The sequence below is a fragment of the Pseudomonas sp. ES3-33 genome (assembly GCF_000952175.1).
GTDB classification, from domain to species: domain Bacteria; phylum Pseudomonadota; class Gammaproteobacteria; order Pseudomonadales; family Pseudomonadaceae; genus Aquipseudomonas; species Aquipseudomonas gregormendelii.
Genome location: NZ_JZRI01000032.1, coordinates 1 through 56,119, shown reverse-complemented (window position 1 = coordinate 56,119; position 56,119 = coordinate 1). Strand labels below are relative to the sequence as shown.

The window sequence follows — 56,119 nt, the reverse complement described above, 5'->3', positions numbered from 1 at the left end:
GGAACTGCCGGATGACTTCGACCTGTCGCTGGCTGACGAGATGGATGCGCAGGGTACGTCTGAAGCCTTGCCTGCCGAACCGGACGACCTGAGCGCCGAACTGGATCGTCTGTCCCGGGATATCAGCGCGCCGACCTTTACCGCCGACGACGCGCTGGTTTCCGCAGACGACGAGCCCGAGTTCGATTTCCTCTCGGGCACCGACGAAGTCGCAACCAAGCTCGACCTGGCCCAGGCCTACATCGACATGGGCGACAGCGATGGTGCGCGCGATATCCTCAATGAGGTCGTGAGCGAAGGCGATGACGGGCAGAAGAGCGAAGCGAAGGACATGCTGTCGCGGCTGGTTTGATGAATAGGGCGTGAACAACAGCGGCAGCCATTGAGGCTGCCGTTTTTTGTTGTTGGAAGAAAATCAAAAGATCGATCTTTTGACTTTGGCTGGCATCCCCGTCCCACAGCCTTATAATGCCCGCCTTTGCGCACATCAGCAGGCTGTCAACCCTTGGCAAATATAGATAATCCGGCCGCCGAAATGGTGCCTGAAGGTTTTTTCCGCATCGCACTGGGCGTCGAGTACAAAGGTTCGCGCTATCGCGGCTGGCAGCGCCAGGCATCCGGTGTGCTCACCGTGCAGGAAACCCTGGAAAATGCCCTGTCGAAAGTCGCCAACTCGCCAGTCTCGCTGCTCTGCGCCGGGCGCACTGATGCCGGTGTGCACGCTTGTGGCCAGGTGGTGCACTTCGACACCCAGGTCGAGCGCTCGATGAAAGCCTGGGTCATGGGCGCCAACATCAACTTGCCCCACGACGTCAGCGTCAGCTGGGCCAAGGTCATGCCTGCGCATTTTCACGCGCGGTTCAAGGCCATCGCCCGGCGCTATCGCTACGTTATCTACAACGATCAGATCCGCCCGGCCCACCTGAACGAAGAGATCACCTGGAACCACCGGCCGCTGGACGTCGAACGCATGGCCGAAGCGGCGCAATACCTGGTCGGCACTCATGACTTCAGCGCCTTCCGCGCCGGCCAGTGCCAGGCCAAGTCTCCGGTCAAGGAACTGCACCACCTGCGCGTCACTCGCCACGGCAAGATGATCGTGCTGGACATCCGTGCCAGCGCGTTCCTGCACCACATGGTGCGCAACATTGCCGGCGTGTTGATGACCATTGGCGCCGGCGAGCGTCCGGTGGAGTGGATGAAGCAAGTGCTGGAAAGCCGCATCCGTCGCTCTGGCGGGGTAACAGCACATCCGTTCGGGCTGTATCTGGTGCAGGTGGAATACCGCGACGAGTTCCAGTTGCCCGAGCGTTACATTGGCCCACACTTCCTTACCGGTTTCGCCGAACTTGACGGCTGACGCCCTCGAACGCATTTGTTACCATCCGGGACTTTCCCAGAATTAGCTTGGGGTTATATCGACATGTCAGCCGTTCGCAGCAAGATTTGCGGGATCACCCGCTTAGAGGATGCGCTGGCAGCGGTCGAGGCGGGGGCGGATGCCATAGGTTTTGTGTTCTATGCCAAGAGCCCGCGCGCCGTTACCTTTCAGCAGGCACGCTCGATCATCCAGGCACTGCCTCCGTTCGTGACCACCGTTGGCCTTTTCGTCAACGCCAGTCGCTGCGAGCTGGGGGAAATCCTCGACGCCGTGCCGCTGGACCTGCTGCAATTCCACGGCGATGAGACCGCGGCCGAGTGTGAGGGCTGGCATCGACCGTATATCAAGGCGCTGCGGGTCAAGGCCGGCGATGATATCGCGGCAGCCTGCAATGCATTTCCGAGCGCCAGCGGTATTCTGCTCGATGCCTATGTCGAAGGCGTGCCGGGCGGAACCGGGCAGGCGTTCGACTGGTCTCTGATTCCCCAAGGCCTGAGCAAGCCGATCATCCTGGCGGGCGGCTTGACACCGGATAACGTCGCCGAGGCGGTCAGCCGAGTGCGGCCTTACGCGGTGGACGTCAGCGGCGGGGTGGAAGAGAGCAAAGGCATCAAGGATCACGCAAGGATTCACGCATTCATCAACGCGGTACGCGGCACGTTGATGTGACGGCTGGCAGACTGCCGCCGTCCACAGGCATGGCTGAGGGTTTTTGGGTGGTACGCAGGTCACGATTCTCTGATCCGGCCATCCATGGATCATCGCCGCACATATGAATTTAGCTCAAGGGCATACGCGGGGCTGCGAACCAAAGCGTTCGAGCCGCCGGTACTGGAGAAAGAAAGCATGAGCAACTGGTTGGTAGACAAACTGATCCCTTCGATCATGCGTTCCGAGGTCAAGAAGAGCTCGGTGCCTGAAGGTCTATGGCACAAATGCCCATCTTGCGAGGCGGTGCTTTACCGTCCGGAGCTGGAAAAGACCCTGGATGTTTGCCCAAAGTGCAATCACCACATGCGTATCGGCGCACGCGCACGCATCGACATCTTCCTCGACGCTGAAGGCCGTGCCGAACTGGGCGCTGACCTGGAGCCAGTGGACCGTCTCAAGTTCCGCGACGGCAAAAAGTACAAGGACCGCCTGGTCGCAGCCCAGAAAGCCACCGGCGAGAAAGATGCGCTGGTGTCCATGAGCGGCACCCTGCTGGGCATGCCGGTGGTGGTTTCGGCGTTCGAATTCTCCTTCATGGGCGGTTCCATGGGTGCCATCGTGGGCGAGCGCTTCGTTCGCGCCGCCAACTACGCCCTGGAAAACAAATGCCCGATGATCTGCTTTGCCGCTTCCGGTGGCGCGCGGATGCAGGAAGCGCTGATTTCCCTGATGCAAATGGCCAAGACCTCCGCGGTACTGGCGCGTCTGCGTGAAGAAGGCATTCCGTTCATCTCCGTACTGACCGACCCGGTGTACGGTGGTGTTTCCGCCAGCCTGGCGATGCTGGGCGACGTGATCGTCGGCGAGCCAAAGGCCCTGATCGGCTTCGCCGGCCCGCGCGTGATCGAGCAGACCGTGCGCGAAAAACTGCCGGAAGGCTTCCAGCGCAGCGAATTCCTGCTGGAGCACGGTGCGATCGACATGATCATTCACCGTCAGGAACTGCGTCCACGCCTGGGCAACCTGCTGGCACAGATGATGGGCCTGCCGACGCCGAAGTTCGTCGCCGCGCCAATCGAGCCAATCGTGGTTCCGCCGGTGCCTGCCAACATATGACCCAACGTACCCTTGGCGAGTGGCTCGCCTACCTGGAACAGTTGCACCCTTCGGCCATCGACATGGGGCTGGAGCGCTCGCAACAGGTAGCGTCCCGCATGGGACTGGGCAAGCCGGCGCCTCGGGTGATCACGGTCACCGGCACCAACGGCAAGGGGTCTACCTGTGCGTTCGTGGCTTCATTGCTGCGCGCGCAGGGCCTTAAAGTCGGTGTCTACAATTCTCCGCACCTGCTGCGTTACAACGAGCGGGTGCAGGTCAACGGCGTCGAAGCGACTGACGCCGAGCTGTGCCAGGCCTTCGCGGCAGTCGAGGCAGGCCGTGGCGATACCTCCCTGACTTATTTCGAAATGGGCACCCTGGCGGCGTTCTGGCTGTTCCAGCAGTCGGGGCTGGATGCCGTGGTGCTCGAGGTCGGCCTGGGCGGGCGCCTGGATACGGTCAACGTGGTGGACGCGGACATGGCGCTGGTCACCAGCATCGGCGTCGACCACGCCGATTACCTGGGTGATACCCGCGAGTCCGTGGCCTACGAAAAAGCCGGCATCTTCCGTCAGGGCGCCCCCGCGCTCTGTGGCGATCTGGATCCTCCGCAACCTCTGCTGGACAAAGCCCGCGAGCTGGCCTGCCCGTTTTTCCTGCGTGGGCGTGACTTCGACCTGGGTGTCACCGATCACCACTGGCAATGGCGCGGTCTTGACAGCCAGGGCCGGGTAGTCGAACTGCGGGACCTGCCCCTGCTGGAGCTGCCGATGGAGAACGCTGCGCTGGCCTTGCAGGCTTATCTGCTGCTGGGTCTGCCTTGGGTAGAGGCACAGATCATTGAAGCCTTGAAGGCGACTCGCGTGGTGGGGCGCCTCGACCGTCGGGCGTTCGACTGGCAGGGCAAACGTCTGCACCTGTTGCTCGACGTGGGGCATAATCCTCATGCGGCCGAATACCTGGCTCGCCGTCTGTCCAGTCGTCCGCCAGTCGGCAAGCGTCTGGCAGTGTTCGGCTTGCTCGCGGACAAGGATCTGGACGGTGTCGTTGGCCAGTTGAATGCCAGTGTCGAGCATTGGGCGGTTGCACCGCTGGATTCGCCCCGGGCGCGCCCGGTGGCTGATTTAGAAGAGGCGCTGCAGAACCTTGGCGCTTCAGTAACGTCCTATGCCAGCGTGGCCGCAGCCCTGGAAGGGCAGTGCGCACGAGCGACGAGCGACGACGAAATTCTGTTGTTCGGATCATTTTATTGTGTCGCCGAGGCCCTTGAGTGGTTGGCTCGGCGCTCCACGGAGGAAGCGGCAAATGGCATTGCTGGATAAGGCTTACAAACAACGCATGGTCGGCGCCCTGGTGCTGGTCGCGCTGGCAGTGATTTTCCTGCCGATGCTGTTTTCCCGTCAGGATGAGCAGCGCCAGGTGACTGTCGAGGCGCCTGCTGCCCCGCAAGCGCCTTCGGTGCCCCAGGTGCAGATCGAGCCGGTGGTCGTACCTGAGCCTCAGGTGCTGCCGCAGGAGCCGGTGCCGAGCGACGAAGAAATCGCCGAGCAGCAAGCGCCGTCGACGCCAATCGCCCCTGTGGTGCCCGTCGCCCCTGCGCCGGCCCCGGCAGCCAAGCCAGTCGCGCCAGCCCCGGCACCCGTGCCGGCATTGGCCGCCAAGCCAAGCACGCCACCGGCCCAGCCAATCACGGCGACGCCCGGCAAGCCGGACACCAGCCAAAGCCGCGTCGATGCCAATGGCCTGTCGGTCAGCTGGTCGGTGCAACTGGCCAGCCTGTCGAACCGTGCCAGTGCCGAAAGCCTGCAGAAATCCCTGCGAGCCCAGGGCTATAACGCCTACATTCGCACCGCTGATGGCAAGAATCGGGTATTTGTCGGGCCGCTGATCGAGCGCGCCGAGGCCGACCGTTTGCGCGATTTGTTGAGCCGCCAGCAGAACCTCAAGGGTTTTGTGGTGCGTTTCCAGCCCGAGCGCGGTTAAAAACTATCGCTGCGATTGAAATGCACTGCTAATCGCAGCTTACCGACAGGCATGCGCTCTGCTAAAATGCGCCGCCTTATCCGTCTGTAGGCTGCACTGTGCCATTTACCTGGGTTGATTGGGCGATCGTTGCAATTGTCGCCATCTCCGCATTGATCAGTCTTAGCCGCGGCTTCGTCAAGGAAGCATTATCGCTGGTGACCTGGATCATCGCAGGAGTCGTCGCCTGGATGTTCGGTGGTTCATTGTCCGAGTACCTCGCCGGATACATCGAAACGCCATCGGCTCGCGTGATCGCGGGCTGTGCCATCATGTTTGTCGCCACTTTGATAGTAGGCGCAATGATCAATTATCTTATCGGCGAGTTGGTACGTGTCACCGGGTTATCCGGGACCGATCGATTCCTCGGCATGGCCTTCGGCGCTGCGCGTGGCGTGTTGCTGGTGGTCGTGGCGGTCGGGCTGTTGAGCCTGGGGCCGGTACAGCAGGACGGGTGGTGGAAAGAATCACAGCTCGTACCAAAGTTTCTATTGGTCGCAGACTGGTCCAAGAACCTGATTCTCGGGTGGAGCAGTCAGTGGCTTGCCAGCGGTATCAGCGTACCCGCTGAGATACCGTTCAAGGAGCAACTCTTGCCGACGGCCAAAACGCCGCAGTGAGTGTTGCTCAGTTCAGATCCATTAAGTAGGGGTTGCGTCGCATGTGTGGCATCGTCGGTATCGTCGGTAAGTCGAACGTCAATCAGGCGCTGTATGACGCGCTAACCGTCCTCCAGCACCGCGGCCAGGACGCTGCCGGTATCGTGACCAGCCATGATGGCCGGTTATTCCTGCGCAAGGACAATGGCCTGGTGCGTGACGTGTTCCATCAGCGTCACATGCAGCGCCTGGTCGGTCACATGGGTATCGGCCATGTCCGTTACCCGACCGCTGGCAGCTCGACTTCGGCCGAAGCTCAACCGTTCTACGTCAACTCGCCTTACGGCATTACCTTGGCGCACAACGGTAACCTGACCAACGTTGAACAGCTGGCCAAGGAGATTTACGAATCTGACCTGCGCCACGTCAATACCAATTCCGATTCGGAAGTACTGCTCAACGTGTTCGCTCACGAACTGGCCCAGCGCGGCAAGTTGCAGCCAACCGAAGAAGACGTGTTCGCCGCGGTCACAGACGTGCACAATCGTTGCGTCGGTGGCTACGCGGTCGTGGCGATGGTGACCGGCTACGGCATCGTCGGTTTCCGTGACCCGCACGGCATCCGTCCGATCGTCTTCGGCCAGCGTCACACCGACGAGGGCGTCGAATACATGATCGCCTCCGAAAGCGTGTCCCTGGACGTGCTCGGTTTCACCCTGATTCGCGACCTGGCACCCGGCGAAGCGGTCTACATCACTGAAGACGGCAAGCTGCACACCCGCCAGTGCGCAAACAACCCGTCCCTGACCCCGTGCATCTTCGAACACGTCTACCTGGCGCGTCCGGACTCGATCATCGACGGTGTATCGGTCTACAAGGCCCGCCTGCGCATGGGCGAGAAGCTGGCCGAGAAGATCCTGCGCGAGCGTCCGGATCACGACATCGACGTGGTCATCCCGATTCCGGACACCAGCCGCACCGCGGCCCTGGAACTGGCGAACCACTTGGGCGTGAAATTCCGCGAAGGCTTCGTGAAGAACCGCTACATCGGCCGGACCTTCATCATGCCGGGCCAGGCAGCGCGGAAAAAATCCGTACGCCAGAAGCTTAACGCCATCGAACTGGAATTCCGCGGCAAGAACGTCATGCTGGTGGACGACTCGATCGTTCGCGGCACGACCTGCAAGCAGATCATCCAGATGGCCCGCGAAGCCGGCGCCAAGAACGTCTACTTCTGCTCCGCGGCACCGGCCGTTCGTTACCCGAACGTGTATGGCATCGACATGCCGAGCGCCCACGAACTGATCGCCCACAACCGTTCGACCCAGGACGTGGCTGACCTGATCGGTGCTGACTGGCTGATCTACCAGGACCTGCCTGACTTGATCGAAGCGGTCGGTGGCGGCAAGATCAAGATCGACAAGTTCGATTGCGCGGTGTTCGACGGCCAGTACGTCACAGGTGATGTCGACGAGGCTTACCTGAACAAGATCGAGCAGGCACGCAACGATGCCTCCAAGGTCAAGACCCAGGCAGTCAGCGCGATCATTGATCTGTACAACAACTGAGTAACTGGCCGGCCTGTGGGAGCAAGGCTTGCCCGCGATGGCGTTTGTAAAGACGCCATCGCGGGCGAGCGTTGTTCTCACAGGCCGGTTTAGTATCCATTACCGAGTAAGGCAAGGAGTGACAGCATGAGTCAGGATTGGGATGCCGGTCGGCTGGACAGCGACCTCGAAGGCGTAGCGTTCGATACCCTGGCCGTACGCGCCGGCCAGCACCGCACGCCGGAAGGCGAACACGGTGATCCGATGTTCTTCACTTCCAGCTACGTCTTCCGCACCGCTGCCGACGCCGCGGCGCGATTTGCCGGGGAAGTGCCGGGCAACGTTTACTCGCGCTACACCAACCCGACCGTGCGTGCGTTCGAAGAGCGCATTGCCGCGCTTGAAGGCGCCGAGCAAGCCGTGGCCACTGCCACCGGCATGGCAGCGATCATGGCTGTGGTCATGAGCCTGTGCAGCGCCGGTGATCATGTGCTGGTGTCGCGCAGCGTATTCGGTTCGACCATCAGCCTGTTTGAAAAATATTTCAAGCGTTTCGGCGTAGAGGTCGATTACGTGCCCCTGGCGGAACTGTCCGGCTGGGATGCGGCCATCAAGGCCAATACCAAATTATTGTTCGTCGAGTCGCCGTCCAACCCGCTGGCAGAGCTGGTGGACATCGCCGAACTGGCGAAAATTGCCCATGCCAAGGGCGCGATGCTGGTCGTGGACAATTGTTTCTGCACCCCTGCGTTGCAGCAGCCGCTGAAGATGGGCGCGGACATCGTCGTGCACTCGGCGACCAAGTTCATCGACGGCCAGGGTCGTTGCATGGGCGGCGTGGTTGCCGGTCGTGGCGAGCACATGAAAGAAGTCGTCGGCTTTCTGCGCACTGCCGGGCCAACCCTCAGCCCGTTCAACGCCTGGATCTTCCTCAAGGGCCTGGAAACCCTCGGCCTGCGCATGAAGGCGCACTGCGCCAACGCCCAGCAACTGGCCGAATGGCTGGAGCAGCAGGACGGTATCGAGAAAGTCCATTACGCCGGTCTCAAGAGCCATCCACAGCATGAGTTGGCCTTGCGCCAGCAGAAGGGCTTTGGCGCGGTGGTGAGTTTTGAGGTCAAGGGGGGCAAAGAGGGTGCGTGGCGCTTTATCGATGCGACTCGCCTGATCTCGATCACCGCCAATCTGGGGGACAGCAAAACCACCATTACCCACCCAAGCACCACCTCCCACGGCCGCCTGGCGCCGCAGGAGCGTGAAGCCGCAGGGATCCGCGACAGCCTGATCCGCGTCGCGGTGGGTCTGGAAGACGTGGCGGACCTGCAAGCCGATCTGACGCGCGGCCTGGCTGCGCTGTGATCGAAATGTCTGCGCCCGGCACGGGCACCAATGGCCGCGTCGCGCTGGTCACGGGTGCTGCGCGCGGCATCGGCCTGGGCATTTCGGCCTGGTTGATTAGCGAAGGCTGGCAAGTCGTGCTGACCGACCTGGATCGGGTCCGTGGTTCGAAAGTGGCGAAGGTGCTGGGTGATAACGCCTGGTTCATCGCCATGGACGTCTCGAACGAGGGTCAGGTAGCGCTGGGGGTGGCCGAGGTGCTCGGGCAGTTCGGGCGGCTCGATGCGCTCGTGTGCAACGCGGCAGTAGCCGAGCCACACAACATCACCCTGGAAAGTCTCGATCTGGCCTACTGGAATCGGGTGCTGGCGGTCAATCTCAGTGGCCCTATGTTGCTGGCAAAGCACTGTGCGCCGTACCTGCGTGCTCACAGCGGCTCGATCGTCAACCTGGCCTCGACCCGCGCCAGCCAGTCGGAACCCGACAGTGAAGCCTACGCGGCGAGCAAGGGCGGCCTGTTGGCCCTGACTCATGCGCTGGCCATCAGCCTGGGGCCGGAGATTCGGGTCAATGCCGTCAGCCCGGGCTGGATCGATGCACGCGACCCTTCAGCGCGCCGCGCCGAGCCGTTGTCCGACGCCGACCATACCCAGCATCCGGCGGGCAGGGTGGGGACGGTGGAGGATGTCGCGGCAATGGTGGCCTGGTTGCTGTCGAGGAACGCCGGCTTTGTCACGGGGCAGGAGTTTGTGGTGGACGGCGGCATGACCAAGAAGATGATTTACAGCGAGTGACCGGCAGCAGCATTGATGCTGGATGCTCTGCAGCTTTGGCGAGCAAGCCCGCTCGCGCAGTGGCTTTGTGTCGGACCCATAGCCTGTGTTCACTCACAATCCGCTGTGGGCGCGGGCTTGCTCGCGAAAGCGGTCTGACGGCATAACCATTCGCCACTGACACGATTTTGTCTTTTTCAGAAAAACTTCAATCCTGCTATTGACTTAGGTTCGCTACCTGCGTAAATTTCGCGGCCTCGGAGATGCAAACGGGTGATTAGCTCAGCTGGGAGAGCGTCTGCCTTACAAGCAGAATGTCGGCGGTTCGATCCCGTCATCACCCACCACTTCCGAGAGTCTTGCGAAAGCAAGATGGAAGCCTTAAAAGCCTCCACCGACGCGCAGCGGTAGTTCAGTCGGTTAGAATACCGGCCTGTCACGCCGGGGGTCGCGGGTTCGAGTCCCGTCCGCTGCGCCATATTTTCCGAGTCAGGTCTGACCTGATTCGAGATCAAAAGAGAGATTGAAAAATCTCGGAGCTTCTGATCAGACGAGTTAGGACGCAAGTCCAAAGCGATACGCAGCGGTAGTTCAGTCGGTTAGAATACCGGCCTGTCACGCCGGGGGTCGCGGGTTCGAGTCCCGTCCGCTGCGCCATATCTGCTACAAGGCCCACTGAACGCCTTGGAGCTACGAAGAAGCCGTTGGTGACTTCGAGTCGATAGCAAAAACCCTGGTCGAAAGACCGGGGTTTTTTGTGTCTGCGATTTGCCATTTTCCTGAACTGCTGCCCCCGTCCTGTAGGAGCAAGCTCGCCCCTGCAGGCGGGCCTTTCTGCGCGCTCAATGCATAAAGAGCTTCCTTCCCGGCACCGACATTAATTAGAATCACTCTCATTTACGATAACTCCTGGCACAGGGCTTCTAGATGAGTGATGCAGTGATGCCGAAGGAGCCAACGCTTCACGACCTGTACCGCGATCACCGTGGCTGGCTTGAAACCTGGTTGGGGAGGCGCTTGGGCAACGGCTGCGATGCGGCTGATCTGAGCCAGGACACTTTCCTGCGGGTGCTTGCCAGTTCGCAGCGGATCGCGGACCTGCAAGAGCCCCGTGCCTATCTGCTGACTGTGGGCAAACGCCTGCTGAGCAACTTCTACCAGCGCCGGAGCCTGGAACAGGCCTATCTCGCCGCCTTGGCGGCGATGCCGGAGGACTGTGCGCCATCCCCCGAGCAACGCTGGCTGCTGCTGGAAACGCTGCAAGCGCTGGATGAGCTGCTCGACGGCTTGCCGCGGGCGGTGCGCCGGGCGTTTTTGTGGAGCCAGCTCGAAGGCCTGACCTACGGGCAAATCGCGGAACGCCTGCAAGTGTCCGAACGTACCATCAAGCGTTACATGGCTCAGGCTTATGAACATTGCCTGTTGGTGGACCTATGAACACTCAGGCGTCCGACTCGCGCCAGGCCGTTCGTGCAGCCGCGCAATGGCTTGCGTTGCTGGAATCAGGCGGTGCCAACGAGCAGGATCGCGTGAACTTGCAGCGCTGGCGTGATACCTGCGCCACCCACGAGCAGGCCTGGCAGAAAGCCCAGGCGCTGCGCCAGCGTTTTGCCGACCTGCCATCGGGGCTGGCACTGAGCAGCCTGGATCGTCCGGATCCGGCGCGGCGCAAAGTGCTCAAGCGCGCCCTGGGCGCGGTGGCCCTGGTGCCGGCGGCGTGGCTGATCAGTCGGCAACTGCCGCTGGATGCCTGGCGCGCCGATTTGCACACCGCCACCGGCGAGCGTCAGCAGACCCGGCTTGCCGACGGCAGCGCGCTGCAGCTCAACACGGCCAGCGCGGTCGATGTGGACCTGCAGGCACGCCGCGTCAAGCTGATCGAGGGCGAAATGTCCCTGACAGTGCCCGGTGATTCGCCGCTGACGATCCAGACCCGTTTTGGCAATGTCATCGTCAGCCGCAGTGAAGTCTGCGTTCGCCAGGACGCACGCGGCTGTTGGGTTTCGGTCTACAACGGCGCCGTCCAGTTACAGCCTTTGCATGGGGCGGCCCTGGCCTTGCGCGCGGGCCAGCAGGTCAGCCTGCAGGCCGCCGGTGCCGGATCCATCAGCGCATTCGACACCTTGGCGCCGGGTTGGCGCGAGGGCGTGCTGATGGCGAAGGACCAGCCGCTGGGGGACTTCCTGCGTGAACTGAGCACCTATCGACCGGGTGTCCTGCGCTGGGATCCGGAGCTGGAAACCCTGCGAGTCACCGGCAGCTTCCGTCTGGACGACACTGACCGGGTACTCGCGCTGCTCGCCGCCAGTCTGCCGCTGGAGGTGCATTCCCGGACTCGCTACTGGGTCATGTTGCTGCCGCGCAAAAATAGTGTGTAAACCCTGGCCCCTTTTTTCGACTCGCCTGTCATTGAAGGCATGTGAACGAATCAAGAGAGCCTATTCAAATGCCTAACGCTTCTTCCCCGCGCCTGCGACCGTTGTTGCACCTCAGCCTGATGCTGGGCCTGAGTGCCAGTCCATGGTTGATCTCCCCAACCTGGGCCGAGGACGGTAACCGGCGCAGCTATCAGGTGCCGGCCGGCAGCCTGAGCGATGCATTGACCCGGTTTGCCGGTCTGTCCGGGGTCAATCTGTCGGTGGACCCGGCCCTGGTCAGCGGCCGCAGCAGTGGCGGGCTGTCCGGTGAGTTCGCCGTCGAGGAGGGCTTTGCCCGGTTGTTGCAGGGTTCCGGTCTGCAACTGCAGGCGGTAGGTGAGCAAGCGTACATTCTCACCCCGGCCCCGGAAGGCAGCAGCTTGCAGCTGGCCCCCACCTCGATTCTCGGCGCCACGGTCGGGGAGGGCAGCGAGGTGTTCGCCGGAGGCCAGGTTGCGCGTCGCGGGTCCCAAGGCTTGCTCGGCTCGAAAGACTTCATGGAAACGCCCTTCAGCATGACCACCTACACCAGCGAGGTGATCGAGAACCAGCAAGCCCGGACCTTGGGTGACCTGATCGCCAACGACCCATCGGTTCGCGCCACTAACCCTGCCGGCGGGCGTTACGAGCAATTCACCATTCGCGGGCTGAGCCTGTTCAACAGTGACGTCGCCTACAACGGCCTCTATGGCGTATTGCCGACTTACACCATTGACATGGAAATGGCTGATCGCGTGGACATCCTCAAGGGCCCCAGCCAGCTCATCAACGGCATTTCGCCGCGGGGCAGCGTGGGTGGCGGGATCAACGTGGTACCCAAGCGTGCCACCGACAAGCCGATCACTTCATTCACCGGCAGCTACGCCTCCAACAACCAGCTCGGTGGCGCGGTGGACGTCGGTCGACGCTTCGGTGAAGACGACAAGTTCGGCCTGCGCTTCAACGGCGTGAAACAGTCCGGCGACACCGAGTGGGATCACCAGAGCATCGACCGCGAGATTGCCGTACTCGGCCTGGACTTTCGCGCAGAGCGCCTGCGGCTCTCGACAGACATCGGCCACACCGAGCGCAATACCGATGCGCCCCAGGAACGGGTGCAGGTTGGCGTCAATGCCCAGGTCCCGCATGCCGGCGATGTCCGCCACAACTACGCGCAGGCCTGGAGCAAGGCGCGCACCGAAGACACGTTCGGCACCGTCAATGGCGAGTTCGACGTCAACGATTCGGTCATGCTGTATGGCGGAGTTGGCGCACGCAAAAGTAATCATGACTTCCTCCGGCATGCGGTTTCGGTCACCAACGATGCTGGCGATTTCAGCGTCCAACCCCGCGACTTCACCCGCGACGAGAATGTGCGCACGGCCACGGCCGGCGTGCGTAACTGGTTTAAAACCGGCCCGGTCAGCCACGAGGTCAATCTCGCGGCCAGCTACTTTTACATGGATTTCGAAAACGGCGGCGCCCGTTATGCTGCCGCGCCCAGCAATCTCTACGATCCGGTGCAAACCCCCACCCCGGCCAGGCCAACCCGCCAGGATGCCAAGGTCTACACCGAGAACCGCTTCAGCGGTGTGGCCTTGTCCGACACCCAGGGGTTCTTCGAGGATCGCCTGCTGTTGACCCTCGGCGCGCGGTGGCAGCGGGTGAAGGTCGATGACTGGTCCGACAACATCAAGGGCGCCACTGCCTATGACGAAGAAAAAGTCTCGCCGTCGGGCGGTATCCTGTTCAAGGCCACTGACAAGTTGTCGCTGTACGCCAACTACATGGAGGGCTTGAGCCAAGGCAAGATCGCCCCGTCGACCTCGGTCAACGAAGACGAAATCTTCCCGCCCTTCGTCAGTCGCCAGGTCGAGGTCGGCGCCAAATACGACGCCGGCCCGTTCGCGGTTACTGCGGCGGTCTTCCGCATCAAGCAGCCGGCATACGAAACCAACGCGACCACGCGGGTCTTCGGCCCGAACGGCAAACGCGAGAACAAAGGTGTGGAGCTGAGTGTGTTCGGCGAACCCCTGGATGGCTTTCGCCTGCTCGGTGGGGTGATGTACATCGACAGCGAATTGACCCACACCACCAACGGCGCTTTCGACGGCAACCGCGCGCCCGCAACGCCCAAATACAACGTCAACCTCGGTGCCGAGTGGGACGTGCCCACCGTCCAGGGCCTGACCCTGACCACGCGTGGCATCTACTCCAGCTCGCAGTACCTGGACCAGTCCAACAACAAGGAAATCGACTCCTGGGAACGCTTCGACGTGGGCGCCCGCTACGCGTTCAAGGTCGACGACAAGACCATCACCCTGCGCGGCAACGTCGAGAACGTCGCGGACAAACGCTACTGGAGCTCCGCAGGCGCCTCAGATGACAGCGAGCCTGGCTTGACGCTATCCACGCCACGCACGTACCTGCTTTCGGCGACAGTGGATTTCTAGGATCGCTCACGCGCCTTTGCCTGCGATGACCCCGGTTCAGGTGTCATCGGCAGGGGGAAGACAGTTGCTCCCACAGTGGAATGGTGGTGGACGCAGTATTTGTGTTCGGCGCAGACCACTGTGGGAGCCAGCCTGCTGGCGATGGCATCTGCATATTCGACATTGATGTGGCAGGAAGATTGCCATCGCGGGCAAGTCGAATCGTCGCACCGCCCCTCCCACAGGTATTGGTGGTGGGCGCAGCATTTATGTACGGCAGATATCTCTGTGGGAGCCGGGCTTGCCCGCGAAGACGATGGTGCATCCGACAGCAATTTGACTGCCCAGACACCCCCGCAAATCCGGAAATTTTGATCTTCCAGTCAGTTTTTTGTAACTGGTTGTTTGCCCCGAGCGCATAAACCTTTAAAGTTAACCTTTCGGTCAGCTTTGCACTGTCACCACAGCCCTTTGCTCCGTCCTAAAAGGGTTCCTGCAAGACTCGAGATTCCCAGAACATAACCAGAAGGGCGGGCCCATAACCGCTCAGAGGATGATCCATGTCCAACCGTGATATATCCCGGCGCTCGTTCCTACAGGGCGGGCTGGTGGCGGGGGTGAGCGTGACGCTTACGCCGCTCAGCTCCCAGGCCCTGGCCGCCTTGATGGAGAACAGCGTGACCGTGCCGTCCGAGCAATGGCTCGGCAACAACGGCAAGGCGCGCTCGCGTAACGATGCCCTGTCCAAGGTGTGCGGCAGCAAGGTTTTTGCTCGCGACATCCGCGCCAAGGACATGCCGGGCTGGCCCGAACAGCAAGGTCACGCCATGCTGCTGAAAATCACCAAGGCCGACCGCCTCTACGCCGGTTATGACTTGGCGTGGCTCGGTGCCGACTTGCAGCCGGACCGTATCGTCACCGCAGAAGACCTGGAGAAAGACGGCATCGTCTTCCCCGAAGAGCATGCCCCGGACCCGCTGCTGCCAGTCGGCAAGGTGCCGATGTTCATCGGTCATCCGGTCGCGATACTCATCTGGAATGACTTCGAGCGCTTCCGCCAGGCCAAGGCCAAACTCAAGTTCAACGACAAGGCCATTCGCTACGGTGCCCAGGTGCCGTACTACGAAGGTGATCCCTACGGCAGCTTCCGCTACGTGCGGGTCGGCGGTGCGACTTCGGCGGACGAAGATGAATTCGCCAGCCTCAAGGATTCGATCCTGTTCCCGATGCTGCGCAACCGTCGTCCGGTCTGGGATTCGCAGCCCAACCTGCACGGCAACCTGACCGAGCGCGGGCTGTTCTATGCCGATCGCATGAAGCAGCAGATCGACACCCCGCCCGACAACTGGCTGGTGTTCGACGAGCGCTACAAGACGCCGTCCATCGAGCCTGCAGCCATGGAGCCGGACAACGGCAACGGCTGGTACGACCCTGCGACCAAGACCCTGCATTTCGTGGTGGCCACCCAGTGCCCGCTGGAGACCGCCACCGAGACCGCGAAGATGATCGCGCCGTCGCGTTTCGGCCTGGCCAACCTCAACATGCACCCGGGCTACACCGTGGGTTACGGTTCCAAAGACCACAATATTTTTGTCTATTACGCCGCCCTCGCCGCCCTGTACGGGGCTGGTGTGCCGGTGCGCCTGGCCAACGACCGCTACGAGCAGTTCCAGAGCGGCATCAAGCGCCACCCGTTCGATATCCGCTATCAACTGGCGGTGGACAAGACCGATCACAGCTTCAAGATTTTCCGCGCCGAAATGAGCGTCGACGGTGGCGGACGCGTCAACTACAGCCCGTCGGTAGCGGCGGTTGGCGCCACAGCGGCGCAGTCGATCTACTACATGCCGCAGAACGATCTGCAGGTCACGGCCTACCATTCCCGCGCTGTGGAAGCCGGCTCGATGCGTGGCTACGGCACCCTGCAGAGCATGGCTTCGACCGAGATGATGGTTGACGAAATTGCCGGTCGCCTGGGCATCGACGCCATCGACCTGCGCAAGAAAAACGCCATGGTCTCGGGCATGAAAAATACCCAGGGTGCGGTGCCGGCGGGTGCCTTGCGCCTGCACGAGATTCTCGACAAAGCGGCTGTGCACGAGGTCTGGAAAAACCGCGACAAGCTCAAGCAGCAACGCGAAGCCCAGGACCCGGACCACTGGTACGGCGTCGGCTTCGCCATTTGCCAAAAGGACTTCGGCACCGGTTCCGAAGCGCCGATGGCGAGCATCGAATTCAACGCCGAAGGGCGCATTCACCTGCGCCATATCGGGATTGAAATCGGCACCGGCATGTCCACCTCCCAAGCCATGGTCGTGGCCGATTTCCTCGGCAGCCCGGCTCACGAAGTGAAGACCGGCGAGACTGAATGGCAAGAGCTGCAGCTGATCACCGGCGGCAACCCGTACATCATGAGCCAGGCCGAGCAGGACACCTTGCTGCGCAACCCGCGCTGGGTCGGCAAACTGGCCTCGGCCTCGTCGGCCACCAACTCGGCCTACTATTTCAGCCACGCCACCCGCGAAGCGGCACGCGTGCTGTTCAACCACGGCCTGTGGCCGGCCGCGCTGCAGATCTGGCGCCAGGGACCTTATGGCGGCCAGGCCAACCCCTACGTGGTGCGCCGGGAAGACGCGCACTGGGTCGACGGCAAACTCACCGCCAACGGCATGCAGCCGCTGAGCTTCGAGCAGTTGGCCAGACACGCTCACGAAAAAGGTCTGGTCACCGGCGCCACCGTGCACGGTTTTAACCGCTGGAGTTGGGCCGAGGCCGAGTTCAGCATCGATGGCGTGCGCGAGCGCCTGCCGCTCGACAGCCTGGCGGTGAAGTACGGCGACGGCGCCCCGAGCGCGAAGAAGGCGCAGATGAACAGCGCTGGCTTCCATCTGCTTGATCGGCAGAACGTGCACTACCCGGACACCCAATTGAACAACGCCGCAGTGACTTACTACAGCCCGGTGGCAACCCTGGTTGAGCTGAAAGTGAACAAGGGCTCGGCCGAAGTGCAGGTGCTCAACCATCACTCGTGGGTCGAGTGCGGTCGGGTATTGGTGGAAGAACTGGTCAGGGGCCAGCTTGAAGGTGGCATTGCAATGGGCATCGGCCATGCGCTGCTGGAAGAAATGCCGCTGTACGAAGGCGGACCTGGGGAGGGTGACTGGAACTTCAACCGCTATCGCCTGCCCATGGCGCGCCACGTCGCGGTCTGGAAGCAGACGGCGGAAATCCTGCCGCCGCTGTCCCCGAGCGACCCCTCCAAAGGCATCGCCGAAGTGGTGATGATCCCGGTCGTGGGTGCCATCGGTAACGCCGTGGCCCACGCCATCGGCAAGCGCGTTCGCGACCTGCCTATCACTTCTGCCCGCATCAAGGAGGCCCTCAATGGCTAACCGTCCGCTTCAACTGACCCTCAACGGTCAAACCGTCGGCCCGGTGGACATCCCTGATGACCTGCCGATGATCGACTACCTGCACGAATACAAGAACCTCACCGGTTCCCGCCTGGGCTGCGGCCAGGGCATCTGCCATGCCTGCGTGGTGATCGTCGACAACCCCGACGGCACCAGCGAGGAAGTGCGCACCTGCATCACCGGTGCGCACTATTTCGAAGGCAAGAAAGTACGGACCATCGAAGGCCATGCCACCCGCGATGAGCAGGGCAAAGTCACTGAGCTCAACCCGATCCAGCAACGCTTCGTCGATGAGTTCGCTTTCCAGTGCAGCTACTGCGCGCCCGGTTTCGTCAATGCCGCGACCGTGCTGGTAGAAAAGCTGCAGCGCCAGCCGATCGTCAAGAGCCAGCTGGAACAGGTGATCGAGGACAGCCTCGGCCACCACGTCTGCCGCTGCACCGGCTATGTGCGTTACTACAGCGCCACGCGCAACGTGCTGACCGATCTCGGCCTGGTCAAGGAGGGCTAACATGAAGCATCTATTTTCCCGCCTGGCATTGGCGGTCGGCCTGGCTGCGCCGGTCTTGATGGCGCACGCCGACGATCAGGTCAAGCGCGGCGAATACCTCGCCCGCGCGGCCGACTGCATGGCCTGCCATACCGCCCCGGGTGGCGCTCCCTATGCGGGAGGCCTGCCGATCGTTTCGCCGTTTGGCACCATCTATGGCACCAACATTACCCCGAGCAAGGAGCACGGCATCGGTCAATACAGCGATGAGGAATTCTTCGCTGCGCTCACAGAAGGCAAGCGTCGCGACGGGGCTAACCTGTACCCGGCGATGCCGTACACCTCCTATCACCTGATGCCCCGGGCCGACTCCGACGCGATTCACGCTTACCTGAAAACCGTCGAGCCGATCGAGCGCGCGGCGCCGGTGACCAGCCTGAGTTTTCCGTTCAACGTACGTCTGGGCCTGACGGGCTGGAACATGCTGTACGGTAAAGACGTCAAGCTGTCGCCCACCGCGGGCAAGAGCGAGGCGTTCAAGCGCGGCCAGTATATGGTCGACGTGCTCGGCCACTGCGGCGAATGCCACACCCCGCGCGGTTTGCCCGGTGCGATGCAGCAGGACAAGCGCATGACCGGTGGCGTCCTCAATGGCTACCTGGCGCCCAGCCTGCTGGCCGAAGACCTGGCAAACCGTGGCTGGAATCACCAGGACCTGAGTTCGTTCCTCAAGCACGGCATGAGCGCCCAGGGCACCATGTTCAACGAGATGTTCCCGGTGTTCCACAACAGCACCCAGGGCCTCACTGATCCGGATCTGGCAGCGATGGCCACCTACCTGCTTGGCGATCAACCGCCAGCGGCGAAAGTGCTGAGCGAAGTGCCCCTGGAGCAGTTGAGTGCCAGCGCCCGGCGCGGTCGCCAGGAATACCTCAACGTCTGCGCCGGTTGTCATGCGGTAGAGGGCGAGGGCAAGCCGCACATCGCAGTGGCCATGCGTGGCAACACCACGCTGCGCCTGGATGATGCGCGCAACCTGCTACGGGTGATCGAGGACGGCATCGGCGAGCAGCAATTTGTCGGCTTCGAACGCATGCAACCGATGCCGGGCTTTGCCGACAAACTCAGCCCTGGCCAGCTGACCGACCTGCTCAATTACCTGCGTCAAGGGTGGGGTGGTCAGTCGGGTGAACTGACAATCGGCGACGTGCAGAAGCTACAAGCGGACGCCCCTCCAACCGAACACAAGGTGCATTGATATGCAGCATCTGGATCTGCAAGTGGTACGGCGCGCGCTGCAATGGTCAAACGCCGGCCAGCAGGTCTGGCTGTGCACGGTGCTCGCCACCTACGGCTCGGCGCCTCGCGCGCCGGGCTCGCTGCTGGCGGTGAACGGCGGGGGGCAGTGGATAGGTTCGCTGTCGGGTGGGTGCGTCGAGGAAGACTTTCTCGAGCGCGTCGCCGAAGGCGCATTCGAGCAAGCCGTGTGCGTGGTTCGGTACGGCGAAGGAGATGACCCCCGCTCGCGCATCAGCCTGCCGTGTGGCGGGATTCTTGACGTGCTGGTGGAGAAGCTTGAGCCGGCTTGCGAGGTTCAGGCGCATCTGCGGGAGCTGGAATCGGCCTTGTTGGGCCAGCGTCGCCTGATCCGCGAAATCGATCTGGCCAGCGGCGCCCGTGACGTGTTCGTGGACCGGGAGCAGGGCGCGCGTATCGAGCGCGAAGTCGATCGGGTTCGTGTGCGCATCGGCGCTGCCCAGCGCTTGTTGCTGGCGGGTTACTCCAGTGTCGCCCAGGCCTGTGCGGAGTTTGCGGTGGGGCTTGGGTTCGAAGTGATCCTCTGCGACCCCCGGGATGAAGTGCTTGAAGGTGTGGTGCTTAACAACGTCGAGATCCGCCGGCAGCTGCCTTCGGTCTTCATCGCTGACGGCGGCTGCCATAGCGATACGGCGGTGGTTGCATTAACCCACGACCCGCGCATTGATGACCTGGCGATGATGGAAGCGGTGCGTACCGACGCGTTCTACATTGGCGTTATGGGCTCGGTGCAAACCTCTCAAAAACGCTTCGAACGCTTGCGTCGCATTGGCGGGCTGGGGGAAGCCGAACTGGCACGAATTCACGCGCCCATCGGCCTCAACCTAGGCAGCAAAACACCCGCAGAAATCGCCTTGGCGGTGCTCGCCGACATCCTGCGAATCCGCAGCGGCATCGCCCGGGATCAACTCTAAACGCCCTGTGGGACAACACCAGTGGGAGCCGGCTTGCTCGCGTCAGTCAGTACCCGAATTTGTCCCGCAACCCGTAATACCAGGCCCCCAGCGCCGCAAATGGCGTGCGCAACAGCTGCCCACCCGGAAACGGATAATGGGGCAGGTCGGCAAACGCATCAAAACGCTCAGCCTGGCCGCGCAACGCCTCGGCCAGCACCTTGCCCGCCAGATGCGTATACGTCACCCCATGGCCGCTGCAGCCCTGGGAGTAGTAAATGTTGTCCCCAAGTCGCCCCACCTGTGGCAATCGCGACAAGGTCAGCAGGAAATTCCCGGTCCAGGCGTAATCGATCTTCACATCCTTGAGCTGCGGAAACGCCTTGAGCATCTTCGGCCGAATGATCGCCTCGATGTTCGCCGGATCCCGCGCCCCGTACACCACGCCACCGCCGAAAACCAGGCGCTTGTCGGCGGTCAGGCGGTAGTAGTCGAGCAGGTAATTACAGTCCTCCACGCAGTAGTCCTGCGGCAGCAAACTGCTGGCCAACGCATCGCCCAATGGGGCAGTGGTAATCACCTGAGTCCCGCAGGGCATCGACTTGGCCGCCAGTTCCGGCACCAGGTTGCCCAGATAGGCATTGCCGGCGACGATAATGAACTTGGCCCTGACCTTGCCCTGCGGCGTGTGCACCACCGGGCTGGCGCCGCGCTCGATCCGCACCGCCGGCGATTGCTCATAAATAGTCCCGCCCAGAGACTCCACCGCAGCGGCTTCACCCAAGGCCAGGTTAAGCGGATGAATATGTCCGCCACTCATATCAAGCATGCCACCGACATACTGATCGCAAGCCACCACCTGGCGAATACGCGCCTGATCCATGAGCTCCAGCTGCGTATGCCCAAAGCGCTCCCACAAACGCTTCTGCGCCTCCAGATGGCCCATCTGCTTGGCCGTGATGGCGGCGAACACGCCGCCGTCCTTCAGGTCGCACTGGATATTATATTTGGCCACCCGCTCGCGAATGATCCGTCCGCCCTCGAACGCCATCTGCCCCAGCAGTTGAGCCTGCTTGGGCCCGACGGTGCGTTCGATCACATCGATATCGCGGCTGTAACTGTTAACGATCTGCCCACCGTTGCGCCCGGAAGCACCAAAACCAACCTTGGCCGCCTCCAGCACCGTGACCTTAAAACCGTTCTCCAGCAGGAACAGGGCAGAGGACAAGCCGGTATACCCGGCGCCGATCACACAGACATCAGTCTCTACTTCCTCCTGCAAAGCCGGGCGCGGCGGAGCCGCATTGGCCGATGCGGCGTAATAGGACTCTGGATAAGGAGTGTTCGCCATCCTGCTGCCTCTGTTTAATATATTTTACGAGTCCCCCGATCCTACCCGAGTTGAAAAACCCTCGCCAGCCACCGGAAAATCTTCCTCGCAGCAGCAAAATTAAATATTTTGCATATTCATAGGGTTAGCGCGAAAAAAGGTGTTGACACCCCTCCGGAATTCCGTAGAATGCCGCCTCACAGCAGGCACGTAGCTCAGTTGGTTAGAGCACCACCTTGACATGGTGGGGGTCGTTGGTTCGAGTCCAATCGCGCCTACCAAACAAAATCCGCTCTGCTGGGCGGTCTAGAAAGGCTCACCGAAAGGTGGGCCTTTTTTTGTTGCCTGGGATTTGCAAAACTTTTGTAAAAGTCCCGCCTCAGAACACCAGTTCGGCGCCCACCTTCAGACAGTGGGTTGCCGATGGTAGCGCAGACGGCCTTAAACCGACCGCGGGCAATTAGCTGAAAAGATGGGGGGCGACTAGTCAACCCGACTGCACCTGACGAGAGGGTGGGAGCTATATGGACGAGCTGAGAGTTTTCAATAATACCCACTGGACGGTGACTCATCGAAGAGATGCCCGTTACGACGGCTATTTGATTATTTCATCAGAAGAGACGGCATCAGGGCTCGGCGGTCTGAGTCATGAAGCCCTGGCGTCTTTAGGTCCGGTAATGAAAGCGGTAGAGCTTCTGCTGACAAGGGCCTACGCACCCTACAAAGTAGTGTTCTATAAGCTAGGGTTCTCGCCTGGTTTCAACGTCCATTTTCATGTCGCTCCAGTCTCGGAAGCGTTGCTGGCAGAGATATCAAATCACCCTGGTTATTCCGACAACCCTGACGGTAATGACGTCATTATTTTTCTCAGTCGGGAATATTGCGAACGGTCACTGAGCGCTGACGAGAAGGAAAAACAGCTCTCGGCGGTTCGTCGGCTTAAAGATTGTTTCGACCAGGCCTGCCCAGAGCCAGATTTATCTTAAGACAGACCCGGCATACCCCTAAGGCCACAAATCTATTTATCACCCGCGTGGGATAGATGTTCTGGTGCCGGTACAGGCGACGTCGATGGCGACCTGGGTGGGGGCCGAGGGTATGGGGTGGAAGTCTCGGTTAATTGAGAATCAGGGCCAGCCATTGATCCCACCAGAACACCATGGAAATCAATGCCAAACCGCAGGCGCCCGCGAATACGAGGCAAACCCAATCTGAAACCACCATGCGCAGGATCATCGTTACCACTCCTCTTGGCGGGACGTAGACTCAGGCTAGTTGAACTTCTGCACATTGAGGCTGTCCGAGCAGACCATTTCGGTATCCTCAGAGGCGTGGGCGACGAAAGGGCGACACGCCTCAGTCGATTCGGGCCTTGCTCAACGCCTGGTGCAGCTTGTCCCGCAGCTCCCGCCCACTGAATGGCTTCTGCACCACGGCTGAAGCTTCCAGCCCCAGTACGTCCACGTCCGCGTAGCCGGTGACGAACAGTACGGGCACTTCGGGGGTGCGTTCCCTGATCAGTTGCGCCAGCTCGCCGCCAGTCATGCCAGGCATCGCGAAGTCGGTTACTACCACGTCAATCCCAGGTCCGAGCTTTTCCAGGGCCTGTATCCCGTCCTTCGCCTCTTCAACGCTGTAGCCCAGTGATTCGAGCATCTGCACGGTGACCGCGCGGACTGCGGGGTCATCGTCGACCAGCAGTACGGTGCGCCCCTCCACCACGGCTTGATGCGCCACGTCCGGCTGAGCTTCTACCGCAGCTGCAGCGGTTTTTTCCACGCTGGGCAGGTACACCATGACTTTGGTGCCCACACCCAGTTGTGTCTCGATTCTCACGCCGCCGCCGGACTGCTTGGCAAAACCGAACACCTGCGCCAGGCCAAGGCCCGAGCCCTTGCCGACTTCCTTGGTGGTAAAGAACGGTTCGAAGGCCTTGAGCAAGGTGTCATCGCTCATACCGCTGCCCGAGTCCTGGATGGACAGGACTGCGTAGCGGCCTGGCTCAGGGTTTTCAGGGCGAACCGCAGGCTCGGTGATTTCGGCGTTAAAGGTCGAAAAGCACAGCGTGCCTCCCATTGCCATGGCATCCCGGGCATTGATGGCGAGGTTGAGGATGATCATTTCCGTCTGGGTTGGGTCGCCCATGGCGTGCCACAGCTCGGGGCACAATTCGCTCTTGATCCAGATGCTGCCGCCCAGTGCCCGCGCCAACAGGCTGCCCATGCCGCGAATGGTGTCGTTGAGGCTCAGAACCACCGGTTCCAGGCGTTGCCGGCGCGAGAACGAGAGCAGTTGTGCGGTCAGCCGGGCGCCACGCTCGCCGGCCTCGATGACGTTTTGCAGGCGGCGGGTGGTCTTGTCCAGCGTGCCTTTCTCGACGTCGCGGATGGCAAAAGCGGTGCTGGTCAGGATCACCGTCAGTAAGTTGTTGAAATCGTGCGCAACGCCAGCGGTGAGTTGCCCGACGACCTCCAGGCGCTGCATCTGTTGCAGTGCGGCCTCAACCCGCTCGCGTTCCTGGATCTGGTCGCGCAGCCGCTGGTTGGCCGCGGCCAGTTCGTCGACGACAGCGCGCTCTTCGGTGATGTCGCGCACGGCTGCATACATCAGTCCGTTTTCCGGCACGATGGTCCAGGACAGCCAGCGATAGTCGCCGCACAAATGGCGCATGCGATTGACGAAACGGGTGGAGACGTTACCGCGCGCGATGCTTTCAGTTTCGCGTACGGTCGCCTCGAGGTCCTCGGGGTGAATCAGTTCCCACAAGCGCATCTGGCTGATCTGTTCATGGGACCAGCCCAGCGCGGCTTTCCAGGCCGGGTTGAACGCAATGGGGGTCATGTCCAGGCGCAACACGGCCAGCAGCTCCCGGGACAGTTCCCAGGTGCGGTCGCGTTCGCGAGTGCGCTGCTCGACCCGCTGCCCGAGTGCCTCATTGAGCTCCACCAGCTCTTCGGTCGCGCGTTTGCGTTCGCTGATGTCTTGCATGACCCCGGTGAATCGCACGCATTGACCGTTCTCGAACACCGAGCGGCCATTGGAAAAAATCCAGCGCTGGCGGCCGCCCTGCAGGATGACCCGGTACTCGACCTGATAATCCGCCTGGGCGGTCATGGCTTCCAGGACTTTGCCTTCAACCAGCAAGCGGTCGTCGGGGTGGCAGCGGTTCAGCAGATAAGCCAGGTCAATCGACGCAGTCGGCGGCAGCTCGTACAGCGCTTTGCAGCGCTCGTCCCAGAGCAACCGGCCGGTGCTGGGTTCAAGCTCCCACACGCCCATCTCTGCCGCCTCAATCGCCAGCCGCGCACGGGCCTCGACCTCCTGCAAGGCGGCTTCCGCCACCAGCCGCTGCTTGCGCTCGCGCACTTCCGAAACGGCACGGCGCACGGCCTTGGGCAGCATCTTGAGGTTTTGCTTGAGGACGTAATCCACCGCCCCCAGGCGAATCATCTCCACGGCCTGGTGTTCACCGAACATGCCGGAGAGAAAGATGAATGGGGTCTGTGGGGCGATTTGCTGTGCGATCTGCAGCACATCTGCGCCGGAAGACCCCGGCAGCAGGTAGTCGCACAACACTACATCGTAGCTGCCGTGGTCGAGGGCCTGTTTCGCCCCTTTATGGTTGTGAACCAGGGTCGAATCGACCTCGATACCACTTGCCTCCAGGGTCAATACAGTCAACTCGGCGTCGTGAGGACTGTCTTCGATGAGGAGGATTTTCAGCTTGTTCAGTGGCATGTAGTTCAGCTGTGCATGTTCATCGAATGATCAGGAATTAGAGCGGCGCACGGTTCTGACAGAGCCCGGTGGCGGTTCGTTCAGCACCGCCCAGAAAATACCCAGGTCGGAAATGGCGCCCACGAACTCCTTGAATTCCACGGGCTTGACCACATAGGCGTTGACGCCCAACTGGTAGGCGCGCGACAGGTCCGGCTCTTCCCGGGAGGAAGTCAGCATGACCACCGGGATGCTGCGCAGCTCTTCAGCCGAGCGAATCGCCTCCAACACTTGCAGGCCATCGACTTTCGGCAATTTCAGGTCCAGCAGCAGCACCGCCGGGTTGCCGTCGGCACGTTCGGAGTGGGCGTTGCGGCGGAACAGGTAGTCCAGCGCCTCGGCGCCATCCCTGACGACGACTACGTCGTTGGCTAGCTGGCTGCGCTCAAGTGCGACCAGTGTCAGCTCGAGGTCGTTGGGATCGTCTTCTACTAGCAGGATCGGTTTAAGCATGGCGGTTTCTCTGTGTCATCGAGCGACTGGGCTCAGGTGTTTTTTTGGAAGGGTCATCGAGAACGTGGCGCCCTGGTCGAGGACACCCTCGGCCTTGACGGTTCCGCCGTGGCGCTCAACGATCCGCCTGACGTTTGCCAGGCCGATACCGGTTCCCTCGAACTCATCCATGCGGTGCAAGCGCTGGAATACGCCGAACAGTTTGCCGGCGTACTGCATGTCGAAGCCCACTCCATTATCCCTGATGCTTACAGTCACGGTGTCGGCGGTCTCAGTCGCCGTGATTTCAATCATGGCGACTTCTTCGTTGCGGGTGTACTTGATGGCATTGGCGACCAGGTTACGCATGGCCAGGTGCAGGAACGCGGGGTCGGCGACGATGATAGGCAGCTCGCCGGTCTCCCATTTAATCGTCCGGCCTTGGTATTCCGGCTCCATTTCCCGCTTGATCGACTCGATCATCGCGGCGAGATTGACTTCGGAAAGGCGCATGGCCGAGCGGCCCATCTGCGAGAAACTCAGCAGGTTGTCGACCAGTGTCCCGGCAAATTTTGCCGACTCCCCAATGGTGCCGAGGAAGCGTTGGCCGCGCTCGGTCAGGTTGTCCTGTTCCATGTCCGTGAGCAGCTCGGCGTAACCGGCGATATGCCGAAGCGGGGCGCGCAGGTCATGGGAGACGCTGTAGGAGAACGCCTCGAGCTCTTTGTTGGAACGTTTCAATTCGGTGGTCATCTGCGCCAGCTCTTCAGCCTTGCGCAGGACGATGCCCAGCACCGCGAGGCGCAACTCGGCGACGCCTTCGATCTCGGTTTCGTCCCAGGGCGTGGAGTAGCCCTCTACTGTCTCGTGCCACTTGGCAAAACTCTGGCGCGGCGAGAGTGAGCCGCTGACATCCACCACTTTCTCCGGCTTGCCCGCCCAGTGCACCACATGGGTCTGCTCGGGCTTGAACCACAGGATGTAGTTGGAGTGGACTTCGGAAATCGATACCGCCAGCACACCACCAATGGATTTGGCGAGGCCAGGCAGGTTCGGGATGTCGCGGCCGACATTGTCGCTTTGAAATACGTCCGAGCCCTGGCGATTGTTCAGCCAGGTGGCGAGAGACTGTACCTGGTTTTGCGCTGGGGTGAGGCCATACAGGTCGCACTCGGTATCGGACACTACTGCCGCGCCGCTGGCGCCGACGAAACCCAGGAACACGTCGGGCAAGGATTTCAGGCCGTTGAGCACGCTGTCGTGATCGGCCATGGCCCCGAGCATCTGCACGATCTGCTTTCTCAGGCTGAGCATTTTCTGGCTGCGCAGGTGGGCGCCCTTGGTCTCGACCTGCAGCGACAACACCCGGCCCAGCAGTTCACAAGCGGTTCGGGTCTGGAAACTCACATCCCGTGGCGCATGGTTGTGGCAGGAAATCAGCCCCCACAGTTGGCCATCCTTGACAATGGAAATGGACATAGAGGCACCGGTGCCCATGTTGCGCATGTAATGCAGGTGCACCGGTGAAACGCTGCGCAGCGTGGCAAAGCTCAAGTCCAGCGGCTGACCGGTGGCGCGATTATGCGGGGGGATGATCGGCGAGGGTACGTAGTTGACGTCAGCGATGATGCGAATGCGGTTGGAACAGTAGAGTTCGCGGGCTTGCTGCGGAATATCGGACGCCGGAAAGCATAGCCCCAGGTATCTGTCGTAACCCTCGTCAGCCAGTTCGGCGTTGACCACGCCATTGCCTTCCTTATCGAACCGGTACGCGTTCACCCGGCCATAGCCGGTGATGCGCTTGATGAACCCGACGGAGCGCAGGCACAATTCATCGACGCTTTCGTCTTCACGCATCTGGCTGATGAACGAACGAATCAGCGGGTACAGCCGGCCATGGGCGCTGGAGGCATCACTGGCGGGCTCGAACTCGGCAATCAGCACGCCGTCGTTACGATGCAGCATCATCGCGAACAACTGACCGGCCCGGTCACCTTGGAGCAGCGTGGTGTCGCCGACATGAAACGCTTGCAGCTGTTCCTCTTCCAGGTCGCTCAACTGATCGACGAAGGCCGAACCGCTCTTTACCAGGTCATCCAGGTGCATGCCCAGCAGTTGCGAAGGGGCTATTTCGATCCAGTCAGTCGCGTTCTCGCTGACTTGCACCACCGTCATGCTGGCTTCGTCGATCACCAGCAGAAACCCTTGGGGCTGAATGCTGCCCGGGGTCCTTATGGGTTCGCGGGCGCAGTTGTCGATAGCGGCCTGGAGCTCGGCAGCGATTGCGGTTGTGGTCAAAATGTTCCCCCTTTAAGGCGTTAAAAGCGGTTGGCGTTTACCTGGCTGAGCTTTAGGTCGCCAAATCCATTCGCTTTAAAAAGTGCACGATACATTAGCAAAAAAAACCGGCCAGCAGTGGCGGCGGGCTGTCCTCATGTAAAGATTACGACCAGCCGCCTGCGCGTTTGTTCGCCTGGGTGCGCGCGTGCCATTTTTGCCAAACGGGGCTTTTACGCGAAGCACTCCAGACGTGTACCCTTAAGTGGAGGTTAATCGTTTTACCTGTGGCCGCATCAGGCCCCAAATCCAGGGCTTATCTCCATGAATTCAGTTGTTGGTCGTGCTGCCGTGTGCCCATTGCTCCAGTATTTACGCTCCGGGACCGGGACGCTGCACATCGCCCTTGAGAAACGTCTGCCGTTCTTTTCCCCGGCGCTGGACCTTGCACACTACCGGCGAATCATCCAGGCCTACTGCGGTTTTTATAAGCCCCTGGAGCGACGCCTGCTGGAGCATGCCGAAATCCTCAGCGAATTCGGTCTGGCGGACAGACTGAAAACTCCGACCCTGTGCTTCGATTTACTGGCGCTGGGGCTGACTGAAAGCGCGATTGCCGACCTGCCGCAGTGCGCCGCGCTCCCCGCCATCACATCCAGGGCAGACTGTCTGGGAGTCCTGTATGTATTGGAAGGTGCCACCTTAGGTGGTCAGATCCTGCGCCGCGAGATCGCGACCCGGCTGGGTCTCGACGCCAGCACGGGGGCGGCATTCCTCGAAGTCTATGGCGCCGCGACCGGACGCCGTTGGCGGGAGTTCATCGGCCACCTGGGTGCTGCAACCCTTGAGGCACCCGCACGTGACCGCGCAGTGACGGCAGCCCGTAATACCTTCGCCTGCTTCGAAAGCTGGTTGGACAGCGCCTCGGTATTGTTACCCGCCGGGGAGTAAGCACGCTTGGCCTCGAGGAACGACTACTGACAGACCGACTATTTCCACCAGCCGTTGTTTCACCTGAAGATGACGCTCTTCGTGCTGATCCTGCTATTGGAACTGGCGCCGATGATCACGCTGATCAAATGGCGAATTGCACGGGGAAGGGGCGGTAGACGCTGGGCGTGCAAAGCTGTTCGCACGGATCAGTCATGTGGAGGCGATGCTGGTATTGCTGATGGTGGTGGCGGCCACAGGTATGGCGCGAGGGGTGACCTTTGCTTAGCCAGCTTTGGTTCAGGTGCGTTGCACTGGAATTCTAGCCAGCCGAAGCTCAGGGGCGAACGGGCTGGCTACTGGGTGTCGCAAGATCAGTTCTGTGGCTTGTCCGGTGCGGTCAGGCCAGCCTGAATGCGCTGGTAGATCTCTTCGCGATGAACCGCGACGTCCTTTGGGGCATTGATACCAATCCTGACTTGTTGGCCGCTGACGCCGAGGATGGTGATCGTAATGTCATCACCAATGTTTATGCTTTCACCGACTTTGCGGGTGAGTATCAGCATGGTCTTCTCCTTGATTGCTTTGTAGGGCACCTGATTCGAACAGTGCAGAGGTCGGTGGTACGTATAGATTAGTGCGAAGTCTCACAATTTGGGTGCCTCTTTCTGACGCGCAGATGCAGCATTAATTCCCAAGGCGTAACTATACAGAGGCCGCACCCATCATTCTCGTTGTTTTATCTCGATTTTTCGGCCCTAAAGAACTATTCATGAATGCTAAAATGCCTGCTTTAAGCATTTAGAGGGACAACTCGTGCGCAAATGGGTCTGGGTAGTGGCAATACTGGCGTTGGCAGGGTGCGATCAAGGCAAGCGCGGCGACGTGCCACCGCCGAAGCCGACAGTCGCCACGACGCCCGCCGCAGCTGCCGCGCCACAGTGGGATCTGGAAGTTCGGGGCGAGATCACCCAGGCCGTCAGCGACCTGAGCGGCTGGTTGATCGAGCACAGTTTTGTTTCCAGCGTGGTCAGGGAAAACGGCAAGACGCGTATCCTGATGGGCCCCTATGGTTCCGAGGCTGAGGCCAAGGCCAAGCAAGCCGAGGTGCAGGCCGCGCTGGTGCGGGCGAAAAAACAGAATATCGAATTGCTGGTGATCGAGCGTCCGCTGAGTCAGTAAGACTCCCATGCACTTTGCAGGGGCGAGCTTGCCGCAGGCGGCGTTCCGACGAAGAACCAACGGGCACCGCGTTTTCCAGGCTTCACGCGTTATCGTTGACGTTCTTCGCGAGCGAGCTCGCTCCTACAAAGTTCGGTGTTCAATCAGCCGCAGGCTTTGAGGTCGACCGGGCCGACGAACTCATTGCCGCGTCCCATCACACACGCCACCGTCTGGTTGCGCTGGCTTTCCCAGGCCTGTACCGGGTAGGTCTTGTTCCAGGCTTCGTAGAGCTGCCGATCCTGCTTGGACAGGCGCAACCCGTACTGTTTGCTCATGTAGAAGTAAGTGCGTGCGATCATTCCGCGAATAGACGGGCGCGGCATGACTTTCTTCGCCTTGAAGTCGACCTGGGTCAGGCATGAGCCGTATTGCCCAGATTGCACCGGCAGCCAACCGAAACTGAAGTTGCTGCGGTCGCCGTTCACTTCGCCGATGCTCGGCACCAGGTTGTGCAGGTCGGCTTCCGCCTTCTGGTACACCGCGTCGTATCGGGTGCAGTTCTTGCGCCCACCTTCCTGCCAGCACTGGCGCTGATGACCAATCTGCCAGGCCGGCACGATATGCTCCCACTCGATGCGCGCGGCGCGCTTGGCATTCTTGCGCGGCACGTAACCACAGGCGGACAGGTTGACCTTGTTGCCCGTGTACTTGCAGCCGCAATAGAACTCGGTCGATTGCGGTGCGTAGAGTTTCCAGGCGACTTTCTTGGCTTCGGAAAAGGTTCGCGGTGCGGCTGCCTGGGCGCCCATGGCGCAGAACAGCAGCAGTAAAGCTAAACAACGGACACTCATCGACTCAGTCTTCCTTCGGCACAACCCAAAAAATCTGCACGCCGCCATCGTCGCGGTAGGCGAGGGTGACGTTATCGTTTTCGTCGATTTCTTCGAGCAACTGCTCCCACTCGTCCACGGGTTCGTCGGGCAGGCGGAAGATCAGCGCGGCTTTGGCTTTCTGCGCGGTGGGGGAATTGATGATTTTCTGAACGCGCATGCCCATGCGTGCGTAGGAATCTGGAGCGGAGGAGGCGGTGGTCACGGAATTATCCTTATTAAGCTGTACGTGCATACAGTATTAAACTGTAGGAATTATCGCAACTGCTTAAAATTCAAGAAATTCCTCTGACAGCGGTTTTCGCTTTTTGGTGTAGGAAGGGGGCAGGTTTTTTATCAGGCCCCTGACCCCTTCAGGAGAAGTCAGGGCTGCCCGACCGGAATCGGTCGGGCGAGGAGGGATCAATACTCCCAGAACATCCGCTGCAGTTCTTTGCTGTCATTGGTCTTGGTCAGCGCAACCATGGCAAGGATGCGGGCTTTCTGCGGGTTCAGGTCGTGGGCCACCACCCAGTCGTTCTTGTCATCCGGTTGTTCGGCGTTACGCAATACGAAACCGCCGGCATTGACGTGGGAAGAACGGATGATTTGCACGCCGTCCTTGCGCAGCGCCTGCAGGGCTGGAACCACGCGCGAAGACACCGAGCCATTGCCGGTACCGGCGTGGATGATGGCTTTGGCGCCAGATTGCGCCAGGGCCTTGTACGCGGTGTCGCTGACATTGCCGTAGGAATAGGCGATTTCAACGGCGGGCAGGCTCTTGATGTCCTTGATGTCGAATTCCGAATCCATGGTGTGACGCTTGGCCGGCAGGCGGAACCAATAGGATTTGCCTTCGACTACCATGCCCAGCGGACCCCAGGCGCTCTTGAACGCTTCAGTCTTGATGTTGATCATTTTGCTGACGTCACGACCCGACTGGATCTCGTCGTTCATGGTCACTAGCACGCCTTTGCCTCGTGCGTCCTTGCTGCTGGCGACAGCCACAGCGTTGTACAGGTTGAGCATGCCATCAGCGGACATCGCGGTGCCCGGGCGCATGGAGCCGACGACGATAATCGGCTTGTCGGTTTTTTCCACCAGGTTGAGGAAGTAAGCGGTTTCTTCCAGGGTGTCGGTGCCATGGGTGATGACGATGCCGTCGACGTCGCTGCTGTCGGCCAGTTCCGCCACGCGGCGGCCCAGTTGCAGGAGGTTGTCGTTAGTGATGCTTTCCGAGGCGATTTGCATCACTTGTTCGCCACGCACATTCGCCAACTGGCTCAGTTCCGGAACGCCGGCGATCAATTGCTCGATGCCGACTTTCGCCGCCTGGTAGGTGGCACTGTTGGCTGCGCTGGCGCCTGCGCCGGCGATGGTGCCGCCGGTGGCGAGGATCACCACGTTGGCCAGTTTCTGTTCGGTCTGGGTCTGGGCTTCTTTAGCCTGGAGCGCGGTAGGCAGGAGGAGCAGCAGGGCCAAAGTGCCCGGAACGAAGGACTTAAGAGCAGATGTCATTATTTTTTTCTCTCTTGTGGTGAGACGGTGCTGATTGCAGGTCTTCCAAATGGCCCCGGCACACCTGAATGCCGGGGTGGGAGTGAGAGAGCAGGATCCATACCAGCTGTAATGTGTAACGAAACTATTTGTAAGCTAATGATATGTAACAAATATTTGTGTCATGAGCGCAGGCGTCCGTAACCAGTTCGTCCGGGCTTCCGAACAGTGACGGTTTTTTTGTTCGGTCTACCGAAAGTCCCTGCACATGCTGTTGAAATGCGCGTTCAGGTGCTCAATTGCTGCTCGCCCCCCTAAAGAAACCGCAGTCCCGGTCGATGCCCCTGTAATGGATCGTTCAAGAGGGATTGGAAATGTCGTTGACCGTCGCTTTGTCGAATGCGCGTGTGATCAATATTGGCAACAAACCTGCGGACGCCGCTGTTAAAACAACCGCCGAAGCCACCGCGCAGGCTGCGACCCCGGAAGAGGGCGATAAAAAACCCTTGAGCGTGGCGCCTGCCCAGCAAGACGCAAAAGCCGAGAGCAGTAGCAGCAGCCAAAGTGTTACGGTGCAGATGTTGCTCAAGCGCATGAAGCAACTGCAGCAACAGTTGCGCGAACAACAGCAGCAACTGGCAGCGACCCAGGCCACCAAATTTGCCAACGAAGAAGCCAAGGCGACCGCGGTCATGGCGGTTCAGCAGCGCATTGCCGACACCGCAGGGGCGATCGCCCAGGTGGCGGGCGCGCTGGCCAAGGCGCTGACTGAGGGTTCGACCAGTGGCAGTATGGTCAGCACCTCGGTCTGACTTATGTCCTTTATGCGATCAGCATTGCCGGGCGTTGACAAATCTTTGCAGGGTTCGCATAGTTCGGTCTTCGCAAACGTTTGCGCAGTGTTCTGATAGCCTGTTCCTACAGAACGCTGTATAGCCTACGCCAGCGCAAGCGTTGCTCAGAATAATCATAAGATCGGAGTGAACCCATGAAGCTGCCATTCGCTGGACGCCTTCTCGCTGTCGCCATGCTGGCTGCCGCATCCGCCGCATTGCCCATCTCCTCGGCCTTCGCCGAAACCCCGGAAAAACCTAAAGTCGCGCTGGTCATGAAATCCCTGGCCAACGAATTCTTCCTCACCATGGAAGACGGCGCCAAGGCTTACCAGAAAGCACACTCCGCCGATTTCGACCTGATCTCCAACGGCATCAAGGACGAAACCGACACCGCTGGGCAAACCCGTATCGTCGAGCAAATGATCCTGGCCAAGGTCAATGCCATGGTGATCGCGCCGTCGGATTCCAAGGCCATGGTGCCGGTGATCAAGAAAGCCATCGATGCCGGTATCACCGTGATCAACATCGATAACCAGCTGGACCCGGCCGTGGTCAAGAGCAAGAACATCAGCGTGCCCTTCGTCGGGCCGGACAACCGCAAAGGCGCACGCCTGGTCGGTGAGTACCTGGCCAAGCAGCTAAAGGCAGGTGACGAAGTCGGCATCATCGAAGGCGTGTCCACTACTACCAACGCCCAGGCCCGCACCGCAGGCTTCAAGGATGCAATGGAGGCAGCGCAAATCAAGGTGGTGTCACTGCAGTCCGGCGACTGGGAAATCGACAAGGGCAACAAGGTGGCCGCTTCGATTCTCAGCGAGTATCCGCAGGTCAAGGCGCTGCTGGCCGGTAACGACAGCATGGCCGTTGGCGCGGTGTCTGCGGTGCGTGCTGCGGGCAAGGCGGGCAAGGTCCAGGTGGTGGGTTACGACAACATCAACGCCATCCAGCCAATGCTCAAGGACGGTCGCGTCCTGGCCACCGCTGACCAGTTTGCCGCCAAGCAGGCGGTGTTCGGCATCGAGACTGCTTTGAAGATCATCAAAGGCGAGAAAGTCGACAGCGGCGCCAATGGCGTGATCGAAACCCCGGTCGAGCTGGTGACCAAGTAGTCCTTCTGGTGACGCAAGGTGCTCGCTCCTCGTGAGCGAGCGCATGGAGAGTTTTTATGTCAGTTTCCGCTGTGAACGCTGTCCTTTCGGTCAGCGGTATCGGCAAGACCTACGCCCAGCCTGTCCTCACCGGCATCGACCTGACGCTGATGCGCGGCGAAGTGCTGGCGCTGACCGGTGAAAACGGCGCGGGTAAAAGCACGCTGTCGAAAATCATCGGCGGGCTGGTGACGCCGACCGCCGGGCAGATGCAGTTCCAGGGCCAGGATTACCGTCCTGGCAGCCGCACCCAGGCCGAAGAACTGGGCATCCGCATGGTGATGCAGGAACTCAATCTGCTGCCGACCCTGTCGGTGGCGGAAAACCTGTTCCTGCACAAGCTGCCGAGCACCGGTGGCTGGATCAGTCGCAAGCAATTACGCAAGGCGGCGATCGAGGCCATGGCGCAGGTCGGGCTCGACGCGATCGACCCGGACACCCTGGTCGGCGAGCTCGGCATCGGCCACCAGCAAATGGTCGAGATCGCGCGCAACCTGATCGGCGACTGCCACGTGCTGATCCTCGACGAACCGACGGCCATGCTCACGGCCCGGGAAGTCGAAATGCTCTTCGAGCAGATCACACGCCTGCAGGCACGCGGCGTGTCGATCATCTATATCTCGCACCGACTCGAAGAGCTGGCCCGTGTGGCCCAGCGCATCGCGGTGCTGCGCGACGGCAACCTGGTGTGCGTTGAGCCCATGGCCAACTACAACAGCGAGCAACTGGTCACGTTGATGGTCGGGCGCGAGCTGGGCGAACACATGGACATGGGCCCGCGCAAAATCGGCGCACCGGCGTTGACGGTCTGCGGCCTGAGCCGTTCCGACAAGGTTCGCGACGTGTCCTTCGAAGTGCGCGCTGGCGAAATCTACGGTATTTCCGGGCTGATCGGGGCAGGGCGCACCGAACTGCTGCGGCTGATCTTCGGTGCCGATATTGCCGACAGCGGCACGGTGGCCCTGGGTTCGCCGGCGCAGGTGGTGAGTATCCGTTCGCCCGCCGACGCAGTCGGTCATGGCATTGCCCTGATCACCGAGGACCGCAAGGGCGAAGGCCTGCTGCTGACCCAGTCGATCAGCGCGAACATCGCCCTGGGCAACATGCCGGTGATTTCCCGCGGCGGCTTCGTCAACAACGGCGACGAGATGTCCCTGGCCCAGCGCCAGATCGACGCGATGCGTATCCGCAGCTCCAGCCCCACGCAACTGGTGTCGCAATTGTCCGGGGGCAACCAGCAGAAGGTCGTGATCGGCCGCTGGCTCGAGCGCGATTGCTCAGTGATGCTGTTCGACGAGCCAACCCGGGGCATCGACGTCGGCGCAAAGTTCGACATCTATGCCTTGCTGGGAGAATTGACCCGTCAGGGCAAGGCGCTGGTGGTGGTTTCCAGCGACCTGCGCGAATTGATGCTGATCTGCGACCGCATCGGCGTGCTGTCCGCCGGGCGCCTGATCGACACGTTCGAACGCGATACCTGGACCCAGGATGATTTGCTTGCTGCCGCCTTTGCCGGCTACCAAAAACGTGATGCGTTGCTCAATGAAGCAGCGCCTAGGGACCCTCAATGAAAACTGCAACGCCTGTTGGCAAGCGAAGTGGCAACTTCTATGGCCTCGGTACTTACCTGGGCCTGGCCGGTGCCCTGTTGGCAATGATCGCGCTGTTCTCGGTGCTCAGCAGCCACTTCCTGTCCTATGACACCTTCAGCACCCTGGCCAACCAGATCCCCGACCTGATGGTGCTGGCGGTCGGCATGACGTTCGTGTTGATCATTGGCGGCATCGACCTGTCGGTAGGTTCGGTGCTGGCGCTCGCCGCATCGACAGTCAGCGTGGCGATCCTCGGCTGGGGCTGGAGCGTATTGCCGGCGGCCTTGCTCGGCATGGCCATTGCTGCACTGGCCGGGACCATTACCGGCTCGATCACGGTAGCCTGGCGCATCCCGTCGTTCATCGTGTCCCTGGGCGTGCTGGAGATGGCGCGGGGCGTGGCGTATCAGATGACCGGTTCGCGCACCGCCTACATTGGCGACGCCTTTGCCTGGCTGTCCAACCCGATCGCCTTCGGCATCTCGCCTTCTTTCATCATCGCCTTGCTGATCATTATCATCGCCCAGGCCGTGCTGACCCGCACCGTGTTCGGTCGTTACCTGATTGGCATCGGCACCAACGAGGAAGCCGTACGCCTGGCCGGGATCAATCCCAAGCCTTACAAGATACTGGTGTTCAGCCTGATGGGGTTGCTGGCCGGGATTGCCGCGCTGTTCCAGATCTCGCGCCTGGAAGCGGCGGACCCGAATGCCGGTTCCGGCCTTGAGCTGCAGGTGATCGCGGCCGTGGTGATCGGCGGTACCAGCCTGATGGGCGGCCGGGGTTCGGTGATCAGTACCTTCTTTGGCGTTTTGATCATTTCCGTACTGGCTGCCGGCCTGGCGCAGATTGGCGCCACCGAGCCAACCAAACGCATCATCACCGGTGCGGTCATCGTGATTGCGGTGGTGCTCGATACTTATCGCAGTCAGCGCGCAAGCCGGCGGACCTGAGTCATGGCAACCATCAAGGATGTCGCTGCACTGGCGGGAATCTCCTACACCACGGTGTCCCACGTGGTGAACAAGAGCCGTCCGGTCAGCGAAGAGGTACGGATCAAGGTCGAGGCCGCCATCAAGACCCTAGACTATGTGCCGAGCGCGGTGGCGCGGTCGCTCAAGGCCAAGACCACGGCAACCATCGGCTTGCTGGTGCCCAACAGCCTCAACCCGTACTTCGCCGAGCTGGCGCGGGGGATTGAGGATTACTGCGAGCGCAATGGCTACTGCGTGATCCTGTGCAACTCCGACGATAACCCGGACAAGCAGCGCAGCTACCTGCGGGTGCTTCTGGAAAAACGCATCGACGGCCTGATCGTGGCTTCGGCCGGCGGTGATGCCGGGCTGGCGCAAGGTCTTGCCGCCGTGCGCACGCCGATGGTGATCGTCGACCGTGGCCTGGAAGGCGTGAACGCCGACATGGTGCGCATCGATCACGAGTACGGCGCCTACCTTGCCACCCGGCACCTGCTGGAACTCGGGCATCGGGACATCGCCACGATTGGCGGCCCGGCGAGTACCAGCGTGGCGCAGATGCGCCTGGCCGGTTTTTGTAGGGCCTTGAGCGAGGCCGGCATTGAAGTGCCGGGCGAGCGCATGCTGGAAAGCGATTTTACCAGCACCGGCGGTTACGCTGCGGCGGCGCTGTTGCTGGAAAACAATCCGCCCAGCGCCATTTTCGCCGGCAACGACATGATTGGCATCGGCGTACTGCGCGCCGCTGCCGAGCGCAACATTCGCGTACCGAGCGAGCTGTCGGTGATCGGCTTTGACGACATCCAGATGAGTCGTTACGTGTACCCGGCACTGACCACTGTCGGCCAGTCGATCCTGCAGCTTGGCGAAATGGCTGCAGAAGTGCTGCTGCGCCGGATCGCCAGCCCGGCCATGGCTACCGATCAGCGGATCGTGACCCCCAGTATTGTCCTGCGAGAATCGACAGCGCCATTGGCGGGAGTCTTTGTCGAGTAGCGCTAACCAACCGCATCACTGAAACACAATTGACGAGTAGTGACGAATGCCAGCAAAAGTAGCGGTAATAGGCAGCCTGAACATGGACCTGGTCACCCGGGCGCCACGGCTGCCCCGTGGCGGTGAAACCCTGATCGGCCAATCGTTCGCCACGGTTTCCGGTGGCAAGGGCGCCAATCAGGCCGTCGCCGCCGCCCGGCTGGGCGCCCAGGTGTCCATGGTCGGTTGTGTCGGCAACGACGCTTACGGCAGGGAGCTGCGCGACGCACTGGTGGCCGAGCAGATCGACTGCCAGGCGGTCAGCACCGTCGAAGGCTCCAGCGGTGTGGCCTTGATCGTGGTTGACGACAACAGCCAGAACGCCATCGTGATTGTCGCCGGGGCCAACGGTGCGCTGACCCCGGCAGTCATCGGCTGCTTCGATGCGGTATTGCAGGCGGCCGATGTGATCATCTGCCAGCTGGAAATACCCGATGCGTCGGTCGGGCATGCGCTCAAGCGTGCCCGTGAGCTGGGCAAGACCGTGATCCTCAATCCGGCGCCGGCCAGTCGTCCGCTGCCGGCAGACTGGTACGCCAACATCGATTACCTGATCCCCAATGAAAGCGAGGCCACGGCCCTGAGCGGTGTACCCGTGGATTCCCTGGACTCCGCCAAGGTAGCTGCCGCCCGGTTGATCGCCCTGGGCGCCGGCAAAGTCATCATTACCCTGGGAGCCCAAGGTTCACTGTTCGCCAGTGGCAGCCGCCTGGAGCATTTCCCGGCACCGGTCGTGAAGGCGATTGATACCACGGCAGCCGGCGACACCTTCGTCGGCGGCTTCGCGGCGGCCCTGGCCAATGGTCAGGACGAAGCCGCAGCGATCCGTTTTGGCCAGGTGGCTGCGGCGCTGTCGGTGACCCGTGCCGGCGCGCAACCTTCGATTCCCACCTTGTCCGACGTGCAGGCGTTCAAACCATCATGAAAAAGACTCCTTTGCTCAACGTCGCCTTGTCGCGGTTGATCGCCTCCCTGGGGCATGGCGACATGGTGGTGATCGGCGATGCCGGCCTGCCGGTGCCCGCCGGCGTCGAGCTGATCGACCTGGCCCTGACCCATGGCGTGCCGGATTTCATCAGCACCCTCAAGGTGGTGCTCAGCGAGATGCAGGTTGAAAGCCACGTGCTGGCCCAGGAGATTCTCGATAAACAACCGACGGCGCTGGCCACTCTGGACGAGCTTGATGCCGCCGGCGAACTGGGCCGGCGCGAGCTGCTCAGCCACGACCAGTTCAAGGTGCTCAGCCGGCAGGCGCGGGCGGTGGTTCGTACGGGCGAGTGCCAGCCGTACTGCAACATCGTGCTGATCGCCGGAGTGACCTTCTAGACATTCGACATCACTGTTTCCTCACGCACAAGGAGTGCGCCATGCACCGCTATGCTCAGAAACTGCACCAACTGATCCGGAGTTTGCTGCTTTTGTCCTTGATTACTGCAACAGGCGCCCAGGCGGCGGAAAAGATCGACCTGATCATCGACACCGACCCCGGTGCCGACGACGTGGTTGCCTTGCTGTTTGCCCTGGCTTCCCCTGAAGAATTGAACATTCGTGCGCTGACCACCGTGGCCGGCAACGTGCGCCTGGACAAGACTTCGCGCAATGCCCGCCTGGCACGCGAGTGGGCAGGGCGCGAGGAGGTGCCGGTGTACGCCGGTGCAGCCCGGCCGATGATGCGCACGCCGATCTACGCCGAGAACATCCATGGCAAGGAAGGCCTGTCGGGTGTCACCGTGCACGAACCGAAAGCAGGCCTGGCCGAGGGCAACGCGGTCAACTACCTGATCGACACCTTGAAAGCCGCCAAGCCCCACAGCATCACGATCGCCATGCTCGGCCCACAGACCAACCTGGCGCTGGCATTGATCCAGGAGCCCGAGATCGTCCAGGGCATCAAGGAAGTAGTGATCATGGGCGGCGCGCACTTCAACGGTGGCAACATCACCCCAGTGGCCGAGTTCAACCTGTTCGCCGATCCCCAGGCGGCAGAAGTGGTGCTCAAGAGCGGTGTGAAGCTGACTTATTTGCCACTGGATGTGACCCACAAGATCCTCACCAGCGAATCGCGCCTGAAGCAGATCGCTGCCCTGAACAACAATGCCAGCAAGCTGGTGGGCGATATTCTGAATGAATACGTCAAGGGTGACATGGAACACTACGGCATGACCGGTGGCCCGGTGCATGACGCCACCGTGATCGCCTACCTGCTCAAACCCGAGCTGTTCAGCGGTCGTGCGGTCAATGTGGTGGTCGACAGCCGCGAAGGCCCGACCTTCGGCCAGACCATCGTCGACTGGTACGACGGCCTGAAGGCGCCGAAAAACGCGTTCTGGGTTGAAAACGGCGACGCCCAGGGTTTCTTTGACCTGCTGACCCAGCGTCTGGCGCGTTTGAAGTAAGCAGCAGTCGCTTCCCGCAGGTGCCAGCCTGCGGGAGTTACTTGGCCGCCGTGTACGCGGCGCCCATGTAGTTCACCGGGTACTTCTCAAATACCTGGGTGATGAACGACTGGGCCGCTTCGGTTCCCAGTTCCTTGACCAGAAGATCTATGCCGATGATTGCCAATTCTTCAGGGCTGCCGGGGCTGTAGGAGCTGTGGCCCTGCGGCCACTTGGCTTTGATGTCGGCATCGATACTTACGGTGGTCATGAATAGCGCTCGTGAATGGGTAGAAGTCTGTCTGCGAAGTTAACCATTTTGCGCGACGTTTGGCACTCCGACTTAGGCATGAGGGGAGGGCTATGCGACACTTGGTCTTCGAACAATGTCCAAGGACCACCCCGTGCAGATTGATTTGAACACGCCCGACGGCTTGACCCTGGATGCCGTTCGCCATTTGCTGGCCTCAGCCAGTGACGATGAGCACACCCAGTTGCGGGTGACTAAAGCCGGCATTGCCTATATATCCTCAGGTGTTGTCGGCGGTACCGACATCGGCGACCTGCTGTTTCGCCTGGAGACCTGGGCCAAGGGTTCCGGTTATGTCGGGCGCGTCGCCGCCAGCGATGAGGTGTGGGTGATGCAGATCTACAACGCGCTGAAAGAGAACTGGCCGAACCCGCCGTTCGACTACATCGACGTCTACTGAGGCTTGTTCATATTCAGTCACGATTGAACAATGATCAGCCTGCTGGTGCTCAGGCAAACTTGGCAATTATCCTGTCTGGGGGCAGGGTGCTATCAGCCACGGTGAAACCAATCACCAGAATGGCGGTCGCACGATCTCAGCTTAACTATTGAAAAGAGGAGGCTTCATGCCTTGGAAGCTCGCGTCATTGGGTACTTTGTTGGCCGCCACGTTGCTGGCTGGCTGCAGCAGTACGTCCTCCGAGTCGGCAACAAACCCTGTAGCGTCGACCGATACGGGTCACAGCCGCTGTGAAGCGAAGGCTGCCGAATTCGCCATCGGCAGGAAGGCTTCATCTGAATTGCTGGAGCAGGCCCGCACTCGCGCAGGCGCGCAGAATGCCCGGTTCCTGATGCCCGATGACATGGTCACCCTGGAATATCGCTCCGACCGCCTGAACCTCAATACCGATGCGGCTCGAGTGGTCACCCGCGTCAACTGCGGCTGACAGCGTCCGGCTTTTGTTGCACGCATAAAAAACCCCGTCACATGGACGGGGTTTTTTTAGTGCGCCAGAAACTTACTCTGGGCGAACCTGTGCAGCTTGCATACCCTTTTGGCCTTTCTCAGCCACGAAGGAAACGGTCTGGCCTTCTTTCAGGCTTTTGAAACCGTCGCTTTCGATAGCTTTGAAGTGTACGAACAGGTCGTCACCGCCACCTTGAGGAGTGATGAAGCCGAAGCCTTTTTCATCGTTGAACCACTTAACGGTGCCGGTTTGGCGATTAGACATGGTGTATCTCCAAGAAACATATATTTTTTCAGTACTGTGCTGCTCAGGCCAACTGGGCACACCGGGGTATCATAGTCGAAATGTTCGCTTTGGGAGCCCCCCGCAGGTGCTGTTTGCCTTGCCGTCACGCTTGCTTTGCTGCTCATATTGGCTGAAAGCCCCGATTTAAAAGGCTTTCAGCCGAAAGTAAAGACGATAAAAAAACCGTAAAAACCTGAAAAATTTGTAGTAAAAGGCGGTTTTCAGGGGCTTTTAGGCGCTCGTCCAGGCTGAAAAGGAGCTCCGATGGGCTTATTTTTTCGCCTTCGGATCGGCTTTGCAGGAGGCGATCTTGGTCAGCGCTTTCTGTTTCAGCGCGTCACTGGCCTTGTTGTCCATCAATGCCTGGATGTCGCTGGCCGGGTACGACTTGATCGCATCGGCGCCACAGGCGCAGTGGGACTTGGCAGCAGCTGCGCCGATCTGCGGCGTGGCCGCCTGGGTGCACTGAGCCATGTATTTCTCGCGCTCGCCCTTCGGCCAGTCCGCGTGGGCGGCCAGTGGCAGCAGCAGGACGACGGGGGCGACGATGGCGAATAAACGATTCAGACGCATGCTGGGATGCTCCTTGTGGGTCAATGTCTTGTTATCTGAGGGGTAAAACCCGGTTCAAGTTCAGCACTCTGGCATAAAAAGCCCTGATTTGCCCTAGCGGCGCGCTGCATGGCGTCGACGACCGTTCATCTGTGCTAGCATGCCTCGCTCGGGCGTTTAGCAGGCTCCGGATGACCTTCAGTCCCGGTGGCGGCACAGGCCCGAATAACCCTGATTTGAATCCCAGTCACTCTGGTTCGGTTTCCGGTTGGCCGCAAGGCTCCTGCCGCTGTAAGGCAGGCGTTCGTCATTGAATGGCCTGGACCGGATCTTGTACTGGCTCATCCCAACCCACGTGACCTTTGGTAGGGGTCACCACTAGGAGAGGAGGCGCCATGCCAACTATTACTCTTCCCGACGGCAGTCAACGTTCATTTGATCACCCGGTTTCCGTAGCCGAGGTCGCCGCATCCATTGGTGCTGGCCTGGCCAAAGCCACCGTGGCCGGCAAGGTCAATGGCCAGCTGGTCGACGCCAGCGACATCATCAGCAGCGATTCCACGCTGCAAATCATCACGCCAAAGGATGAAGAGGGGCTGGAGATCATTCGCCACTCTTGCGCCCACCTGGTTGGCCACGCGGTCAAGCAGCTGTATCCGACCGCCAGGATGGTCATCGGTCCGGTCATCGACGAAGGCTTCTATTACGACATCGCCTTCGAGCGTCCTTTCACCCCGGACGACCTGGCCGCGATCGAACAGCGCATGCAGCAGCTGATCGAGAAAGATTACGACGTGATCAAGAAAGTCACTCCGCGCGCCGAAGTGATCGAAGTGTTCAAGGCTCGTGGCGAAGACTACAAGTTGCGCCTGGTCGAGGACATGCCGAACGAACAGGCCATGGGTCTGTACTATCACGAAGAATACGTCGACATGTGCCGCGGCCCGCACGTACCGAACACCCGTTTCCTCAAATCCTTCAAGCTGACCAAGTTGTCCGGCGCCTACTGGCGCGGCGATGCCAAGAACGAGCAATTGCAGCGCGTCTACGGCACCGCCTGGGCTGACAAGAAGCAGCTGGCGGCTTACATCCAGCGCATCGAAGAAGCTGAAAAGCGCGATCACCGCAAGATCGGCAAGCGCCTGGGCCTGTTCCACACCCAGGAAGAGTCGCCGGGCATGGTGTTCTGGCACCCGAACGGCTGGACCCTGTACCAGGTGCTCGAGCAGTACATGCGCAAGGTTCAGCGCGACAACGGCTACCTGGAGATCAAGACTCCGCAAGTCGTTGACCGCAGCCTGTGGGAGAAATCCGGGCACTGGGCCAACTACGCCGACAACATGTTCACCACCCAGTCGGAAAACCGCGACTACGCCATCAAGCCGATGAACTGCCCGTGCCACGTGCAGGTGTTCAACCAGGGCCTGAAAAGCTACCGTGAGCTGCCGATGCGCCTGGCCGAGTTCGGTGCCTGCCATCGTAACGAGCCATCGGGTGCGTTGCACGGCATCATGCGCGTGCGTGCCTTCACCCAGGACGACGCCCACATCTTCTGCACCGAAGAGCAGATGCAGGCCGAATCCGCCGCATTCATCAAGCTGACCATGGACGTCTACGCCGATTTCGGCTTTAAAGACGTCGAGATGAAGTTGTCCACTCGTCCGGAAAAACGCGTAGGTTCCGACGAACTGTGGGATCGCGCCGAGGCTGCCCTGGCTGCAGCCCTTGATAGCGCGGGCCTGCCGTACGATCTGCAGCCGGGCGAAGGCGCTTTCTACGGTCCGAAGATCGAGTTCTCGCTGAAAGATTGCCTTGGCCGCGTCTGGCAGTGTGGTACTCTGCAGCTCGATTTTAACCTGCCTGTCCGTCTGGGAGCCGAATACGTCTCCGAAGACAACAGTCGCAAGCACCCGGTTATGTTGCACCGGGCGATCCTCGGCTCCTTCGAACGTTTCGTTGGAATCCTGATCGAGCACTACGAGGGCGCGTTCCCTGCGTGGCTGGCTCCGACCCAGGCAGTGATCATGAATATCACTGACAAGCAGGCTGATTTTGCCGCTGAAGTTGAAAAAACTCTCAACGAAAGCGGATTTCGTGCCAAGTCTGACTTGAGAAATGAAAAGATCGGCTTTAAAATCCGCGAGCATACTTTGCTCAAGGTTCCCTATCTCTTGGTTATCGGAGATCGGGAAGTCGAGATGCAGACTGTCGCTGTGCGTACTCGTGAAGGTGCTGACCTGGGCTCGATGCCCGTCGCCCAGTTCGCTGAGTTTCTCGCGCAAGCGGTTTCCCGGCGTGGTCGCCCAGATTCGGAGTAATTACTATTAAGCGTGAAATGAGACAAGATAAACGAGCTGCACCGAAAGCCCCGATCAACGAGAATATCTCGGCACGCGAGGTTCGGTTAATTGGGGCTGAAGGCGAGCAGCTTGGGATTGTGTCAATTGAAGACGCGCTTCTTAAGGCTGAAGAAGCCAAGCTCGATTTGGTGGAAATTTCCGCCGATGCTGTACCTCCTGTCTGCAAGCTGATGGACTACGGCAAATCGATCTTCGAAAAGAAGAAGCAGGTTGCCGCAGCCAAGAAGAACCAGAAGCAGATCCAGGTTAAAGAAATCAAGTTTCGTCCAGGGACGGAGGAAGGGGATTACCAGGTAAAACTGCGCAACCTGGTACGTTTCCTGAGTGATGGGGACAGGGCCAAGGTATCCTTGCGATTCCGCGGCCGTGAGATGGCCCACCAGGAGCTGGGGATGGAACTCCTCAAGCGAGTTGAAGGTGACTTGCTCGAGTACGGTTCTGTCGAACAGCATCCTAAGATGGAAGGACGCCAACTGATCATGGTCATCGCCCCGAAAAAGAAGAAGTAATCATTTGGGCACGGCAGGCCTACTGATTATGTTTATCAACTGAATGCGGAGTATCCGAACATGCCAAAAATGAAAACTAAAAGTGGTGCTGCTAAGCGGTTTCTGAAAACTGCTAACGGTATCAAGCACAAGCACGCTTTCAAGAGCCACATCCTGACTAAAATGTCGACCAAGCGTAAGCGTCAACTGCGCGGTAGCAGCTTGCTGGCACCGTGTGACGTGGCAAAAGTCGAGCGCATGCTGCGCCTTCGTTAATTTAGTCAAGAATAGAGGAAGTAACTCATGGCTCGTGTAAAGCGTGGCGTCATTGCCCGTAAACGTCACAAAAAAATTCTGAAACTTGCTAAAGGCTACTACGGCGCTCGTTCGCGCGTATTCCGTGTTGCCAAGCAAGCGGTAATCAAGGCAGGCCAATACGCCTACCGTGACCGTCGTCAGAAAAAACGTCAGTTCCGCGCTCTGTGGATCGCTCGTATCAACGCTGGTGCACGTATCAACGGTCTGTCCTACAGCCGTTTCATCGCCGGCCTGAAAAAAGCGTCCATCGAGATCGACCGTAAGGTTCTGGCTGATCTGGCAGTGAACGAAAAAGCGGCGTTTGCTGCGATTGTCGAGAAAGCTAAAGCCACCTTGGCTTAAGTACCCCCGACAGTCACCCTGCCTCACCTTTGTGGGGCCAGGTGTTAAACGTCATAAATAGGGGAAGAGCCTTCAAGCTCTTCCCCTATTTTGTATCTGGAGTCTGTACATGGAAAACCTGGATGCGCTCGTCTCTCAAGCACTAGAGGCTGTGCAAAGCGCTGAAGATATCAATGCCCTGGAGCAAATCCGGGTTCACTACCTTGGCAAGAAGGGCGAATTGACTCAGGTGATGAAGACCCTGGGAAATCTGCCGGCAGAAGAGCGTCCGCAAGTCGGCGCCCTGATCAACGTTGCCAAGGAGCGTGTCACAGAGGTTCTCAATGCCCGCAAGGCACTGTTTGAAGAGGCCGACCTGGCCGCCAAACTGTCTGCCGAGTCCATTGACGTGACCCTGCCTGGCCGCGGCCAGACCTCGGGTGGTCTGCATCCGGTTACGCGTACTCTGGAACGAATCGAACAGTTCTTCACCCACATCGGCTACGGCATCGCCGAAGGCCCTGAGGTCGAAGACGACTACCACAACTTCGAAGCGCTCAACATCCCAGGCCACCACCCGGCCCGGTCGATGCATGACACCTTCTATTTTAATGCCAACATGTTGCTGCGCACCCATACCTCGCCGGTACAGGTCCGCACCATGGAATCGAAACAGCCGCCGATCCGCATCGTCTGCCCAGGCCGTGTGTACCGTAGCGACTCGGATATCACCCACTCGCCGATGTTCCACCAGGTCGAAGGCCTGCTGGTCGATCGCGACATCAATTTCGCCGACCTCAAGGGCACCATCGAAGAATTCCTGCGGGTGTTCTTCGAGAAGGAACTGGCGGTGCGCTTTCGTCCTTCGTACTTCCCGTTCACCGAGCCATCCGCTGAAGTCGACATGGAATGCGTGATGTGCAGCGGTAAAGGCTGCCGTGTCTGCAAACAGACTGGCTGGCTGGAAGTCATGGGCTGCGGCATGGTTCACCCGAACGTGCTGCGCATGTCCGGGATCGACCCGGAAGAGTTTTCGGGCTTTGCCTTTGGCATGGGCGTCGAGCGTCTGGCCATGCTGCGTTACGGCGTGAACGACTTGCGTCTGTTCTTCGACAACGACTTGCGGTTCCTCGCGCAATTTCGCTAGTCGTAACGAATTCTTAGGAGAGCAGGATGAAATTCAGTGAACAATGGCTGCGCGGCTGGGTAAGCCCGCAGGTAAGTCGCGACGAGCTGGTTGCTCGTCTGTCGATGGCCGGTCTTGAGGTCGACAGCGTCACGCTGGCCGCCGGTGAATTCAGTGGCGTGGTCGTGGGCGAGGTGCTGAGCACCGAGCAGCACCCGGACGCCGACAAGCTGCGTGTGTGCCAAGTCAGCAATGGCGCCGAAACCTTCCAGATCGTGTGCGGTGCGCCTAACGTGCGTCCGGGCCTGAAGATCCCGTTCGCCATGATCGGTGCCGAGCTGCCAGGCGACTTCAAGATCAAGAAAGCCAAGCTGCGTGGCGTTGAGTCCAACGGCATGCTGTGCTCGCAAGCCGAACTGCAGGTTGGCGAAGGCAACGATGGCCTGATGGAATTGCCGGTCGATGCACCGGTTGGCCAGGACATCCGTGAATACCTGGGCCTGGACGACGCCAGCATCGAGGTCGACCTTACCCCGAACCGCGGCGACTGCCTGTCCGTGGCCGGCCTGGCCCGTGAAGTCGGCGCGCTGTACGCCGCCCAGGTCACCCGTCCGGTCGTGGCCACTGTGCCCGCCGTGCACGACGAAGTGCGCTCGGTCGAAGTCCTGGCGCCGGCCGCTTGCCCGCGCTACCTGGGCCGCGTGATCCGTAACGTCGACCTGTCCAAGCCAACGCCACTGTGGATGGTCGAGCGCCTGCGTCGTTCCGACGTCCGTAGCATCGACGCTGCCGTCGACATCACCAACTACGTGATGCTGGAACTGGGTCAACCGCTGCACGCTTTCGATCTCGCCGAAATCAATGGCGGCATCCGCGTGCGCATGGCCGAAGAAGGCGAAAAACTGGTACTGCTCGACGGTCAGGAAGTCAGCCTGCGTAGCGATACCCTGGTCATCGCCGACCACACCCGCGCCCTGGCGATTGCCGGCGTCATGGGTGGCGAGCACAGCGGCGTCAACACCGCGACCACTCGCGACGTATTCCTCGAAAGCGCGTTCTTCGACCAGATCGCCGTCGCTGGCAAGGCCCGTTCCTACGGCCTGCACACCGACGCCTCGCACCGCTTCGAGCGTGGCGTGGACTGGCAGCTGGCCCGTGAAGCCATGGAGCGCGCCACCGGCCTGCTGCTGGAAATCACCGGCGGCGAAGCCGGCCCGATCATCGAAACCGTCAGCGAACAGCACCTGCCGTCGATCGCACCGGTCACCCTGCGTGCCCAGCGCATCAGCCAGATGCTCGGCATGGAAATGGAACCGGCCGAAGTCGAGCGCCTGCTCAACGGCCTGGGCCTTAAAATTTCCGCCGACGGGGCAGGGCAGTGGCGCGTAGAAGTGCCAAGCCATCGCTTCGACATCAGCCTGGAAGTCGACCTGATCGAAGAACTGGCTCGCCTGTTCGGCTACAACCGCCTGCCGGTGCGCTACCCGCAAGCCCGCCTGGCGCCGCAAGCCAAGGCCGAAGCCCGCAGTGACCTGCCAGAACTGCGTCGACTGCTGGTCGCCCGTGGTTACCAGGAAGCGATCACCTACAGTTTCATCGATCCGAAACAGTTCGAGTTGTTTAATCCAGGTGTTGAACCACTGCTCTTGGCCAACCCGATCTCCAACGACATGGCTGCCATGCGTTCGTCGCTGTGGCCAGGCCTGGTCAAGGCGCTTCAGCACAACCTGAACCGCCAGCAGGATCGCGTGCGCCTGTTCGAAAGCGGCCTGCGGTTCGTCGGTCAACTCGACGGCCTCAAGCAAGAGCCGATGATCGCCGGTGTAGTGTGCGGCAGCCGCCTGCCGGAAGGCTGGGCGCAAGGTCGCGACGTCGTCGACTTCTTCGACGTCAAGGCCGACGTGGAAGCCGTATTGGGCTTCGCCGGCGCACTGGATTCGTTCACGTTCGTGCCGGGCAAACACCCAGCGCTGCACCCGGGTCAAACCGCGCGCATCGAACGCGAAGGTCGCCTGGTCGGCTTCGTCGGCGCCATCCACCCGGAATTATCGAAAACCCTCGGTCTCGACCGTCCGGTGTTCGTATTCGAGCTGGTTCTGGCGGAAGTGGCACTGGGTAAAATGCCTAAATTCCAGGAGTTATCGCGCTTTCCTGAAGTGCGACGTGACCTGGCCCTGATCGCGGAAAAAGACGTCGCAGCCAGCGCCGTTCTCGACGTAATCCGTGAAAATGCAGGCGAATGGCTGACAGACCTCAGGCTATTTGACGTGTATCAGGGTAAAGGCATTGATCCTGATAGAAAAAGCCTTGCAGTCGGCTTGACCTGGCAGCATCCATCGCGCACTCTTAATGACGATGAGGTGAATACCACGACGCAAAATATCCTCACCTCGCTCGAACAAAGGTTGAACGCCACGTTAAGGAAGTGACGTATGGGGGCTCTGACGAAAGCTGAGATGGCGGAACGTCTGTATGAGGAGTTGGGCCTGAATAAACGGGAGGCCAAGGAATTGGTCGAACTGTTTTTTGAAGAAATCAGGCACGCTCTGGAAGACAACGAACAAGTCAAATTGTCCGGTTTCGGCAATTTCGACCTTCGGGACAAACGCCAGCGGCCTGGCCGCAATCCGAAAACGGGAGAAGAAATCCCGATCACGGCTCGCCGTGTGGTCACCTTTCGTCCAGGGCAGAAGTTGAAGGCCCGAGTTGAGGCTTATGCTGGAACCAAGTCATAACGACGAGCTACCCGTCATCCCAGGCAAACGCTACTTCACCATTGGTGAAGTCAGCGAGCTGTGTGCGGTAAAACCGCACGTTCTGCGCTATTGGGAGCAGGAGTTTCCTCAACTCAACCCCGTCAAACGCCGCGGAAACCGCCGGTATTATCAGCGACAAGACGTGCTGATGATCCGGCAGATCCGCGCGCTTCTTTACGATCAGGGCTTCACCATCGGCGGCGCACGCTTGCGTTTGTCCGGCGACGAAGCCAAAGATGACACCACCCAGTACAAACAGATGATCCGGCAGATGATTGCCGAGTTGGAAGATGTGCTGGTTGTACTCAAGAAATGATTTTTTGCTTTTAAATACTTCCAGTTTTCAAAAGCTTGCGATATATTCTTGAGCGTCCTTCGAGGTGAAGGATGAGTTTCACGCCTAGTCGGGGCGTAGCGCAGTCCGGTAGCGCACTAGCATGGGGTGCTAGGGGTCGAGTGTTCGAATCACTCCGTCCCGACCATATTTTTCAATGGCTTAGCCCGGTTCGGAAACGACCGGGCTTTTCATTTTCTGGCTCAGGGGTAAACAAGGGGGTAAACACATTTTTTCCTTACTAACCGCGGAACGTGGATATTGTGAATTCACGCTGCTTTTGGCCTGTTCCGCGACTACTTTTGGCAATAATCCTGTTTGAGCTTCTCTTCCTTTCAGGATCTGTGAGTTCACGCCGCTTTTGGCCATTTTTCGCGCTGCCTTTGGCACCAATCCCGTCCGATATTTCTCTTCCTTTCTCAGCGTCTTCGCATGTCAGATAGCCTTGCCAAACGCCACGTGCCTGGGCGATTAGGGCGTTTTTCCTAAACCGCTCCGCGGCTCTAAACTCTAGAAGCTCAGTTCCGATGTTTCGTTCTTAAAGGTCACCATCCCAAATCAGTGATACCGGCTTCACGTCAAGCGGGCCTTGCCTTTGAAGACAAACGGAAGCAGCGAAAGCACCTTTAGGCCGGACTTCCGATTGTGCGCTATGGAAACGGAACAGAGCGCGGGGAGGGCGCATCAATTCGAATTGATTTCCGACGGCCTGTGGGCCTCCTGAAGACCCTTTGATCCCAAGGCCCGGGGCCGATTGGAATCAAACCATCGCGTCCGAGAGCCTGACTCATACCTCCAAACTCGACGTTTTTGAGCCCAATCCGCAGTGCCAATCAGACCGCAAATTTAACCGATTTTTTGCGGTTTTGGTGACAATCCATTTTGCGGGTAGTTGGCACCGATTGAGTTCCGATGAACCCACGAAAGATCCGTTGGCCGCCGCTTCTAGCGGTCAGCTCGGGATTTCTTGCAAGGTCCTGGCCGGTGCCAAATCCGCTGCGAACTCACAAACAGTGAAACCGGCTTCTCGTCAAGCGGGCCGTGCCTTTGAATACAAACCAAAGCGGCGCAAGCATCTTTAGGCCAAGGCAGTGGCGCCAGCGCCTCGCCCGTGGCTATGTGATCGTTGTGCGCTACGCGGAGGGTTTCAGGACGCAATGGCAGGCTCAGCAGTTTCTGGTGCAGTTGCAGGAACGCTTGCGGTAATTCCGCACGTACGGATCTGTGTGGGGGTGGCAGGTAACCGCCATTACTACCGCGACCGTTGAATTGATGGGGCCGAATCCAGTTGTACCGATGCATCAAAAAATGACTGATCTCACGCTGGGCCTCTTGGGCCGTTCGGTAGCTCATGGTCGGTGTCCATTCGGTTTTCAAACTCCGAAACACACGCTCCATCGGCGAATTGTCCCAGCAATTTTCCCGGCGACTCATGCTCTGGCGCATGCGATAACGCCAGAGCCGCTGGTGAAATAAACGACTCGTATACTGCGACCCTTGACTCGCCGACGCCGAGTGAACGACTGGCTTCGATGTAGCTGTAGTTTTGCTTGAGAACGAAGTCGGCAACCTCGCGTTTGAATTCAGCAGAAAAGGAAGGGCGTTTGGACAACTGACACCTCGATCTGGTGAGCATTCTCGCCTAAATGGGTGTCTGGTTTCATTAGACTACTACAGAGTGTGGTAGCCGGTACTTGCTGAAGCAACTCGCACTGCTTCCTAACACTTTGGTCGTTGCTCTCGGTAGCAAGGCGCGCGACCGTCATTCGAATGATTGGGGTTAAGGATTTTTTAGAAGCGAAATCCGTAGCTCCTCCGGGCTGTAACCACCGTGGCGCAAGAGAATCATGGGCGAAAATTCCAGAAGCACTGAATGCCGTGCGATCAGACCCAACAAGCGGATTGAATTACCGAGTGCATCGAGATTGCCGGATGCCCCGGGCTGGTGTCATGCGCATAAAGGCCTTCGGCGGCATAGGCAATGGAGTCCATTCCGCTCGTCACGCTGATAACCAAAGGCAACCCGATGCTTAGCTCAAGGTCATAGATGACCGTGAGCTAAGCGACGCCGCGGAGCAGCAGGCTCGTGCCGATACACTGGAGCAACAACTGACGCAGGTGCGTCAGGCGCCCGCCGCCAATCGCAAAACGCAGCCCGAAAACCCACCGCGTCGAAGAGCGCTCTCAGAGGGTGATGGAGGCGTCTGCGGTCAACGTCGCGCTACTAAGGGCGAAGGTCAGCACTCGAGTTCCCAGTCCAGGCTACATGTTACCCATCGGTTCAGGACTTGCGCGTTTCTGCCTGGGCTCGCGCTTCGGCGTCGGATGATGCTATCGGAGGTGAATAGGGCAAAGGACCTGGCATAGGGACGAGACACGGCTCAGTTCTGTATGGACTGGATAAAACTGGCGATGCGGCTATTGTTGGGGGCGGCGAGCAGTTCTTCAGGAGGGCCGGACTCCAGAATGCCGCCGTCGGCGACGAAGCAGATGCGGTCGGCCAGTTTGCGTGCGAAGTTCATTTCATGGGTGACGATGATCATCGTCATGCCCTCCTGGGCTAATGCGCGGATGGTGTCGAGTACCCCCGAGACCAGCTCCGGGTCTAGTGCCGAGGTCGGTTCATCGAACAGGATCAACTCCGGTTTCATCGCCAAAGCCCGGGCAATCGCGACCCGCTGCCGCTGACCGCCAGAGAGCTGGTCGGGGTAGTAGTCCAGCCGTGCGGAGAGGCCTACCTTGTCGAGAATGCTTTGGGCATCGGCGCTCGCTTCCTGCCTGGGGCGATGCAGCACGTGTAACGGCCCCTCGATGACGTTCTCCAGTACGGTGCGGTTATTGAACAGGTTGAACTGCTGGAACACCATCGGCATTTTGCTGCGAGCCATGCGCAGCCTGGATTCGCCCACCTGCTGGTAGGACTGGCTGTCCGAATGGCACAAGCGCTCGCCGTTAAACGTTATCTCGCCGGCACAGGGCGTTTCCAGAAAATTGATGCAGCGTAGCAGGGTCGACTTGCCGCCTCCGCTGGGGCCGATGAGGAAAACCACTTCACCACGTTTTACCGTCAGGTCAACGCCACGCAGGATCTTGCTGCTCCCGTAGGCCTTGTGCAGACCTTTGATCTGCAGGATAGGTTCGGCATTCATGATTTGGCCTCGGTCAGCTTGGTGGATATCGGGCTGCGGGTGATACGGGTACCGGTACGCAGGTGAGCGGGTGTGAGGCGTTGTTCGATCCAGTGCACACCTCGTGCAGCAATGAAGCTCAGGACGAAGTAGATGATGGCGACCATCAGGTAGACCTGCATGCTCAGGAAAGTGTTGGCGATGACGATGCTGCCGTGGCGCAGCAATTCATTCACGGCAATGAACGACACCAGCGAGGAGTCCTTGAGCAACGAGATAAAGTAGCCACCTACCGTCGGGATCGCGATTTTCAGGGCTTGGGGCAGGATCACCCGCAGGTAGATTTTGTTGCGCGACATGCCGATGGATAGACCCGCCTCGCGCTGGCCCTTGTCCAGCGAGAGGATGGCGGCCCGAAAGACCTCGGAGAGGTAAGCGCCGAGGTTGAGGCTCAGGCCCAATACCCCGGCCCAGAAGCCGGAAAGGGTCAAGCCGATCTGCGGCAAGGTGAAGTAGATCACCAGCAACTGCACCACCAGCGGTACCCCTCGCCAGATTTCCACATAGCTGCGCAGCGGCCAGTCCAGCCACGGCCGGCGCGTCAGTCGGCCAAGCGCAACGGCCAGGCCGATTAGGATGCCGAGGGTCATGCTCAGCACGGACAGTTGCAATGTCACCACCGCGCCCTTAAGCAGGAACGGGAAGTATTTGGGGATCAGGACAAACAGGAAGTCGTACATAGCGGTATCCCTTTGTTTGTGCGCCGCTCAGTTCTTGGTCAGCCTGGTTTGCACGGGATCCCATACTCCGTATTTTTCGAGAATCGCCTTGTGAGTGCCGTCGGCAATCATCGAGCTAAGGGCACTGTTGATGGCTTCGCGCAGATCGCCACATTCGCCCCGCACGGCGATGGCTTGCGTTCCGTAGACGTAGGGTGCCTTGGCTTCGGCGGCGACCCATTCCGGTTTCGGTTGATAAAGGATCGGCTCACCCACGGTGCGCAGGTTTTGCATAGTTTCCTTCTGGCCAATCAGGGTGCCCTGATCGAGCAGCACGGCATCGGCCTGATTGTTCTGCAGGGCCTGGAAAGGTTCACCGAAGCCGTTGAAGTCCATGACTTCACCAACCACGCCAGTGTCGGCCAGGCGGTGTGCGTTGAGCGAGTCGTCGGTGCCCATCACGGTGGCGAGCTTTTTGCCCTTGAGGTCGGCCATCGACTTGATCGGTGAGTCGGTCTTCACGATCACATAGTTGAAGCTCAGGAAGTAGGGGTTGGTGAACTGGATCCCGGCGTTTTGTATCCGCTCCTGGGTGGCTGACATAGCGGACAGGATGATGTCCCAGCGCTTGGATTTCATGCCTGGAATCAGCGTCGACCACTCGGTAACTACATACTCTGTCTTGGGTACGCCAATGCGCTTGCCGATCTCTTTGAACAGCTCGGCTTCGAAGCCACCGTAACTGCCGTCTTCGTTTTGCCAGATAAAGGGTTTGGTGCCCATCAGGCCATTACCCGAGAGCAGAACGCCAGAAGCCTTGACATCCGCCAGGCAACTGCTGCTGGCCTGAGCCAGGCCGGCGGTGCCGAGAAGCAACGCAAGGGCGCTGATTTTGAGGAGTGAACGTTGCATAGATATGTCTCCGACCGGGGGATTTTTATTGTTATTTTTTCGAGCGCAAGCGCTCAATCGCGAAACCGTGTATCTGCTGCAGACAACTCGCTCTCCCTGGCCGCTGGATAGATAAGTAATGAGCTCAGGGGTGAGCGCGAGCCGTGGTGTCAGGCGTCTTTTCGCCAGACCACTGGAAACCAGTCTTCGCGCATGCGATCGCCGTTTTCCAGGTTGATCCCGGGGAAGGGCGGGGAGGTACGGCCCGGGCGGGCAATGTAGCGAACGTCGTCACCGATGAAGCGGGTCGAGAACGCTCTGCGGCGGCCGGTGCCCTGGTTGCCCGCGGCACCGTGTACGGTGCGGAAATCGAACACCACGGCATCGCCCGGTTGCAGCTCCGGCGAGAGGATGTTGAAGTCGCCGTTTTCAACATCCGGCATGTCCATGAACACACTTTCCCCGGTAACGGAGTTGGCTTCGCAATAGAAGTCGGCGTTGTTGGCCCAGCTTTTTGGGCGTACCGGTTTGGGCCACAGATGGGAGCCGAGTACCAAGCTCAGCGTGTTGAGCTTGGTCACCGGGTCAAGGGGAATCCAGTAGCTGGCAGTCTGCAGGCCGTTGACGCAGTAATAGGGAAGATCCTGATGCCAAGGCGTCGGCTTGGACGTGCCGGGCTCCTTGACCAGGATATGGTCGTGGAACACCTGCACCTGCTGAGACTGCATGATCTGCCCGGCAATGCCCGCCGCCGGTGAGTTGAGGACGAAGTCGCTAAAGGCCGGAATGCGCTGCCAGTTGCAGTAGTCTTCGAAAAACCGGCCGCCTTCGCCGCTGCCCACATTCTCGATCGCAAACTGACTGGGGGTGGCCAGGTTCTGTTCGAAACCTTCACGCAGACGCTCGATCCAGTCGGTGAAGACGCCGCGCAAAACAACGGCACCGTCGCGCTGAAATACCTCGACATCGGACATCATCATCGGATTTGCTCCTTTGTTGTTATCGGTATGCAAGGAGTATGTCTCTTATACACATCT

53 protein-coding genes, 5 tRNA genes and 2 pseudogenes (1 of these 60 cut by a window edge) are annotated in these 56,119 nt (G+C 60.1%); 44 read left to right on the top strand and 16 right to left on the bottom strand.

Annotated elements, in window-relative coordinates:
- The 20 genes from UB23_RS03535 to UB23_RS03440 all read left to right on the top strand — a co-directional run.
- Positions 1–352, top strand: the end of a protein-coding gene (locus UB23_RS03535; RefSeq protein ID WP_045057946.1) for a FimV/HubP family polar landmark protein. The gene continues 2,315 nt to the left of window position 1, outside the view; only the last 352 of its 2,667 coding nucleotides appear in the window; its start codon lies beyond the left edge, outside the window; the stop codon is at positions 350–352.
- Between the two features lie 183 nt (positions 353–535).
- A complete protein-coding gene (gene truA, locus UB23_RS03530) occupies positions 536–1,360 on the top strand; it encodes a tRNA pseudouridine(38-40) synthase TruA (protein WP_045057945.1) in 825 nt (274 codons plus the stop codon).
- A 63-nt stretch (positions 1,361–1,423) separates the two neighbouring features.
- Positions 1,424–2,050 carry a phosphoribosylanthranilate isomerase gene (locus tag UB23_RS03525; protein WP_045057944.1) on the top strand — a complete coding sequence of 209 codons (627 nt, stop codon included), beginning with the start codon at positions 1,424–1,426 and terminating at the stop codon, positions 2,048–2,050.
- A gap of 177 nt (positions 2,051–2,227) precedes the next feature.
- Positions 2,228–3,148 (top strand): acetyl-CoA carboxylase, carboxyltransferase subunit beta, encoded by a 921-nt coding sequence (gene accD / locus UB23_RS03520; RefSeq protein ID WP_045057943.1) that lies wholly within the window; start codon positions 2,228–2,230, stop codon positions 3,146–3,148.
- Positions 3,145–4,452 (top strand): bifunctional tetrahydrofolate synthase/dihydrofolate synthase, encoded by a 1,308-nt coding sequence (folC, locus tag UB23_RS03515; RefSeq protein WP_045057942.1) that lies wholly within the window; start codon positions 3,145–3,147, stop codon positions 4,450–4,452. The genes accD and folC overlap by 4 nt, the downstream gene beginning before the upstream one ends.
- The gene (locus tag UB23_RS03510; RefSeq protein WP_045057941.1) at positions 4,436–5,113 is read left to right on the top strand and encodes an SPOR domain-containing protein; all 678 of its coding nucleotides are present in this window, start codon (positions 4,436–4,438) and stop codon (positions 5,111–5,113) included. The genes folC and UB23_RS03510 overlap by 17 nt, the downstream gene beginning before the upstream one ends.
- 98 nt (positions 5,114–5,211) lie before the next feature.
- Entirely contained in the window at positions 5,212–5,772 is a 561-nt protein-coding gene (locus UB23_RS03505) for a CvpA family protein (RefSeq protein ID WP_045057940.1), read from the top strand.
- 41 nt (positions 5,773–5,813) lie between these two features.
- On the top strand, positions 5,814–7,319 hold the full coding sequence (gene purF, locus UB23_RS03500; RefSeq protein WP_045057939.1) for an amidophosphoribosyltransferase: 1,506 nt from the start codon (positions 5,814–5,816) through the stop codon (positions 7,317–7,319).
- 126 nt (positions 7,320–7,445) lie between these two features.
- Positions 7,446–8,657, top strand: a complete 1,212-nt coding sequence (locus UB23_RS03495) for an O-succinylhomoserine sulfhydrylase (RefSeq protein WP_045057938.1) — start codon at positions 7,446–7,448, stop codon at positions 8,655–8,657.
- Between the two features lie 5 nt (positions 8,658–8,662).
- Positions 8,663–9,430 carry an SDR family oxidoreductase gene (locus UB23_RS03490; RefSeq protein ID WP_177328522.1) on the top strand — a complete coding sequence of 256 codons (768 nt, stop codon included), beginning with the start codon at positions 8,663–8,665 and terminating at the stop codon, positions 9,428–9,430.
- Positions 9,431–9,680: 250 nt separating this feature from the next.
- Positions 9,681–9,756 (top strand) — tRNA-Val (locus tag UB23_RS03485).
- Between the two features lie 54 nt (positions 9,757–9,810).
- Positions 9,811–9,887 (top strand) — tRNA-Asp (locus UB23_RS03480).
- Between the two features lie 102 nt (positions 9,888–9,989).
- Positions 9,990–10,066: transfer RNA gene (locus UB23_RS03475), tRNA-Asp, on the top strand.
- Between the two features lie 270 nt (positions 10,067–10,336).
- On the top strand, positions 10,337–10,846 hold the full coding sequence (locus tag UB23_RS03470; protein ID WP_045057936.1) for a sigma-70 family RNA polymerase sigma factor: 510 nt from the start codon (positions 10,337–10,339) through the stop codon (positions 10,844–10,846).
- A complete protein-coding gene (locus UB23_RS03465; protein WP_045057935.1) occupies positions 10,843–11,787 on the top strand; it encodes a FecR domain-containing protein in 945 nt (314 codons plus the stop codon). The genes UB23_RS03470 and UB23_RS03465 overlap by 4 nt, the downstream gene beginning before the upstream one ends.
- A gap of 68 nt (positions 11,788–11,855) precedes the next feature.
- Positions 11,856–14,258 (top strand): TonB-dependent receptor, encoded by a 2,403-nt coding sequence (locus UB23_RS03460; RefSeq protein WP_045057934.1) that lies wholly within the window; start codon positions 11,856–11,858, stop codon positions 14,256–14,258.
- 539 nt (positions 14,259–14,797) lie between these two features.
- Positions 14,798–17,629: a xanthine dehydrogenase family protein molybdopterin-binding subunit gene (locus tag UB23_RS03455; protein WP_045057933.1), complete on the top strand. Its 2,832-nt coding sequence runs from the start codon at positions 14,798–14,800 to the stop codon at positions 17,627–17,629.
- A complete protein-coding gene (locus tag UB23_RS03450; RefSeq protein ID WP_045057932.1) occupies positions 17,622–18,161 on the top strand; it encodes a (2Fe-2S)-binding protein in 540 nt (179 codons plus the stop codon). Before UB23_RS03455 ends, UB23_RS03450 begins: the two co-directional genes overlap by 8 nt.
- 1 nt (position 18,162) lies before the next feature.
- A complete protein-coding gene (locus UB23_RS03445; protein ID WP_045057931.1) occupies positions 18,163–19,398 on the top strand; it encodes a c-type cytochrome in 1,236 nt (411 codons plus the stop codon).
- A 1-nt stretch (position 19,399) separates the two neighbouring features.
- A complete protein-coding gene (locus UB23_RS03440) occupies positions 19,400–20,371 on the top strand; it encodes an XdhC family protein (protein ID WP_045057930.1) in 972 nt (323 codons plus the stop codon).
- A 46-nt stretch (positions 20,372–20,417) separates the two neighbouring features.
- On the opposite strand, the gene UB23_RS03435 is transcribed toward UB23_RS03440, so the two are convergent.
- Positions 20,418–21,701 (bottom strand): NAD(P)/FAD-dependent oxidoreductase, encoded by a 1,284-nt coding sequence (locus UB23_RS03435; RefSeq protein ID WP_045057929.1) that lies wholly within the window; start codon positions 21,699–21,701, stop codon positions 20,418–20,420.
- Positions 21,702–21,884: 183 nt separating this feature from the next.
- On the opposite strand from UB23_RS03435, the gene UB23_RS03430 reads away from it, so the two are divergent.
- Both UB23_RS03430 and UB23_RS03425 read left to right on the top strand, forming a co-directional pair.
- Positions 21,885–21,961 (top strand) — tRNA-Val (locus UB23_RS03430).
- Between the two features lie 243 nt (positions 21,962–22,204).
- Entirely contained in the window at positions 22,205–22,666 is a 462-nt protein-coding gene (locus tag UB23_RS03425) for a hypothetical protein (RefSeq protein WP_045057928.1), read from the top strand.
- Positions 22,667–23,036: 370 nt separating this feature from the next.
- Here UB23_RS03425 and UB23_RS03420 read toward each other — a convergent pair whose 3' ends face one another.
- Genes UB23_RS03420 through UB23_RS03410 form a run of 3 tightly spaced genes read right to left on the bottom strand, consistent with a single transcriptional unit; the run spans position 23,037 to position 28,187 of the window.
- The gene (locus UB23_RS03420; RefSeq protein ID WP_045057927.1) at positions 23,037–25,418 is read right to left on the bottom strand and encodes a hybrid sensor histidine kinase/response regulator; all 2,382 of its coding nucleotides are present in this window, start codon (positions 25,416–25,418) and stop codon (positions 23,037–23,039) included.
- Between the two features lie 30 nt (positions 25,419–25,448).
- Positions 25,449–25,910, bottom strand: a complete 462-nt coding sequence (locus UB23_RS03415) for a response regulator (protein WP_045057926.1) — start codon at positions 25,908–25,910, stop codon at positions 25,449–25,451.
- 15 nt (positions 25,911–25,925) lie between these two features.
- Positions 25,926–28,187 carry an ATP-binding protein gene (locus UB23_RS03410; RefSeq protein ID WP_152644234.1) on the bottom strand — a complete coding sequence of 754 codons (2,262 nt, stop codon included), beginning with the start codon at positions 28,185–28,187 and terminating at the stop codon, positions 25,926–25,928.
- Positions 28,188–28,490: 303 nt separating this feature from the next.
- Between UB23_RS03410 and UB23_RS03405 the strand changes: the two genes are divergently transcribed.
- Together UB23_RS03405 and UB23_RS28230 are read left to right on the top strand one after the other, a co-directional pair.
- A complete protein-coding gene (locus UB23_RS03405) occupies positions 28,491–29,117 on the top strand; it encodes a biliverdin-producing heme oxygenase (RefSeq protein ID WP_045057925.1) in 627 nt (208 codons plus the stop codon).
- A 33-nt stretch (positions 29,118–29,150) separates the two neighbouring features.
- A pseudogene (locus UB23_RS28230) lies at positions 29,151–29,385 on the top strand (DUF2214 family protein); the annotation flags it as partial.
- 85 nt (positions 29,386–29,470) lie between these two features.
- Here UB23_RS28230 and csrA read toward each other — a convergent pair.
- Positions 29,471–29,662: a carbon storage regulator CsrA gene (gene csrA / locus UB23_RS03400; protein WP_045057924.1), complete on the bottom strand. Its 192-nt coding sequence runs from the start codon at positions 29,660–29,662 to the stop codon at positions 29,471–29,473.
- A 250-nt stretch (positions 29,663–29,912) separates the two neighbouring features.
- On the opposite strand from csrA, the gene UB23_RS03395 reads away from it, so the two are divergent.
- Positions 29,913–30,278 carry a hypothetical protein gene (locus tag UB23_RS03395; protein ID WP_045057923.1) on the top strand — a complete coding sequence of 122 codons (366 nt, stop codon included), beginning with the start codon at positions 29,913–29,915 and terminating at the stop codon, positions 30,276–30,278.
- Positions 30,279–30,421: 143 nt separating this feature from the next.
- On the opposite strand, the gene UB23_RS03390 is transcribed toward UB23_RS03395, so the two are convergent.
- From UB23_RS03390 to UB23_RS03380, 3 genes are all read right to left on the bottom strand, one after another.
- A complete protein-coding gene (locus tag UB23_RS03390; RefSeq protein WP_045057922.1) occupies positions 30,422–31,111 on the bottom strand; it encodes an endonuclease in 690 nt (229 codons plus the stop codon).
- Between the two features lie 4 nt (positions 31,112–31,115).
- The gene (locus UB23_RS03385) at positions 31,116–31,385 is read right to left on the bottom strand and encodes a DUF1654 domain-containing protein (protein ID WP_045057921.1); all 270 of its coding nucleotides are present in this window, start codon (positions 31,383–31,385) and stop codon (positions 31,116–31,118) included.
- Between the two features lie 167 nt (positions 31,386–31,552).
- The gene (locus UB23_RS03380) at positions 31,553–32,647 is read right to left on the bottom strand and encodes an asparaginase (protein ID WP_045057920.1); all 1,095 of its coding nucleotides are present in this window, start codon (positions 32,645–32,647) and stop codon (positions 31,553–31,555) included.
- Positions 32,648–33,000: 353 nt separating this feature from the next.
- Here UB23_RS03380 and UB23_RS03375 point away from each other — a divergent pair, with 353 nt between their 5' ends.
- The 8 genes from UB23_RS03375 (at position 33,001) to UB23_RS03340 (ending at position 40,607) form a co-directional block, all read left to right on the top strand.
- Complete coding sequence (locus UB23_RS03375) at positions 33,001–33,438, top strand: hypothetical protein (RefSeq protein ID WP_045057919.1); 438 nt, start codon at positions 33,001–33,003, stop codon at positions 33,436–33,438.
- Positions 33,439–33,614: 176 nt separating this feature from the next.
- Positions 33,615–34,571 carry a sugar ABC transporter substrate-binding protein gene (locus UB23_RS03370; protein WP_045057918.1) on the top strand — a complete coding sequence of 319 codons (957 nt, stop codon included), beginning with the start codon at positions 33,615–33,617 and terminating at the stop codon, positions 34,569–34,571.
- A 56-nt stretch (positions 34,572–34,627) separates the two neighbouring features.
- Positions 34,628–36,181, top strand: a complete 1,554-nt coding sequence (locus UB23_RS03365) for a sugar ABC transporter ATP-binding protein (RefSeq protein ID WP_045057917.1) — start codon at positions 34,628–34,630, stop codon at positions 36,179–36,181.
- The gene (locus UB23_RS03360; protein WP_045057916.1) at positions 36,178–37,155 is read left to right on the top strand and encodes an ABC transporter permease; all 978 of its coding nucleotides are present in this window, start codon (positions 36,178–36,180) and stop codon (positions 37,153–37,155) included. The genes UB23_RS03365 and UB23_RS03360 overlap by 4 nt, the downstream gene beginning before the upstream one ends.
- 3 nt (positions 37,156–37,158) lie before the next feature.
- Positions 37,159–38,172, top strand: a complete 1,014-nt coding sequence (locus tag UB23_RS03355) for a LacI family DNA-binding transcriptional regulator (RefSeq protein ID WP_045057915.1) — start codon at positions 37,159–37,161, stop codon at positions 38,170–38,172.
- Positions 38,173–38,218: 46 nt separating this feature from the next.
- Positions 38,219–39,136, top strand: a complete 918-nt coding sequence (gene rbsK, locus UB23_RS03350) for a ribokinase (protein WP_045057914.1) — start codon at positions 38,219–38,221, stop codon at positions 39,134–39,136.
- On the top strand, positions 39,133–39,537 hold the full coding sequence (gene rbsD, locus UB23_RS03345) for a D-ribose pyranase (protein WP_045057913.1): 405 nt from the start codon (positions 39,133–39,135) through the stop codon (positions 39,535–39,537). The genes rbsK and rbsD overlap by 4 nt, the downstream gene beginning before the upstream one ends.
- A 41-nt stretch (positions 39,538–39,578) precedes the next feature.
- Entirely contained in the window at positions 39,579–40,607 is a 1,029-nt protein-coding gene (locus UB23_RS03340) for a nucleoside hydrolase (RefSeq protein ID WP_045057912.1), read from the top strand.
- 37 nt (positions 40,608–40,644) lie between these two features.
- On the opposite strand, the gene UB23_RS03335 is transcribed toward UB23_RS03340, so the two are convergent.
- Complete coding sequence (locus UB23_RS03335; protein ID WP_045057911.1) at positions 40,645–40,857, bottom strand: hypothetical protein; 213 nt, start codon at positions 40,855–40,857, stop codon at positions 40,645–40,647.
- Positions 40,858–40,990: 133 nt separating this feature from the next.
- On the opposite strand from UB23_RS03335, the gene UB23_RS03330 reads away from it, so the two are divergent.
- The gene (locus UB23_RS03330) at positions 40,991–41,296 is read left to right on the top strand and encodes a hypothetical protein (RefSeq protein WP_045057961.1); all 306 of its coding nucleotides are present in this window, start codon (positions 40,991–40,993) and stop codon (positions 41,294–41,296) included.
- A gap of 166 nt (positions 41,297–41,462) precedes the next feature.
- Positions 41,463–41,783 (top strand): I78 family peptidase inhibitor, encoded by a 321-nt coding sequence (locus UB23_RS03325; protein ID WP_045057910.1) that lies wholly within the window; start codon positions 41,463–41,465, stop codon positions 41,781–41,783.
- 72 nt (positions 41,784–41,855) lie between these two features.
- Here UB23_RS03325 and UB23_RS03320 read toward each other — a convergent pair whose 3' ends face one another.
- Positions 41,856–42,068, bottom strand: coding sequence for a cold-shock protein (locus UB23_RS03320; protein WP_003179963.1), 213 nt, complete (start codon positions 42,066–42,068; stop codon positions 41,856–41,858).
- Positions 42,069–42,359: 291 nt separating this feature from the next.
- On the bottom strand, positions 42,360–42,662 hold the full coding sequence (locus UB23_RS03315; protein WP_045057909.1) for a hypothetical protein: 303 nt from the start codon (positions 42,660–42,662) through the stop codon (positions 42,360–42,362).
- A 374-nt stretch (positions 42,663–43,036) separates the two neighbouring features.
- On the opposite strand from UB23_RS03315, the gene thrS reads away from it, so the two are divergent.
- From thrS to UB23_RS03270, 9 genes are all read left to right on the top strand, one after another.
- A complete protein-coding gene (gene thrS / locus UB23_RS03310; RefSeq protein WP_045057908.1) occupies positions 43,037–44,959 on the top strand; it encodes a threonine--tRNA ligase in 1,923 nt (640 codons plus the stop codon).
- Positions 44,959–45,510 (top strand): translation initiation factor IF-3, encoded by a 552-nt coding sequence (infC, locus tag UB23_RS03305; protein ID WP_176469887.1) that lies wholly within the window; start codon positions 44,959–44,961, stop codon positions 45,508–45,510. Before thrS ends, infC begins: the two co-directional genes overlap by 1 nt.
- Positions 45,511–45,570: 60 nt before the next feature.
- Positions 45,571–45,765: a 50S ribosomal protein L35 gene (rpmI, locus tag UB23_RS03300; RefSeq protein ID WP_008145659.1), complete on the top strand. Its 195-nt coding sequence runs from the start codon at positions 45,571–45,573 to the stop codon at positions 45,763–45,765.
- Between the two features lie 27 nt (positions 45,766–45,792).
- A complete protein-coding gene (gene rplT / locus UB23_RS03295) occupies positions 45,793–46,149 on the top strand; it encodes a 50S ribosomal protein L20 (protein ID WP_007905879.1) in 357 nt (118 codons plus the stop codon).
- A 109-nt stretch (positions 46,150–46,258) separates the two neighbouring features.
- The gene (gene pheS / locus UB23_RS03290; RefSeq protein ID WP_007905876.1) at positions 46,259–47,275 is read left to right on the top strand and encodes a phenylalanine--tRNA ligase subunit alpha; all 1,017 of its coding nucleotides are present in this window, start codon (positions 46,259–46,261) and stop codon (positions 47,273–47,275) included.
- Positions 47,276–47,301: 26 nt separating this feature from the next.
- The gene (pheT, locus tag UB23_RS03285; protein WP_045057907.1) at positions 47,302–49,683 is read left to right on the top strand and encodes a phenylalanine--tRNA ligase subunit beta; all 2,382 of its coding nucleotides are present in this window, start codon (positions 47,302–47,304) and stop codon (positions 49,681–49,683) included.
- Between the two features lie 3 nt (positions 49,684–49,686).
- Positions 49,687–49,989 (top strand): integration host factor subunit alpha, encoded by a 303-nt coding sequence (ihfA, locus tag UB23_RS03280; RefSeq protein ID WP_002553164.1) that lies wholly within the window; start codon positions 49,687–49,689, stop codon positions 49,987–49,989.
- Positions 49,970–50,326 (top strand): MerR family transcriptional regulator, encoded by a 357-nt coding sequence (locus UB23_RS03275; RefSeq protein WP_003179985.1) that lies wholly within the window; start codon positions 49,970–49,972, stop codon positions 50,324–50,326. The genes ihfA and UB23_RS03275 overlap by 20 nt, the downstream gene beginning before the upstream one ends.
- An 89-nt stretch (positions 50,327–50,415) precedes the next feature.
- Positions 50,416–50,492: transfer RNA gene (locus UB23_RS03270), tRNA-Pro, on the top strand.
- Positions 50,493–51,607: 1,115 nt separating this feature from the next.
- On the opposite strand, the pseudogene UB23_RS30105 reads toward UB23_RS03270, so the two are convergent.
- The 5 genes and pseudogenes from UB23_RS30105 to UB23_RS03250 all read right to left on the bottom strand — a co-directional run.
- Positions 51,608–51,850: pseudogene (locus tag UB23_RS30105) on the bottom strand (integrase core domain-containing protein); the annotation flags it as partial.
- Positions 51,851–52,725: 875 nt separating this feature from the next.
- Complete coding sequence (locus UB23_RS03265) at positions 52,726–53,493, bottom strand: amino acid ABC transporter ATP-binding protein (protein ID WP_045057906.1); 768 nt, start codon at positions 53,491–53,493, stop codon at positions 52,726–52,728.
- Positions 53,490–54,212, bottom strand: coding sequence for an amino acid ABC transporter permease (locus UB23_RS03260; protein ID WP_045057905.1), 723 nt, complete (start codon positions 54,210–54,212; stop codon positions 53,490–53,492). The genes UB23_RS03265 and UB23_RS03260 overlap by 4 nt, the downstream gene beginning before the upstream one ends.
- A gap of 27 nt (positions 54,213–54,239) precedes the next feature.
- Complete coding sequence (locus UB23_RS03255; protein WP_045057904.1) at positions 54,240–55,103, bottom strand: substrate-binding periplasmic protein; 864 nt, start codon at positions 55,101–55,103, stop codon at positions 54,240–54,242.
- Positions 55,104–55,252: 149 nt separating this feature from the next.
- Complete coding sequence (locus UB23_RS03250; RefSeq protein WP_045057960.1) at positions 55,253–56,059, bottom strand: phytanoyl-CoA dioxygenase family protein; 807 nt, start codon at positions 56,057–56,059, stop codon at positions 55,253–55,255.
- Between the last annotated feature and the right edge of the window lie 60 nt (positions 56,060–56,119).

Bases quoted from the DNA above. Each gene is read 5' to 3' on its own strand.
- UB23_RS03265 (WP_045057906.1), bottom strand. From the start codon at position 53,493: ATGAATGCCGAACCTATCCTGCAGATCAAAGGTCTGCACAAGGCCTAC.
- folC (WP_045057942.1), top strand. From the start codon at position 3,145: ATGACCCAACGTACCCTTGGCGAGTGGCTCGCCTACCTGGAACAGTTG.
- UB23_RS03250 (WP_045057960.1), bottom strand. From the start codon at position 56,059: ATGATGTCCGATGTCGAGGTATTTCAGCGCGACGGTGCCGTTGTTTTG.
- UB23_RS03355 (WP_045057915.1), top strand. From the start codon at position 37,159: ATGGCAACCATCAAGGATGTCGCTGCACTGGCGGGAATCTCCTACACC.
- rplT (WP_007905879.1), top strand. From the start codon at position 45,793: ATGGCTCGTGTAAAGCGTGGCGTCATTGCCCGTAAACGTCACAAAAAA.
- UB23_RS03465 (WP_045057935.1), top strand. From the start codon at position 10,843: ATGAACACTCAGGCGTCCGACTCGCGCCAGGCCGTTCGTGCAGCCGCG.
- pheT (WP_045057907.1), top strand. From the start codon at position 47,302: ATGAAATTCAGTGAACAATGGCTGCGCGGCTGGGTAAGCCCGCAGGTA.
- pheS (WP_007905876.1), top strand. From the start codon at position 46,259: ATGGAAAACCTGGATGCGCTCGTCTCTCAAGCACTAGAGGCTGTGCAA.
- UB23_RS03335 (WP_045057911.1), bottom strand. From the start codon at position 40,857: ATGACCACCGTAAGTATCGATGCCGACATCAAAGCCAAGTGGCCGCAG.
- UB23_RS03260 (WP_045057905.1), bottom strand. From the start codon at position 54,212: ATGTACGACTTCCTGTTTGTCCTGATCCCCAAATACTTCCCGTTCCTG.
- UB23_RS03405 (WP_045057925.1), top strand. From the start codon at position 28,491: ATGAATTCAGTTGTTGGTCGTGCTGCCGTGTGCCCATTGCTCCAGTAT.
- ihfA (WP_002553164.1), top strand. From the start codon at position 49,687: ATGGGGGCTCTGACGAAAGCTGAGATGGCGGAACGTCTGTATGAGGAG.
- UB23_RS03390 (WP_045057922.1), bottom strand. From the start codon at position 31,111: ATGAGTGTCCGTTGTTTAGCTTTACTGCTGCTGTTCTGCGCCATGGGC.
- thrS (WP_045057908.1), top strand. From the start codon at position 43,037: ATGCCAACTATTACTCTTCCCGACGGCAGTCAACGTTCATTTGATCAC.
- UB23_RS03525 (WP_045057944.1), top strand. From the start codon at position 1,424: ATGTCAGCCGTTCGCAGCAAGATTTGCGGGATCACCCGCTTAGAGGAT.
- UB23_RS03325 (WP_045057910.1), top strand. From the start codon at position 41,463: ATGCCTTGGAAGCTCGCGTCATTGGGTACTTTGTTGGCCGCCACGTTG.
- accD (WP_045057943.1), top strand. From the start codon at position 2,228: ATGAGCAACTGGTTGGTAGACAAACTGATCCCTTCGATCATGCGTTCC.
- purF (WP_045057939.1), top strand. From the start codon at position 5,814: ATGTGTGGCATCGTCGGTATCGTCGGTAAGTCGAACGTCAATCAGGCG.
- UB23_RS03440 (WP_045057930.1), top strand. From the start codon at position 19,400: ATGCAGCATCTGGATCTGCAAGTGGTACGGCGCGCGCTGCAATGGTCA.
- UB23_RS03490 (WP_177328522.1), top strand. From the start codon at position 8,663: ATGTCTGCGCCCGGCACGGGCACCAATGGCCGCGTCGCGCTGGTCACG.
- UB23_RS03425 (WP_045057928.1), top strand. From the start codon at position 22,205: ATGGACGAGCTGAGAGTTTTCAATAATACCCACTGGACGGTGACTCAT.
- UB23_RS03275 (WP_003179985.1), top strand. From the start codon at position 49,970: ATGCTGGAACCAAGTCATAACGACGAGCTACCCGTCATCCCAGGCAAA.
- UB23_RS03435 (WP_045057929.1), bottom strand. From the start codon at position 21,701: ATGGCGAACACTCCTTATCCAGAGTCCTATTACGCCGCATCGGCCAAT.
- UB23_RS03510 (WP_045057941.1), top strand. From the start codon at position 4,436: ATGGCATTGCTGGATAAGGCTTACAAACAACGCATGGTCGGCGCCCTG.
- UB23_RS03370 (WP_045057918.1), top strand. From the start codon at position 33,615: ATGAAGCTGCCATTCGCTGGACGCCTTCTCGCTGTCGCCATGCTGGCT.
- UB23_RS03315 (WP_045057909.1), bottom strand. From the start codon at position 42,662: ATGCGTCTGAATCGTTTATTCGCCATCGTCGCCCCCGTCGTCCTGCTG.
- UB23_RS03255 (WP_045057904.1), bottom strand. From the start codon at position 55,103: ATGCAACGTTCACTCCTCAAAATCAGCGCCCTTGCGTTGCTTCTCGGC.
- UB23_RS03375 (WP_045057919.1), top strand. From the start codon at position 33,001: ATGTCGTTGACCGTCGCTTTGTCGAATGCGCGTGTGATCAATATTGGC.
- UB23_RS03495 (WP_045057938.1), top strand. From the start codon at position 7,446: ATGAGTCAGGATTGGGATGCCGGTCGGCTGGACAGCGACCTCGAAGGC.
- UB23_RS03365 (WP_045057917.1), top strand. From the start codon at position 34,628: ATGTCAGTTTCCGCTGTGAACGCTGTCCTTTCGGTCAGCGGTATCGGC.
- UB23_RS03415 (WP_045057926.1), bottom strand. From the start codon at position 25,910: ATGCTTAAACCGATCCTGCTAGTAGAAGACGATCCCAACGACCTCGAG.
- UB23_RS03380 (WP_045057920.1), bottom strand. From the start codon at position 32,647: ATGACATCTGCTCTTAAGTCCTTCGTTCCGGGCACTTTGGCCCTGCTG.
- UB23_RS03340 (WP_045057912.1), top strand. From the start codon at position 39,579: ATGCACCGCTATGCTCAGAAACTGCACCAACTGATCCGGAGTTTGCTG.
- UB23_RS03460 (WP_045057934.1), top strand. From the start codon at position 11,856: ATGCCTAACGCTTCTTCCCCGCGCCTGCGACCGTTGTTGCACCTCAGC.
- UB23_RS03385 (WP_045057921.1), bottom strand. From the start codon at position 31,385: ATGCACGTACAGCTTAATAAGGATAATTCCGTGACCACCGCCTCCTCC.
- rbsK (WP_045057914.1), top strand. From the start codon at position 38,219: ATGCCAGCAAAAGTAGCGGTAATAGGCAGCCTGAACATGGACCTGGTC.
- UB23_RS03450 (WP_045057932.1), top strand. From the start codon at position 17,622: ATGGCTAACCGTCCGCTTCAACTGACCCTCAACGGTCAAACCGTCGGC.
- rbsD (WP_045057913.1), top strand. From the start codon at position 39,133: ATGAAAAAGACTCCTTTGCTCAACGTCGCCTTGTCGCGGTTGATCGCC.
- truA (WP_045057945.1), top strand. From the start codon at position 536: ATGGTGCCTGAAGGTTTTTTCCGCATCGCACTGGGCGTCGAGTACAAA.
- UB23_RS03360 (WP_045057916.1), top strand. From the start codon at position 36,178: ATGAAAACTGCAACGCCTGTTGGCAAGCGAAGTGGCAACTTCTATGGC.
- UB23_RS03420 (WP_045057927.1), bottom strand. From the start codon at position 25,418: ATGCCACTGAACAAGCTGAAAATCCTCCTCATCGAAGACAGTCCTCAC.
- csrA (WP_045057924.1), bottom strand. From the start codon at position 29,662: ATGCTGATACTCACCCGCAAAGTCGGTGAAAGCATAAACATTGGTGAT.
- UB23_RS03455 (WP_045057933.1), top strand. From the start codon at position 14,798: ATGTCCAACCGTGATATATCCCGGCGCTCGTTCCTACAGGGCGGGCTG.
- UB23_RS03445 (WP_045057931.1), top strand. From the start codon at position 18,163: ATGAAGCATCTATTTTCCCGCCTGGCATTGGCGGTCGGCCTGGCTGCG.
- UB23_RS03470 (WP_045057936.1), top strand. From the start codon at position 10,337: ATGAGTGATGCAGTGATGCCGAAGGAGCCAACGCTTCACGACCTGTAC.
- rpmI (WP_008145659.1), top strand. From the start codon at position 45,571: ATGCCAAAAATGAAAACTAAAAGTGGTGCTGCTAAGCGGTTTCTGAAA.
- UB23_RS03320 (WP_003179963.1), bottom strand. From the start codon at position 42,068: ATGTCTAATCGCCAAACCGGCACCGTTAAGTGGTTCAACGATGAAAAA.